Here is a 57671-nt window from a genome sequence, read left to right as displayed (position 1 = left end):
ACAGCAGTTGCCAGAACCGGTTACGGGCACCTGGGTCTACGCCCGACGTGGGTTCATCCAGAATCAGCAGCTCCGGTTCATGCACCACCGCCACCGCCAGGGACAAGCGCTGGCGTACCCCCAGCGGCAGGGAGCCGGCCTGGTGGTCCAGCACCTCTTCGAGACCAAATTCCCGGGTCAGGCTACTGATGCGCTCGGCAATCTTCGGCTCCGGCAGGTGGAACAGCCGGGCGTGCAGGTCCAGGTTCTGACGCACGGTCAGCTCGCCGTAAAGGGAGAACGACTGGGACATATAGCCCACCCTGCGGCGGGTGGCCAGGTCTTTAGCATCCAGCGGCTCGCCGAACAACGCCACCTTGCCCTCGGTCGGGGTCAGCAGGCCGGTGAGCATTTTCATGGTGGTGGTTTTGCCGCAGCCGTTGGAACCCAGAAAACCGAAGATCTCGCCTTTCGGGATGGCGAAGCTGACGTCTTTAACTGCAGTGAAACTGCCAAACTTAAGGGTCAGGTTCTCCGCCACGATGGCCGGAGTGCCATTTTCGGGTGCCGGCGAAGGTGCCGATTCTGCCGATGCCTGCATTCCCAGCTCCTCTTCCCGGCGGCTGTCCGGCAACAGGGCGATAAAGGCGTCGTCCAGGTTATCGGTGCGGGTTTGCTGGCGCAGCTCGGCCGGGGAGCCGGTGGCCAGTACCTGGCCGGCGTCCATGGCCACCAGCCAGTCGTAGCGTTCTGCTTCTTCCATGTAGGCGGTGGCTACCAGCACGCTCATGCCGGCGCTTTGCCCGCGGATGGTATCGATCAGGTCCCAGAAGCGTTTGCGGGAGAGCGGGTCTACGCCGGTGGTGGGCTCGTCCAGAATCAGCAGGTCCGGGTTGTGGATAAGTGCACAGCACAGCCCCAGCTTCTGTTTCATGCCGCCCGAGAGCTTGCCCGCGGGGCGTTCCCGGAAGGCCAGCAGACCGGTGGCATCCAGCAGGCGGTCGATCTGCTGCTTGCGGGAGGCGCCGGTAAGGCCGAACAGGTCGGCAAAGAAGGCGATGTTCTCATCCACCGTCAGGGTGTGGTACAGGTTGCCACCCAGGCCCTGGGGCATATAGGCAATGCGGGGAGCGGCCCGGTTGCGAAACCGGTGGCTGGCCATGTCGCCGCCCAGCACCTGCAGGCTGCCCTGCTGCAATTCACGAGCCCCGGCAATCAGCCCCAGCAGGGTGGATTTACCGACACCATCCGGGCCGATCAGGCCCACCATGCAGCCAGCGGGGAAATCCAGCGTTATGTCGCACAGCGCAGCGGTTTCCCCGTAGCGGTGGCTGATTCCTTCCAGCCGGGCTACGGTATCAGTCATTGGGCAGGCTCACCTTCAGGCTGTCAGGCCAGGGCAGGCTTTCATCGAGGCGCACGTAGGCTTCGCCCGGCACACCGGTTTTCACTCGGTCCCGGTAGGCCTTGAGCAGGTCCGGATTGATGCGGATGCGCACCCGGAACATCAGTTTTTCCCGCTCGCTGCGGGTTTCCACCGACTTGGGGGTGAACTGGGCTTCTGCCGCGACAAAGCTGACCTCCGCCGGCACCACGTAATCCGGCAGGGCATCCAGAATGATGCGCGCTTCCGAGCGGACCCGCACTTTGCCAGCCTGGGCCGTAGGCAGGAAGATGGTCATGTACACATCGGTCACATCCAGTACCGTCGCCACTTTTCCACCAGCCGCCAGTACCTCGCCGGGTTCCGCCAACCGGTAGAGCACTCGGCCGCCCACCGGGGTGGAAAGCTGGCTGTCGTCGATATTGGTCTGGATCTGCCGGATAGCGGCGCGGGCGGCTTCAATACCGGCGTCGGCAGAGGCAACCTGCACCCGGGCAGCCTGGAGGGCGGCAGCGGCCGTCTCCGCCGCAGTCCGCGCCTGGTCAATCTGCTCCCGGGAAACATGCCCCTTTTCCATCAGGGCTTCGAACCTTGCCAACTCAGCCCTGGCAAGACGCAGCTCGCTTTCCCGTTGTATAACCGTGGCCTCGGCCAGACGTCTGCCTTGCAACGCCTGACTGAGATTGGCATTTGCGGCCGCCAGTTTTGCCTTCAGCTCGTCAGTATCCATCTCTGCAATCGAGGTGTCTGCTTCAATCAGGTCACCTTCCTCAACAAAGAAACTCTTCAGACGGCCCGGTATACGAGTGGCAATATCAACTTCGGTCGCTTCGATACGGCCATTTCCGGAGGCAATGTACCCGGGCATTTCATTGTTTACTGACACAAACTTCCAGATAACGATCGCAATAATCAGAATGGTAATAATCAGTACAACAAGGACTTTCGGGCCAGGCCCGGCTTTGGAATCAGGCATTGATCTTCCCTGGTCAAGGTATTCAAGACGTGTAGCTTACTATTAATGGAACAGAAGTGTTCAGTGGTTTGTTGATACCCATCAGTTTAGTCGCATTACAGCAGGGACTCGATCGGCATCAGCGACCAGAAAAACACCAGCATCCGCTTCAGTGGCCCGGTTCCCGGTTCATGGCTGTAAGTCACCGTCCGGTGTTCCTGTTGTTCCAGCCAGCGCAGTTCGCCATCCTCGTTCAGCACCACTCGATAAGCGGTGAACCGCACCTGCTGGTCAAATTCGCGTTCCAGCACCCGTGCCAGTTCCGGGCTCTCGATCACGAAGCCCAGTTCGGTATTGAGGTGAATGGATCGGGGATCGAAATTGAACGAGCCCACGAACAGGGTCTCACCATCAACCGCGAAAGTCTTGGCATGCAGGCTGGACGCCGAACTGCCCATCATGCCGGACTGCAGGTCCCGCTCCCGCGGGGGTTCGTCATCGAGCCTGCGCATCTCCCACAGCTCGACACCCGCCCGCAACAGGGGTTTGCGGTATTTGCTGTAGCCGGCATGCACCATCGCCACGTCATTGGCCTCGAGGGAATTGGTCAGAACCCGCACCTCAACTCCCCGCTCTTCGAGCTTCCGGAACAGTTCGACCCCGGCATCCCGGGGGATGAAATAGGGGGAGACCAGGGTAATGCTCCGTTCGGGATCATCCAGCGCCCGCGCCAGTTGTCGGCTGAGCAGGTCCTCCCTGTTGTTCCCGCCCAGAACCTTGGCGGGATCATCGCTGACCATGACCACCGGCGCCCAGCTGAAGGCCAGTTCCCTGGCAAGCAAGCTTCGCAGGAACGCCGAATCCTCCAGCGTACGGGCATATACCGAGGCGGCATCACTGTTCTCCGTGGTCCTGAATGACTCCGCCAGTGCCGCCAGTGGTTCCGGGCCGGGCTCGCCCAGGATCTGCCGGGCCGTTCGTGCATAGCTGCTGGCCCAGTATCGGTCAAAATCCCGGGAAACCTCGTCCACGGCCGGTCCGATCGCCAGCACGTCCAGGTCCGCAAACATCGCGCCCTGGGCGGCACCAAAGTATTCATCCGCGATGTTGCGGCCACCAATGATTGTGGCCTGGTTGTCCGCGGTGAAAGACTTGTTATGCATCCGGTAATTGAGACGCCGGAAATCTGTGAAGTAACCCAGCCACTTGGGATTACGGACCACAAAAGGGTTGAACAGGCGAATCTCGATGTTGGGGTGCTGACTCAGGGCCGCCAGGATGTCATCCATGCCGGCGATGCCGTTGTCATCCAGCAACAGCCGCACCCTGACTCCCCGTTCCGCCGCCCGGTACAGGGTGTAAAGCATCAGAGATCCCGTGGTGTCCGGGCGCCAGATGTAGTACTGGACATCCAGGCTGGCTTCGGCCGCCTCGGCGAGCAGGGCCCGGGCGGCAAAGGCATCGTAGGGGTCCGGTAGCAGGACAACGCCACTCTGACCGGGATGGGCCTCGGTTTTCGGGGTAATGGCCTGGCCCAGGACGGTTTCCCGGGTCTGGGACTGGGGAATGGATCGGCTGTCAGGCCGGTCGGCCAAGGGTGGCAAGGCACAACCCGAGAGCATAAGGATGACCAATCCTGTCCAGATTTGCCGACGGTGCTCTGCCAGATTATGTAACAACAATCGCCTCACCACATGGGCCTTTCAGGGAAAACTCGGACTCCTGATGACAATATATTCGCTCTCTCGGGTTTCGGGAACAAAACGGCAAACTACCCTTGCTATAAATACTTAATGGAATAACCTTATACTCATATTGATATAACAGAGACCCGGCGCTAATCTGGTTGGGCCCTGAAACGAAAGCCTGTCGGTTTCGGGTCTTCACAGCCGTTGACCGGCATCAACTTTCGATTCTGTTTTTGGTAGAACCCGGGACAGGTTCCGAGATCTGACCTAAGATTTCAGTATTCGTATCCGGGCTGTACCTGACTTATCAAATCCGAAACGAGCGATACCGCTCCTGGGAGGGACCGCAATGAAAACCCTGCTACTGTCACTGCTGATTACTTTTGGCCTGGTCTTTCAGGCGCAGGCACAAGAGGCCCTGTCTGTCACCCCCGAGGAAACCTGGAAAATGACCCAGGAACAGGGAGATGAGATCCTGTTCATTGATGTCCGGGACCCCGTCGAGATCATGTTCATCGGTTTCACCGATGCCGTGGATGCCAACATTCCGTTCAAACTGGTGGACCGCGCCCGCTTCAGTGAAGAAAAAGCCAAGTTCGCCATGGATACCAATCCGGACTTCGTTGCGGATGTCGACAAGGCACTCGAAGCCAAGGGTCTGGACCGGGATGCCCTGATCATCACCATGTGCCGTTCCGGTTCCTCCCGGGGCAAGCCCAGTGCCGAGTATCTTCTGGAGCGGGGCTTCACCAATGTGAAATACATCGACCACGGCTTCCAGGGCAGCAGCGCCAAAGAGGGACGACTGAAAGGTCTCCGTGCTGTCAACGGCTGGCAGAATTCCGGCCTGCCCTGGTCCATGGATATCAATCCGGACAAGATCTATCGTCCCTGATAATAAAGTCAGACCCTGGATAGGGCGCCAATGGCCAGAGCTCGAGCTCTGGCCTGCCCTGTTCTGAAAATGGACTATGCTGTACTGGGTAAATCCCGAGCGTGGAGGGAGTCATGGCATCAACAGGATGTGTAGGATTCAGGCCAAGAGTGGTCACAGCCTTTATGGCCATGCTGGCTTTGGCAGTTGTTTCCATAGCCCAGGGAGCGGAACGTTCACCTCCCACCGCAGACCACAGCAAGTTCGAAGCGCTCAAGGGTCCTTTCGAGGACGCCACGGAAGTCACCGAAGCGTGCCTGGGCTGCCACACCGAAGCGGCCGATCAGGTGATGGGCACCACCCACTGGACCTGGCTCTACGATCACCAGGAAACCGGCCAGCAACTGGGCAAGAGCAAGGTGATCAACAGCTTCTGTGGCATGGTGGTTACCAACGAGGCCCGCTGCACCTCCTGCCATGTCGGCTATGGCTGGGAAGACATGAACCAGCCACCCCCCCAGGCGGACTCGGCAGTGGATTGTCTGGTCTGCCACGACACCACCGGTGACTACTGGAAATTCCCCACCCTGGCCGGGCACCCCACCTACGTTCCCCGGGAATGGCCGAAAGGCAGTGGCAAGATGGTGCAGCCGCCCGATCTGGCCAATATTGCCCAGAATGTTGGCGCCTCCGACCGGGCAAACTGCGGCAGCTGCCATTTCTATGGCGGTGGCGGTGATGGCGTCAAGCACGGTGACCTGGACTCATCCCTGGTGAATCCGCCCAAGTCACTGGACGTGCATATGTCGCCGGAAGGGCTGGACTTTGCCTGTGCCGACTGTCATTCCACCTGGGGACACAATGTGTCCGGCAGTCGTTACCAGGTCCAGGCCAAGGATACCGTCGGTATCGACGTACCCGGCCACACCGACATGACCCGCACCACCTGTGAATCCTGTCATGGTGCCAGCCCGCACGAGCAGCAGAAACTCAACGACCATGTGGATACCCTGGCCTGCCAGACCTGCCATGTGCCCGAATTCGCCAGGGGCGGCGTCCCCACCAAGATGTGGTGGGACTGGTCCACGGCCGGCAAGCTGGATGAGGATGGTAACCCCATCACCGAATACGACGAGAACGGGCATGTCAGTTACCTGAGCGAGAAAGGCAACTTCCGCCACGGAGAGGATGTGGTACCGCACTACGCCTGGTTCGACGGTACCGTGGAGTACACCCTGATCGATAAAAAACTGGACCTGTCCAATCCGCCCATGGACATCAACCACTTTGACGGTGGTCCGGATGACCCGGACTCCCGGATCTGGCCTTTCAAGTTGATGCGCGGAAAGCAGCCCTTCGATACCGAGCTGGGCACCCTGCTGGTCACCCATGTCTTCGGGGCGGATGACACCTCCCTGTGGAGCAATTTCAACTGGCAGAAAGCCCTGGAAGCAGGCAGCGCCATGTCCGGAATGCCCTTCAGTGGCCAGTTCGACTTTGTCGAAACCCGGATGTACTGGCCCATTGCCCACATGGTGCCACCGGCCGAGCAAGCCCTGCGCTGCGGTTCTTGCCACGCGGCCGAGAGCCGGCTGGCCGGTATCGGGGGCATCTACATGCCCGGGCACGACAGCAATGTCTGGCTTGACTGGATTGGCTGGCTGGCAGTCGCGCTGACCCTGCTGGGCGTGATTCTCCATGCCATCGCACGGATGATCTTCAAGGGGAGGAAGCACTCATGAGCCGGGTAATGATCTATAAACGCTTCGAGCGCTTCTGGCACTGGTGCCAGGCATTGCTGATCTTCACCCTGTTGATCACCGGGTTCGAGATCCACGGCAGCTATTCCTGGCTGGGGTTCGGCGACGCCGCCCGGATCCACACCCTGGCCGCCTGGGCCCTGATCGTGCTCTGGCTGTTTGCCATCTTCTGGCACTTCACCACCGGTGAATGGCGCCAGTACATACCCACGAAGAACGGCCTGTTTGCCGTCATCCACTATTACCTGATCGGCACCTTCACCGGTGCCGAGCACCCGTACCGCAAGACCACCAAGGCCAAGCATAACCCGCTGCAACGGCTGGCTTACCTGTTCTTCAAGGTGGTGATCTCACCAGTGATCTGGGTGACCGGGCTGCTCTACCTGTTCTATAACGACTGGCCGGCAACCCTCGCCGGTGCGCTGGAACTGGAGTGGGTGGCGCTGGTACACACCGGAGCGGCCTTCGCCATGCTGGTGTTCATCATTGCCCACGTTTACATGACCACCATGGGCCACACCCTGACCAGCCATATCAAACCGATGGTGACCGGCTACGAGGATCTTGACCAGTAATCCCCGTAGACCGGAAATACCTCAGTCCTCGATACAGACCGCCCGGCGCCTGACGGCCTGGGCGGTCTTGCCCGCCAGCACCACAATCAGCAAGGTCAAAAGGACCAGCAGTACTGCACCCAGCCCCTTGAAGAAGGCCAGCTCAAGCTGGTGATACATGGCAAAGGTGGCAATGGTGATAGCCGCCATGGGGAACGAGTAGGCCCACCACGACAGGAAGAATTCCAGCCGCAGGAAACGCCGAACCTGGGTCATCAGCATCAGGGTCAGGAAGATAGCGCTGTAGTACAGGATCCGGGCAAAGGCATCCACCTCGCCGGTCAGCTGGAGCCAGGAAATGAACCCGACCGCCGGCGGCGCAATCAGGATAAACAGGGTAGGCAGCAGTTTGGCCGGCAGCGGATGATGAAAGAACATCCGGTAGAAAATGATGGTCAGCAACACCACCCAGAACACCAGACCGATACTGAAGAAGAACCAGGAGATCTCGGGCGAGGCATGCTGAACCCCGGCAATGGGCACCAGGATGTTACCGACAATCGGTATGAACCACGCCGGATTGATGTGGGCAACCTCAAAATGGGTATGGTGCAACCAGGCTGACAACACATACAGGGTGAAGGTCAGGTGCAGAAAGGCGCCCACTGCCCAACATCCGAACGAAATAGTAGCACTGTAGGGCAACACAGCAATGCTGATCAGGATCAGACCGATGGATATGGTCGGAAAGAAATTGAGTTTTACCGGATGGCCGAATTCGGCTTTGACCCGATCCGGATACTTGATCGCCTTGGCCAGGTAGAATCCTGCAAGAACCAGAAAGATAGCAACAGTCAGGCCGAGCAGGATCGGACTTGGCTTTACAGGCAGAGCAAAGAGGGTTTCGGCCCGGTGCCAGGCAATGGTGAACCCGGTCATACCCATGACCACGGCAAACCAGGAAATCGGGAAATTCTGCAAGCGGGAAGGCTGGATCTCGGTCATTACGCCTCTGGTCTCCCTGTTCTGTGAAGCGTGCGCCGGCATACTGCGCCGACGCACCGTTTCATGGCTCAGAAAGTGAACGTGCGCATCGCGGGATTCAGCATCTGGCCCGCCATCTCCGGCGGCATGGCAACGCCGACACCCTCGATCAGGTCATCCTTGGTGTTCTCGCTGTTCGGCAGATACAGGGCGCACACCTTGGCACTGCCGCCGTTTTTCAGCAGACCGCGCAGCATCTGGCCCGGGGTCACATTCTTCGGCTTCAGGGGCTCGGCCTCATAGGACTTGAGGGCCAGGTCACCGGCCTTGTCACACAGCAGGACGTTCACCTTGGCACCCTTTTCCGCCATGGTATTGGACAGCACCATGGCCATGCCCTGGGTCTGCAGCGAATCGCTGGAGAGAATCACCAGGACCTCATCAACGGTTTCCTTGTGATTGTCAGCCTGTGCTACAAACGGCACACAGATGAGCAGGGCGGTCAGGCCCAGTACCTTGAGTTTTCTGATCATGGCTATTGCCTCCTTGACGGGTTTTACGATCGTTTCGCACTTTAACTATAGGCGGCATATCCCGATCACTCAGTGACAAAGTCACTTTCGGCCATAAACCAGGCACAAAAAAACCGGGCCCGAAGGCCCGGCAAGGGGTTGTGAAACCGGTTTGGGGTCAGTCCCAGGCTGCGCCTTCCAGCGCATCCAGGGGAATTTTCAGGTATCGGCGGCCGTTACTCTCCGGTTCCGGCAGGCGCCCGCCGCGGGTATTGACCTGCAGGGCATGCAGGATCAGCTTGGGCATTGGCAGCTCGCTGTCGCGATTGTTTCTCAATGCGACATAGGCCTCCTCACTGGTACCCGCCAGGTGCTTGTTCGCCTCCTTCTGTTCACGAACTGTGCTTTCCCACTGCGGTTCCCGGCCACCGGGCATGTAATCATGGCCGGTAAACAGACGGGTCTCGTCCGGCAGTGACAGAATCTCCTGGATCGAATCCCAGAGCTGGTGGGCATCGCCTCCCGGGAAATCCGCCCGTGCTGTCCCGAAGTCGGGCTGGAACAAAGTGTCGTGCACGAACGCTGCATCACCGATTACGTAGGTCACCGATGCCAGGGTATGCCCGGGCGAGAACAGTACTCGTCCCTTCAGCTCGCCGATGGAGAACTCATCACCGGCACGGAACAGGTGGTCCCACTGGCGGCCGTCTGCCGGAAAATCAGGCCAGTTATAGATACCCTTCCAGAGCTCCTGCACGTCTGTGACGTAGCCACCGATAGCAGTGGGAGCACCAGTCTTGCCCTTGAGGTACTGGGCTGCCGAAAAGTGATCGGCATGGGGATGGGTGTCCATAATCCACTGCACCTCAAAACCTTGTTCCCGCACATAGTCGAGCAGCTCATCGGCATGGTGAGTGGCGGTGGCTCCGGATTTTTCGTCGTAGTCGAGCACCGGATCGATGATCGCACAGTGACGGGTTGCCGGATCGCTGACCACGTACTGGACGCTGAACGTGCGCGGATCGAAAAACCCCGCAACGTCCGGGGATGCTGAGCCTTGGGAAGCGGACAATCTGAAGGTCTTCATCGAACCCTCCTTTCAATAGGTAAGTGCGTTTTCCCCTTTTGTTATTAGATTATTCCTATCAGAACTACTAATTCAAATAGATTAATCTCATGCTTAAAATTTTCAAAAGCTATCGATATAGACATTATTGATAGTCCTGAACTAACTTAGCCTGCATGTCGCACAAGCCGGATATATTTAATTGATATAACGTTATACCCCTATGTTTGCTACTATTTGATCAATATCAACTGCGGCCTGGCAGTTGCTCCAACAATGACAAACAGAGAGGTTAAGGGCATGAGTTTGAATGCAGTCCCCAGGGAATCCGATAAGAAACACACGGTCGTGATTGTCGGTGGCGGGGCCGCCGGTATATCGGTCGCATCCAGTCTTCACAAACGGGACCGCTCCCTCGATATCGCGGTGGTGGAACCTTCCTCCACTCATCACTACCAGCCCGGCTGGACGATGGTTGGTGGCGGCGTTTTTCGTCCCGAGGTGACCTCCAGACCCATGAAAGAGGTCATGCCCTCGTTCGTCAGCTGGTACCAGCAAAAGGTCCTCTCCGTTGACCCGGACCAGAATCGCATCCAGCTCGCCGACGGATCCTGGATGATCTACGAGACCCTGGTAGTTGCTCCGGGCCTCGAACTGAACTGGGGTGCCATCGATGGCCTGGAGGAGGCCCTCGGCCAGAACGGCGTGACCTCAAACTACCGTGAGGGCATGGCCAGCTACACGTGGGAAACCGTTCAGCGGCTGAAGAATGGCCGCGCACTGTTCAGTCAGCCACCCATGCCGATCAAGTGTGCCGGCGCCCCCCAGAAAGCCATGTACCTGTCGTCAGACTACTGGCTCCGGCATGGTGTGCTGAACAATCTTGATATCCAGTTCCACAATGCCGGAGCCGTGCTGTTCGGCGTTCCCGATTACGTACCGGCTCTGGAGTCTTACATCCGGAAATACGGTATCGATGTCCATTTCCAGAGCAACCTGGTGGCGGTGAACGGTCCGGCCAGGAAAGCGACATTCCGCATCACTGATGCCGAAGGCAACGCCCGGGATGAAGAGATCGGTTTCGACATGCTGCACGCGGTACCGCCACAGCGCGCGCCGGAATTCATCCGGGAATCCCCTCTGGCCAATGAAGGTGGCTGGCTGGATCTGGAAGACGATACCCTGCGCCACAAGCGCTTCGCCAATATTTTCGGTCTCGGGGATGTCAGTGGTACCGGCAATGCCAAGACCGCGGCAGCCGTGCGCAAACAGGCGCCGGTGGTAGCGGAAAACCTGCTGGCAACCGTACGCAACCAACCTCTGAAGGCGGCCTATCTGGGCTACGGTTCATGCCCGCTGACGGTAGAGAATGGCCGGATTGTACTGGCGGAATTCGGCTATGGTGGCAAGCTGCAGCCCAGCTTCCCGAAGTGGATCAACGATGGCACCAAGGCAACGAGGGCGGCCTGGTGGTTGAAGGCCAAGCAGCTGCCGGGCCTTTACTGGCACGGCATGCTGAAGGGTCATGAATGGCTGGCAAAGCCCGCACCACGAGGGTGAGGGCTAACGCTCAGTAGGCCCCGCGGATCAGATCGATCCCGGGGTTCAGGACGTCACGCCAGGCTTTGCCCAATTCAGGCGTGTAATGGGGGTCGTGCTGGCGAACGGTTTTCAGCAGGGCCTCCAGCCACAGCGTGTACCACTCCGGCTTGATGTCGTAGTGGTTGCGATTGTGGCTCTCGCCCAGGGCCCTCAGCTTGCGGTCAGACATGCCACGGGCGTGCAGGATCAGCTGCATGATGCCGTTGCGGAGCAGGTGCCGCTGGGCTTCCATGTCGGTTTTCAGGAAGCGGTTGCGGATGGTGTCCGAACCGGACATGAAAAAGTCGTAGAAATCGACGAAAAACTCATCCTTGCGGCAACAACGTCCGTAACTTTGGAAGACCAGATCCGTATTGTTCATTTGCACTCAGTGTCCTTGTCAGTTTTTAGGGATTCCTGATAGGGACACGCATTCTAAATAGTAAGGGAAAGGTTTGTATAGCGACATACCGTAACTACCTGGTTATGCGACAATATGACGCTAAATCGAACCAGACAATTATGGGTTTCAGGCAAACCACCACCGCGGCAGCAGGTTCCGCACCTGCGGACGTGTGAACCGGTCGTCGATGAGCCAGATCACGCCCCGGTCCTCCGGGGTCCGGATCACCCGGCCGGCGGCCTGGGCGACTTTCCGGAGTCCCGGTATCAGGTAGGTGTAGTCATAGCCCGCACCGAAACGTTCCTCTAACCGATCCTTGAGTATTTCGTGCCAGGGATCGAACGGTGGGAGCCCCAGGGTCGCCACGAAAGCGCCGATGAGTTGCTCACCCGGCAAATCGATACCCTCACTAAACACCCCGCCGAGCACGGCAAACGCGACACCGGGCTCCGGCTGCCGGAACTCCGCCAGGAAGGCTTCCCGCTCGGCCTGGCTCATGCCGGGCGCCTGACAGCGCTGGGGAATGTCCGGTGCCTGTTGGGCGAGGGTTTCACTGACCGCCCGGAGGTACTGGAAACTGCTGAAGAACGCCAGGTAATGACCCGGCTGCTCCCGGAACTGGCGGGAAATGATCTCCGCAATTGGCGCCCGGGAGGCTTCCCGGTGCGCCTGGCGGGTACTGATTCTCGGCGTAAAGTGGACCTGCAGCTGATCGGCACTGAAAGGGCTGGGCAGAGAGGTAAACGCCGTGGTTTCCGGCAGGCCCAGCAGATCCCGGTAGTAGATGCCGGGACTCAGGGTCGCCGAGAACAACAACACCGGGCCGGCGGCGGCAAACCGCTCGCGCAGGAAGTCCGCCGGGATCAGGTTCTGGATGGTGAGTGTGGCCCGGCCGCGACCGGCACGGCGGAATTCACACAGGGAGTGGTCACCGAAGCTGTCCGCCAGCTTCATGAAGCCGACGCTCTCGAACAACAGTTCCTGCAGCGCCAGGTCCGGCGGGTTGTCCGCCAGATAATCGGTCAGGGTGGACACCAGCCCCTGCAGGCTGCCGATCAGGCCCGGCGGTAAAGCCTCGATAAACACCGGCACAGCCAGGTCCACATCCTGGTCCCGGATCAGGGTTTGCCAGGCGCGCGCGGTGCGGTCCAGGGCCTTCTTCAGCACCTTCGGGGCAGTTTTCTTTACCCGCAACAGTCGCTGCTGGTCAAGCGTTACCGAGTACATGCCCCGGGCCCGGTCCACCAGGTTATGGGCCTCATCCACCAGGATCGAGACCTGCCACTGGTTCTGGCGAACCAGGCCGTGGAGCAGGGCGGACTGGTCGAACATCCGGTTGACGTCGCCGATGACCACGTCACTCCACCGGGCCATCTCCTGGGCCAGGAAATAGGGACAGATATCATGGCCCGCGGCAATACGCGCCAGTTCGGCCCGGGTGAGTGTCCCGGACTGGGCGGCCTCGGCACGGGCAGCCGGCAGCCGATCGAAGAACCCTTTGGCCAGCGGGCAGGAGTCACCGTGGCAGGCCTTGTCCGGGTGCTCGCAGGCGTCGTCCTTCGCCACCAGTTCCAGCACCCTGAGCGACCAGTCAACAGACTCGTCCTGGGCGGCCCTGAGCTTATCCACAGCATCCAGGGCCAGTTGCCGGGCGGTATTGCGGCAGGTCAGATAGAACAGGCGGTCCTGGTCGGCCCGGGCCATGGCCATCAGGCCCGGAAACAGTGTGCCCAGGGTCTTGCCCAGGCCGGTGGGGGCTTCCAGCAACAAGGTGCCGCCGGTCATGGCATTCTTGTAGACGGTTTCGGCCAGTTGCCGCTGGCGCGGTCGGAAGTCGGCAAAGGGAAAATTCAGGCGGGCAAGGGCCACATTACGCTGTTCCCGGTGGTGTTCTTCCTGCTCGGCCCAGAGGCGAAATTGCTGGCACAGCCCTTCGAGTTCCTGCCAAAGTTCGTCGGCGCTGGCGGTTTCGGCTACCAGGCTCTCCTTGTCCCGGCCGGTGTCGTAATACACCAGCACCAGCTCGATCTTTTTCAGCTTTTCCTGTTGGCACAGCAGGGCACCATAGGCCCGCAACTGCGCCCGGTGCAGAGCCCGCTGGTGTTCCCGAACCCGGGCAAGGTCGCCCCGGTGGGTCTTGATTTCCTCCAGCTGGCCACGGTGGGGATCATAGCCGTCCGCTCTGCCCGAAAGCTTTATTCCCAGGCACTCTCCGGTCAGTAAATACTCGCTTTTGTAACCATAGCCCCGGCGGGACTGGATGGCCTGGTGGCCGGCAATGCCCTCCTCGGAGGAGGGTGCCGGGGTGTACCGGAAGTCCAGGTCCCCGGCCCGGGCAGCAAACTCGCACAGGGTACGCACCGCCGCTTTCATTCACGGCTCCCGACGCCGGAATCCTCGTCCCAACGAACGTAACAGACACTGGCGGGAATACCCTCCCGGGCAAAGAAGTCGAGCCATCGGCGCTGGTGATCCTGCAATCGGTCACCCGGGCCTTTCACCTCCACCATTTCATATCGCGGTTCATCGTCCGGACGCTGCGGGTGGAACTGGATCAGGTCCGGGAAGCCGCTGCGATGCTCCTTCACATTCAGTAGCAGGCGCCGAAACATGGCCTCCAGGTGCTCCGCCGGGATGCACTCCAGAGCCAGCTCGATCAGGTCCTGAGACAGGGCCGGCCAGATAACAAACGGATTCGCGAGCCCCTGCTTGCCATGCCAGGTATCCAGGATGCGCTGCTGGTAGCCGCCATCGCCGAGGGTAGCGAAGCAGGCCTCGAAGTCGGGACGGCGGCGCTCCACGAAATCCTCCCGGGTCAGATCGGCGGGGCCGGTATGGAAGGGGTGGAAAAAGGCACCGGGCACCGGTTTGAAGATTGCCGACCAGCACAACAGGCCGAACAGGCCGTTGATCAGCGTGTTCTCCACATAGGCCACGGGAGCCTCGGGTCGGTGCAGATGTTCCGCTGCGGCCCATTCCACCGAGCCAACCGCCGGCCGGGGTAACGAAATCTGCCATTCATTGATCGGCAGTGTCGTTATCGGAGCCGGCCTGGGCTCGCCCACCTTCGGGGCCACCCGTTTCAGTATCCGGTCCAGGCCCTGGCGTTCGGCATCACTCATTTCTTCGCTTTGCCAATGGCTGGCGATGCCCCAGGCTTCCTCGTGCCGTTTCATCCGCTCCAGCAGCCGCAACTGCTTCAACCGGGCTTCCCGATGCTGGCTCCGGGCCCAGACGGTCAACGCCAGCTCCCGGTCGCCCTGGCGCTCGGCCTGTCGGCCCAGTTCCAGCAGCAGCCGATCCCGACGGCTCGCCAGCCAGGCGTTGGTCACCGGCCCGGGCACCTGAGACCACACTTCAAATGCCGGAACCCCCTCGTCAAGCTGGTCCCGACAGGCCTGCATCGCCAGGTAGCAATCCACTTCCTCCCGATGCGAAAAGGCCCGGGATTCGGCTGTGAATGGCACCTGCTCGTAGCTCTGGTAACCCAACTCCACCAGCACAAAGTCAGACCAGGTCTGGCGGAGGTTACCGAAAAACATTAGCCGGATTCGGTCAAACAGCGCCATGTGTCGCAGACAAACCACCCAGGCCTCACCGGTATCGAACCATTGGTCGAGAGTCCGTGCCTCGGAAAAGTGATCGGACAATACCGTTTTCATGGTCGCTTTGGGCAGTGTGCGGCTGTGGCCAAGCTCTTGCAGGGTATCGGCGAAGGCCGGTCGTAGCTCAGCCAGGGTGAACAGCCGGAACAGCTGATCGAGGTCAAGCAAAGGCTCCGGTTCGAGCCAGTCGGCCGACACCAGGCGGTGCAGGATTTCAGAAACCGGTGAATCCAGCTCCGGATACACCAGTTTGTCCGCCCGGAACAGTTCGCCCGTGCGCATCACCAGACGGGTCAACAGCGCTTTTTCCTCTGTCTCAAGACCGAGGAAGGTTTCCAACAAACGGAATTCGGACCCGGTCAGCAGGTCACCATGGTGATCCAGCACCCAGCGCACCACGGTTTCCATGTTTTCCAGGTAATACAGAGGATTATCCAGGTCCGCGGTACGCGGCACAGAGGCAGGATCAAACGTGGTCATAGGGCGAGCAGGTACTTCACGGAAAGCAGTCAGGTCATGCAACTGTACGCCCGCTCGCCTGCGACCTCAAATGCCCTTTAAATTCCCATGTCCGCGGGCTGCAGCTGCACGCCGGCAACCCGCCAGTCGCCATCACTGCGCACCATCCGGTAGTAGGCATCCCAGCGTTGTCCGTCCGGGCCGGTCAGTCGTACCACCTGGATATCGAACGTACCGTGGGGGACCAGCTCGACAAATTCGATGGTCGTGGCCCGGTGCACGGCAGGGTAGGCCTCCCGAACCATGCTGAAGAACACATCGGCATCACCAAATCGACGCTTGATACCCTCGGATGCAAAGGACCAGGCGGCCTCCTGATCGTCGTTGGCAAAGGCCTCAATCTGCCGCAGGATGGTCTGCTCAATGGCCTCGTCCTGTTCCTCGGCACTGGGCACGCCCGGCAGCGCGACTACCAACAAGACAATGAGAAGAAAAAACGGTAATCGGACTCTTGTCCGGAGAGGATTCCAGGCCATCTTTCTCACCTCCGCTTTTACGCCACGCCCTCCCTGAATCATACGCTGCGGGCCACGAACAGATGATTAAAAAGTGATCGACCAGTAAAGCTCCCGCGACCGTAGCTGTCGCAGCCATTGGTCAGACTGATCAGGCATAATGACCGTCTGATTTTCCAGCCACATACGGTAACCTGTGGCATCAGGATTGAACCGATCGCCAACAAGGAGCCCCATGGCCGACCACTCCGCCATCCAGCCCGGCTTTCACGCCATCCATGCCAACCATCTGGAGGACCTGCGCCGTGCGGTGATCTTCCTGTGCCGGGAAAACCCGCTGCCCCCGCTGCAAAGCGAGACTTTCCTGGTCCAGAGTAACGGTATTGCCCAGTGGCTGAAGCTGGCCCTGGCGGAAAAGCGCTCGGACGACGGTGCCGAAGGGGGACTGGGTATCGCCGCCGGTATGGACTTCCTGTTTCCGGCGCGGTTTATCTGGCAGGCGTACCGGGCAGTGCTGCCTGACGGCGAAGTGCCGGAACAGTCACCCTTCGACAAGCGCCGGCTGGTCTGGCGTCTGTACCGGCTGCTGCCGGACCTGGTGGACCAGGACCAGGCCTTCACGCCGCTGGCGCGGTTCCTGGATGGCAGCGACACCGACCTGCGCAACTTCCAGCTGGCGGAGAAGGTGGCGGACCTGTTTGACCAGTACCAGGTATTTCGCGCCGACTGGCTCAGTGCCTGGGAGCAGGGCCGGGATGTGGTGATTACCGCCCGCAACGAGGAAAAGCCCCTGGACCCGGAGACGCTCTGGCAACCCCTGCTCTGGCGCAAACTGGTGGAGGATGTGGGAGCGGACGCCCACACCAGCCGCTCCCGGATTCACACCCGGTTCATGGCCGAAGGCCAGCGCCTGTCGGCACCGGCGAACCGCTCCCGGCTGCCCGCGCGCATCGTGGTGTTCGGCGTCTCCTCGCTACCACGGCAGGCCCTGGAAGCGCTGTACGTGCTCAGCCGGTTCAGTCAGGTGGTGCTGTGTGTCCACAACCCCTGCCAGTACTACTGGGCCGATATTGTCAGCGACCGGGAACTGCTGAAGGCCGAACGCAAACGGGGGATCGCCCATCCGGAACTGTCGAAGATCGCCGACCCGGACCAGCTGCACCAGCATGCCAATCCGTTGCTGGCGGCCTGGGGTAAACAGGGCCGGGACTACATCCGCCTGCTGGATGAGTTCGACAATCCCGAGGAATACCGGGACCGGTTCGAGACCCCGGACCAGAAGATCGACATTTTCTCCGCCCACGGCGAACCGGGCGAACCAACCCTGCTGCACCAGCTACAGAACGACATCTACAACCTGACGCCGTTGCAGGACATCCGCGCGGAAAGCCGCCAGCTGGACCTGGCCCGGGACCACTCGCTGGTCTTCCACGATGCCCACAGCCCCCAGCGGGAAGTGGAAATCCTCCACGACCAGCTGCTGGCGGCCTTCAATGCCGATCGCGACCTGCGCCCCCGGGACGTGATGGTCATGGTGCCGGACATCAATGTCTACGCGCCCCATATCCAGGCCGTGTTCGGCCGCTACCAGGCCGGACAGAAACGCCACATCCCGTTCACCATCTCCGATCAGGGGCAGCGTCATCACGAGCCAGTGTTGATTGCCCTGGAAACCCTGATGTCCCTGCCGCGCAGCCGCTTCGGGGTGAGCGAGATCCTGAGCCTGCTGGAAGTACCCGGCATCCGGGACCGCTTCGGCATCGACGAGGGCGAGATTCCCCTGGCCCGGCGCTGGGTGGAAGGCGCCAATATCCGCTGGGGCCTGCACGGGCAGCACCGGCAAAGCCTGGAGCTGCCGGCGGAGCTGGAACGCAACACCTGGCAATCCGGCCTGCGGGCCATGTTGCTCGGCTACGGCATGGGTGAGGATGAGCCCTGGGCCGGCATCGAACCCTATGGTGAAATCGGCGGGCTGCAGGCCAGCCTCGCCGGGCGGCTGGCGGAATTCGTGGAACAACTCGAGGACCTTTGGCAGGCCCTGCAAACGCCGCGCACCCCGACGGACTGGGAGACCCTGTTCTCGCAGATGCTCGAGCGCTTTTTCCTCAGGGTCGAGGGCAACGACCTGTTATTGCTCAACCGATTCCGCCGCCAGCTGGAACAATGGCTGGAGGATGCCCTGGCCGCCGGGCTGGACGCCCGCCCACTACCATTGAACATCGTCAAGGATGTCCTGCTGGCCGGATTGGACGAAGGCGGACTGAATCAGCGCTTCCTCGCCGGCAAGGTCAACTTCGCCACCCTGATGCCGATGCGGGCGATTCCGTTCCGCAAAGTCTGCCTGTTGGGCATGAACGATGGCGACTACCCGCGCTCCCGGCCGCCGGTGGATTTCGATCTGATGGCCAACGACTACCGCCCCGGGGACCGTTCCCGGCGCGAGGATGATCGCTACCTGTTCCTGGAAGCCCTGCTGTCAGCCCGGGAACAGCTCTATATCAGTTGGGTGGGCCGCAGCATCAGGGACGATTCCGAGCGCCCTCCCTCCGTTCTGGTGGGCCAGCTGCAGGATCACCTGGACAGCCTGTGGACAATCCCGGGCGAGCCGGACGGATCGGTCACCGAAGCCCTGACCACCCGGCATCCGCTGCAGCCCTTCAGCCGGGATTATTTTCCCCGGAGCAATGGCCTGGAAGCCGGTCACGAGAGCCCGCCCCGACCCCTGGCCGAGGTGCTGCAATCCCGACGCCTGTTCACCTTCGAGCAGGAGTGGCGCAGTGCCCACGGCGCCGAAACAACCGAACCGGATCAGGCACCGCTGCCGTACCAGCAACCGGAGGAGCCGATCCGGCTGAACGACCTGTCGAACTTCCTGAAAAAGCCCATCGACACCTTCTATCAGCGACGCCTGCAGGTGCATTTCGAGGAGCTGGAGGACGATGACACCGATAACGAGAACTTTGACCTCAACGGCCTGGACCGGTGGCGGCTGGACAGCGAACTGATCCGCGAAGGCGTGATCAAGGCCGTCAGCGAGGAAGAGCTGCATGAGCGCCTGGAAGCGACCCTCGATCGCATGGCCCGGCGCGGTGATTTGGGCATGGGGGTCACCGAACACCGGTTGCGCACGGAACTGGCCGGTCGGTTACCGGACCTGCATCAACGCTACCGGGCCGCGCTGTCCGACTGGCCGGAGGCCATCTCCGAACCATTGAACTTCGAGTACCAGTACCGGAACGACACCGGGGCGGTGGAAGTGGTCGACCTGATCGACAACCTGCGCACCAGCCCCGACGGCCGGTTGTGCCGGCTGGTGGTGGCCGGCTCCAGCCTGTTGTCCGGCTCCGGTGGCAGCAGGAAAGTGCGCTACGCCAACCTGATGCGGGACTGGGTGATTCACCTGGCCGGCCAGCTCACCGATCAGCCATTCGAGACCCTGATCCTGGCCAGGGAGGAGAAACGCACCTTCAGTTTCACGCCGATGGCTCCGGAACAGGCCAGGCAGTATCTGGAAGCCATCCTGGCCCGGTGGATGGAGGCTACCACCCGCACCCTGCCGATCCACTGCGAGGCCGGCTTCGCCTGGATCACCAGCTACTACCAGAGCAAGAAATACCGGGGCGATGACGAACGAGCCCGCAGTGATGCCGAGCAGGCCTACAGCACGGCCCTGGAACGGGACACCGGTTACCTGCGCGGTGCTTTCGACAGCCCGGAGGCCTTGCTCGCCAGCGGTGAATTCGAGGCGCTTCTGCATCAACTATACGTGCCCCTGTGGGAGGCAGAGCAGGGCAAGTCCGCCGCCGAACAGATCGAGGGAGAGGCATGAGTACCGAGATGACCAATCGCAATCCGAACCTCGACCCTTTGACCCTGCCCCTGAACGGCAGCACCCTGATCGAGGCCAGTGCCGGTACCGGCAAGACTTTCACCATCGCCATCCTGTACGTACGACTGGTACTGGGTCATGGCCAGAACCAAGACAGTCCGCTGGCCCAGGGCATGCTTCCACCCAACCTGCTGGTGGTGACCTTTACCGACGCCGCTACCAAGGAGCTGCGGGACCGGATCCGCACCCGCCTGACCCAGGCGGCCGAGGTGTTTTCCGACAGTGCGGACGCCAGCGAACCGCCGGCGGAAACCCGACTCCTGTATGAGCTGAGAGACCGCAGTTACCCGGACCCGGCCACCTGGCCGGAGTGCCGGAAAAAGCTGCTGCTGGCGGCGGAATGGATGGACGAGGCGGCGGTTTCCACCATCCACGGCTGGTGCAACCGGATGCTCAGCGAACACGCCTTCGACAGCGGCAGCCTGTTCCGGCTGACCCTGGAGACCGACCAGAGCGAACTGCTGGACGATGTGGTCCGCGACTACTGGCGCACCTTCATCTACCCCTTGCCTCCGGTACTGATGGACGAGGCCCTGGGTCACTGGAAAACCCCGGAAGCCCTGCGCGGGGCCGTCCGTAACCTGATTCCCGAGGCAAGTCAGCTAGGCACTCCGGCCGGCGATGTCCATCAGGTGGTCGATTCGGTGGTCAGCGAGCGCCATGAGCGCGCCCGGGAACTGAAAGCGAATCCGTGGGCCGAGTGGCAGGGCGAGGTGATTGCCCTGCTCAACGAGCTGAACAAGAGCAAGCGCCTGCATGGCGGCAGCAAGAACGCCATGGTCAAGATCTGGGACACCCTCCTGGCCTGGGCGGAATCGGACGAACCGGTTCCGGACGGCCTGGACAAGGCGGGGTTCCGCAACCAGACCCCGGAGGGCCTGGAACAGATCCTCAAGGGCGAGGATCCGGCCCCGCATCATCCCGCGTTCGACGCCATCGATGAACTGATGGAGTTCAGCCAGAACCAGCCCAGCGCCCGGGCGGATATCCTCAGGCACGCCAGCGTCTGGGTGGCGAAACGGCTGGAATCGGAAAAACAGCAACGCTCGGAAATGGGCTTCGACGACCTGCTCACCCGCCTGGACGATGCCCTGCACGGCCCCCGGGGTGATCAGCTCGCCGCCACCATCCGCCGCCAGTTCCCGGTGGCGCTGATCGACGAGTTCCAGGACACCGACCCGGTGCAGTACCGGATCTTCAACCGGATCTACCGGGTTGCGGACAACGATCCGGACACCTGCCTGCTGATGATCGGCGACCCCAAGCAGGCCATCTACGGTTTCCGTGGCGCGGATATCTACACCTACCTGGAAGCCCGCCAGGGTGCCCGGGACCGCACCTGGACCCTGGGCCGCAACTTCCGCTCCTCCGCCAGCATGGTGGCGGCGGTGAACCGGGTGTTCGAGCATGCCGACCAGCACAGCCGGGACGGCGCCTTCCTGTTCGGCAAGGGCGACAGCACGCCACTGCCGTTCCAGGGTGTCGACGCCAACGGCACCAGGCGGCAATGGCGGATCGACGGCGAGGACCAACCCAGCCTCAGTTTCTGGACCGTCGACAGTGAGGACGAGGACCGGAACGGCAACCGCAAGGCCCTGGCCAAGGGCACGGCCACCGCCGAAGTGGCACAAAGCTGTGCCAGCGAAGTCGCCCGAATGCTGACCCTGGGGCAACAGGGCAGGGCCGGCTTTGCGCTGCCGGATAACCCGGCAGACCTTCAGCCGGTTTGCCCCGCAGACATCGCTATCCTGGTCAACAACCGCAACGAGGCGGCAGCGGTACGTGAAGCCCTGGGCCAGCGCCGGATCAAGAGCGTGTACCTGTCCGACCGGGATTCCGTGCTGACCTCCACCGAGGCCAGCGAGGTGCTGACCTGGCTGCGGGCCTTTGCCGAACCCCGGCAACTGGCCCTGACCCGGGCAGCACTGGCCACGCCCACCCTGGGTCAGTCCTGGCAGAGCCTGGATCGGCTACTCACCGACGAAATAGCCCTGGAGCGGGAAATCGAACGGTTCATGGGCTATCACGAGCAGTGGCGGAGCCAGGGCGTACTGCCCATGCTGCGCAGCTTCCTGATGGACTTCGAGGTCCCGGCACGGCTGCTGCAACGGCCCGATGGCGAACGGCGGCTGACCGATATCCTGCACATCGCCGAGCTGTTACAGCAGGACAGCCTGCAGCTGGATGGGGAGCACGCGCTGGTGCATCACTACGCCCAGATCCTGAGGGCGGCGGACGAAGAGGACGAATACCGCACCCTGCGCCTGGAAAGCGACGCCGGCCTGGTCAAAGTCATTACCGTGCACAAGTCCAAGGGTCTGGAATACCCGCTGGTGTTCCTGCCGTTCGGGACTGCCTTCCGGGCGCAGAACGACAAGCAGGCCTATGTCCGCTATCACGATGACCAGGGCCGGCTGGTAACCGTGTTCGATCCGGAGCCCGAGGCGGTCGCCCGGGCCGACCGGGAACGGCTGGGCGAGGATATCCGCAAACTCTACGTGGCCCTGACCCGGGCCCGGTATGCCACCTGGGTGGGGGTCGCCGCCATCGACAACTGGGCACAAAGCGGCCTGGGCTACCTGCTCGGTGGCGAAGGCCGGGAACAGTACCCCCTGGCCGACAGCCTGACTCCCCTGGCAGGGGACGAGGACATCATTACGGTCATGGCACTGCCTGAAGCCGGCACGGCCTGCTATACCGAGGAGGCACCGGAGGCATTGGGGCCGGCACTGGAAGCCAGCCGGGAGGCCCGGGAAGACTGGTGGATTGCCAGCTATTCCTCGATCGAATACACCGGCCTGGCCGGCACCGGCATCGTGTTCAGCGGGGAAGTGGAGGATGCCGAAACCCAGAACCTGCTGGAAGAATCCGCCCAGGGCACCGGCGATGAGGGGCCGACCGTTCCCGCCGATCACTCGCTCCACCAGTTTCCGAAAGGGGCGGGGCCGGGCACCTTCCTCCACGAACTGCTGGAATGGTGCTGCCAGCAGGGCTTTGGCCAGGTTGTGGATAACCCGGCGGTGCTGCGGGAATACCTGGAGCGGCGTTGCACCATTCGCGGCTGGGCCGACTGGACCGAAACTCTGGAGCACTGGCTTCTGAGCCTGATCCGGACCCCCGTGCGCCTGGACCGCGACGGAGACACTCGCGCCGCCCTTAAGGATTTCGGCACCGTGCGACCCGAACTGGAATTCTGGTTCGAGAGCCGCAACGTCGCCACCGGTGCCCTGGACAGCCTGGTGCGCCGGCACACCCTCGAGGGTGCGGACCGGGTCCAGGTGGATAACCGCCGGTTCAACGGCATGCTCAAGGGCTTCATCGACCTGGTGTTTGAACACCAGGGCCGCTACTACGTGCTCGACTACAAATCCAATACCCTCGGGGAAGACGACAGCGCCTACACCGACCAGGCCATGGGCCAGGCCATCCTCGACAAGCGCTACGACCTGCAATACGTACTCTACCTGCTGGCCCTGCATCGCCTGCTCAAGGCCCGGTTGCCCGGTTACGACTATGACCAGCACATTGGCGGAGCCGTCTATCTGTTCCTGCGGGGTATCCATTCCCCCGGTGCCGGTGCTTTCACCGACAGACCGCCACGGGCACTGATCGAACAGCTCGACGCCCTGTTCGATGGTGACACCTTGCACGGGGAGGATGCCGCATGAATCTCGAGCAACTGGAAACACTGCTGGAGCAATGGCGCCAGGCCGAATGGATCCGCCCCCTGGACGTGGCCTTCGCGCGCCTGATCCGGCAACTGTGCGAAGAGCAGGCTGAGACCCCGGAGCCGCTGCTGCTGTTGCTGGCCGCGCTGGCCTCACACCAGGTCGGGCGAGGGCATGTCTGCATCGACCTGGTGAGCTTGCTGGAGGACGCGGGCAACACCCTGGCCTTGCCACCGGAAGAGACCATGGCCGCACTCCCGGTCGGGGACCAGGAGGCATGCCCCTCGCCATCCGAGGTCCTGGCAAAGGCCTCTCTCGAAGACTGCCTGACTGCGCTGGCCAATACTCGAGCGGTAAGTGATGGCTTACTGACCACACCACTGGTTGTGAACGATACCCGCCTTTACCTGCGGCGTTTCTGGCGTTACGAACAACGGATTGCCCGGGGTATCAGCAACCGCCTGGCCCTGAATTCCCCGCTCGATGATCCCGGCTCGGGCGCCACCCGGACCCTCACCGAAACGTTGAACATCCTGTTCCAGCCCGGGGATGACGTGGACTACCAGAAACTGGCCTGTGCGCTGGCAGCGCGCAAACGTTTCGCCGTAATTACCGGCGGGCCGGGTACCGGAAAGACCACGACAGTGGTGAACCTGCTGGCGGCCCTGCAGGCAGTGGCGGGTGAGGATCCGGCCCGCGCCGGCCGGAAGTTCCGCATTCGCCTGGCCGCGCCCACTGGCAAGGCGGCGGCACGGCTGAACGAGTCCATTGGCGGGGCGGTGAGCCGCCTGCCACTGGATCAGCTCCCCGGTCGGGTCCGGCTGGAGGATATCCCCACCCGGGTCACCACCCTGCACCGATTGCTGGGCAGTCGCCCGGATACCCGGAAGTTCCGCCATAACCGGGACAATCCCCTGCTGGTGGATATCCTGGTAATCGACGAAGCCTCCATGGTGGATGTCGACCTGATGGCCTCGGTGTTCGAGGCCCTGCCGGACCATGCCCAGCTGATCCTGCTCGGCGACAAGGACCAGCTCGCCTCGGTGGATGCCGGCGCGGTTCTTGGCGAACTGTGCCAACGGGCCCGGCAGGCCCACTACCGGCCTGACACGGCACAGTGGCTGGAATCGGTGACCGGACAACCACTGCCGGAGAATTTGCTCGATCCACAGGGGCAGGCGCTCGACCAGGCGGTGGCCATGCTTCGCAAGAGCTACCGCTTCACCGAGGGCAGCGGTATCCGTGAACTGGCGGAAGCGGTCAATACCAACACCCTGGATGCCAGGATGCTCGAACATTGTCGCCGGGCGCACTTCGATGATGTGGTCTGGCTCAACGGCGACGACGCCGATCCTGATCCGGAAGCGACCCTGGAGCGCATCTGCCATCACGCCATCTCCGGCAGTCCCGGAGCCTTCCGCAATGAAGGCCGGGGCAGGGTACTGCACGGTAAGGACCTACCAGTCCCCGTGGGCTATCGCCATTACCTTGAACTGATGGCCAACCACCATCTGGGGATGGACAGCCCGTTGGCGGACTGGGACGAGCTGGCCCGCCGCGTGCTGGCTGCCTTCGGTGACTTCCAGCTGCTGTGTGCGCTGCGTCAGGGTCCGTGGGGCGTGGAAGGTCTGAACGAACGCATTGCCCGACACCTGCTGTCGGAAAAACTGATCCCCCGGGCGGAAGGCTGGTACGCCGGGCGGCCGGTACTGGTCACCGGCAATGACTACAATCTCGGCCTCATGAACGGTGATATCGGCATCACCTTCAGCGTGCCCTGGGACCGGGCCGAGAACGGCGAACCCCGTCCGGCGTTGCGGGTGGCCTTCCCCAGCAGCGATGGTACCGACGGCATCCGCTGGATTTCCCCGAGCCGCCTGCAGCAGCTGGAGACGGTCTACGCCATGACGGTCCACAAGTCCCAGGGCTCGGAATTCAATCACACCTGTCTGGTCTTGCCGGATCGCATGAGCCCGGTGCTGACCCGGGAGCTGGTCTACACCGGCATCACCCGGGCCCGGAACTGGTTCAGCCTGATCACCGGTGATGCCGGTGTGTTCAAGGCCAGTGCCAGCCAACGGGTGGTGCGGGCCTCGGGGCTGGCCCGGGCGCTTGCCGCATCCGAGGGGCCGGCCGAGTCGTATATGAACGATTCCTCAACTATAGTCTGACAAGACCCCGAAAGTTCCAGGCAATCAATTCAAATGACCGACAGATCCACAACGGAACAGAGCGCCTACCTCGGCCAGGATGAGGCCGCCCGGCTCAAGACCATTCTTGAAGGCACCCGGGCCGGCACCTGGGAATGGAACGTCCAGACCGGTGAGACGGTGTTCAACGAGCGCTGGGCCCAGATCATTGGTTACACGCTGGAAGAACTGCAGCCTATCTCCATCGAGACCTGGCTGAAGTTTGCCCATCCCGATGATCTGGCAGAGTCCGAGCAGCGCCTGCAGGCCCACTTCCGGGGTGAGACGGACTACTACGAATGCGAAGCCCGCATGCGCCACCGGAATGGCCACTGGGTCTGGGTACGGGATTACGGACGCCTGGTGAGCCGGACCCCCGAGGGCGATCCAGAATGGGTCAGTGGGACCCACATCGACATCAGCGCCGCCAGGCAATACCAGCAACAGCTCGAGGCAGTCCAGGCGGAGCAGCTCGAGACCATCGAGCGACTGGAAAAGATGGCGGCGACAATTCCGGGGGTAATTTACCAGTTCGAGATGCAACCGGATGGCTTCATGAGTTTTCCCTACGCCAGCGCCGGGATCGAGCGGATCTATGGGGTCAGCCCGGAACAGGTACGCAAGGATGCCTCCCTGATCTTTGACAAGATTCATCCCGACGATCTCCAGCATGTTCGCGACACCATTGAGGCCTCACGGGCCAGTGGCGGCGACTGGAATTGTGAGTACCGGGTCGTGGTCGACGGCCATGTCCGCTGGGTTTTCGGCCAGGCCCGACCGGAATTCAGGGACAGCGGCAGTATCCTCTGGCATGGCGCGATTCTCGACATCAGCGCCCAGAAGGAACTGGAGGAAAAGCTGCGGCAGATTGCCATCACCGACGAGCTGACCGGGGCCGCCAACCGACGCCAGTTCATGGAACTGCTGTCGCGGGAATACCAGCGCTATCGCCGCAACGGTCCATCCTATGCGGTCATCCTGTTTGATTTCGACTGGTTCAAGCAGGTGAACGATCGGTTCGGCCATAACGCCGGAGACATGGTGCTACGGGAGACCACCCATCTGGTCCAGGACAGCCTGCGCGCCAGTGATACCTTCGCCCGCATTGGTGGCGAGGAATTTGCCATCCTCCTGCCCGACAGCGACCAGGACAGCGCCCACCATCTTGCCGAACGGCTTCGCCAGACCCTGTCCGAGCATTCCTTCGAGGGCCCGGAGCAGTGTATCCGGGGTTCCATAACCTGCGGTATTGCGGTCTCCTGCCCGCAGGATGGCAACGCCAAAGAAATCATGCTCCGGGCAGATACCGCGCTCTATGCCGGCAAGGCCGCGGGACGGAACCGGGTCATGGTCTATGACCGGAACCTGGCCCCGGCGAGGCGTCACGCCGGCGACTGATCCTGGTGTTGCTGACGCCACAGTCGGGCGTAATGTCCGGCCCGGGCCAGCAGTTCATTATGATGGCCACTTTCCACGATCCGGCCGGCATCCATCACCAGGATGGTATCGGCATCGCGGATGGTGGACAGCCGATGGGCGATAACCAGGGTGGTGCGCTGCCGGCTGACCTCCCGCAGGGCCCCGAGGATCGCCTGCTCCGACAGGGAATCCAGTGACGACGTGGCCTCGTCCAGGATCAGCAACGGCGGGTTCTTGAGGATGACCCGGGCGATGGCCACCCGCTGTTTCTCGCCCCCCGACAGTTTCAGACCACGCTCACCCACCTTGGTGTCATAGCCCTCGGGCAGGCTGTGGATAAACCCCTCCAGGTGAGCCATCCGGGCTGCCCGGTGCACTTCCTCTTCAGTCGCTTCCGGCCGGCCATAGGCGAGGTTCCGGTACAGGGTGTCATTGAACAGAACCGTATCCTGGGGCACCACCCCGATGGCAGCCCGCAGGCTGTCCTGGGTTACGTCCCGGATATCCTGGCCATCGATCCGGATACTGCCGCTGTCCACATCGAAGAACCGGAACAGCAACCTCGCCAGGGTGGACTTGCCGGCGCCACTGGCACCGACCACCGCCACCGTATGCCCGGCGGGAATGGCAAAGTCCACATCCCTGAGGATCGGCCGGTCGGGCCGGTAGCCGAAGTGAACATGGTCAAACCGGACCTCACCGTTATCCACAGCCAGGGCCGGGGCATCCGGTTTATCCACAATCGCCGGGCGATCATCGAGCAGCTTGAACAGGCGCTCGACGTTCACCAGGGCCTGACGGATCTCCCGGTAGACAAATCCGAGCGCGTTCAGGGGGATGAACAGCTGGATCAGGTAGGCGTTGATCATGGTGAAATCCCCCAGGGTAATCTCCCCGGCCGCCACCTCACGCACCGCCATCGCCATGATCACGATCAGGGCCACGCCGATGATCAAGGCCTGGCCACCGTTCAGGCTGGCCAGTGACAGGCGGTTTTTCAGCCGGGCCGCTTCCCAGTCCTCCAGGTCCCGGTCATACAGCTCCGCTTCATAGCGCTCATTGTTGAAATACTTGACTGTCTCGTAGTTGAGCAGGCTGTCCACGGCCCTGGAATTGGACTGGTTGTCCCGGGCATTAGCCTCCCGTACGAACTTGGTGCGCCATTCGGTGACCTTGATGGAAAACACCACGTAGACCACGACGGCGACCAGGATTGCCAGCACATAGCTCACGTTGAACACCACCAGCAGGATGCCGGCAACCAGCAGGATCTCCAGCAGGGTGGGGACGATGTTGAACAGGGTGAAGCGCAGCAGGAAACTGATGCCGTTGGTGCCCCGCTCGATATCCCGGGCGAGGCCCCCGGTCTTCCGGTCCAGGTGGAAGGCCAGTTCCCGCTGGTGCAGGTGACGGAACACCCGCAGCGATACCCGGCGCATGGCTCGCTCCGCCACCCGGGCAAAGACCGCATCCCGCAATTCACTGAACAGGGTACTGCCAAACCGGAGACTGCCGTAGGCGATCACCAGCACTACCGGTATCCACAGCACCATGTCCGCCCCCCGGTTCTGGTCCAGGTAATCGACGATGTACTTGAGGGCAACCGGCGTGGCCACCGTGGCCAGCTTCGCCAATACCAGCAACGACAGCGCCAGGATCACCCGGCCACGGAACTCCGCCAGATAGGGCCAGAGGCCGGCTATCACTTTCCAGTCGGGTTTATGATCGGCGGGGTAGTCATTGTCGGCGTAGGCGCGCACGGGTTTTCCTTTTCGGTCAGGGCAAAATGATCGATTCAGCCGTATGATGGACAGCAATCAAAGTGTACAGCACTTCCTGTGGATATCCGGAGGCCGACTATCAACACCCGTCATCGCAAGGCCCTGAAACTGGTCTATGAGTTCATCAGCCCCTACCGGCGTGCCGTTGCCGGTGCCCTGGTGGCCCTGGTCATTACCGCCGGCATCACCCTGAGTCTGGGGCAGGGGCTGCGGATCCTGGTGGACCAGGGCCTGGCCACCGAGTCACCGGCCAACCTGGCCCGGGCCATCGGGCTGTTCTTTGTGCTGGTGCTGGGCCTGGCGTTCGGTTCTTTTGCCCGGTTCTACCTGGTGTCCTGGATCGGGGAGCGGGTGGTGGCGGATATCCGAAAACGGGTGTTCAATCACCTGATCGACCTGCACCCGGGCTTCTTCGAAGAGAACCGCGCGCTCGAGATCCAGTCCCGGTTCACCGCCGATACCACCGTGCTGCAATCGGTGATCGGCTCGACGGTATCCATCGCGCTGCGCAACGCGCTGATGCTGGTGGGCGGGCTGATTCTCCTGTTCGTGACCAACCCGAAACTGGCCAGCATCATCCTGCTCGGCTTTCCGCTGGTGATTGCGCCGATCCTGTTCTTTGGCCGCCGGGTCCGGCAGCTGTCCCGGCTGAGCCAGGACCGGGTGGCCGATGTCGGCAGTTACGTGGGCGAGAGCCTCACCCAGATCAAGACCGTACAGGCATTCAATCACCAGTCCCAGGATCGTCAGTATTTCGGGGAGGTGTCGGAAGGGGCATTCGATATCGCCCGGGCCCGCATACGGCAGCGGGCCTGGCTCACCACTCTGGCGATTTCCCTGGTGATGGGCGCCGTGGGTATCGTGATCTGGATTGGTGGCCTGGATGTCATCGAGGGCCGTATCAGCCCGGGGGAACTGGCGGCCTTCGTGTTTTACAGCCTGTTGGTGGGCGTCGCCGCCGGGGCCATCAGCGAGGTGATTGGTGAGGTGCAACGGGCCGCCGGGTCCGCGGCCCGGTTGTTCGAACTGCTGCAAACCCGCCCGGAATTCGGTGAGCGGGGCAAATCCACGACCAGGCTGCCGGAGCGGGTAAGCGGCCGGATCGAGATTGACCATCTGCGGTTCTGTTACCCGAGCCGACCCGAGACGCCTGCCCTGGATGACCTGTGCCTGACCGTCGAGCCTGGCGAGACCCTTGCCCTGGTGGGCCCCTCGGGTGCCGGAAAATCCACCCTGTTCGACCTGCTGCTGCACTTCTATTCACCACAGGCAGGCAGCATCCGGATCGATGGTATCGACAGCTCCACACTGGAGCTTGCCGATCTGCGCCGCTGCTTTGCCCTGGTGCCGCAGAACCCGGCCCTGTTTAACGGTTCGGTCGCCGACAATATCCGTTATGCCCGCCCGGATGCCAGCGAGACGGAAGTGGAGCAGGTAGCCCGCGTGGCCCATGCCCACGAATTTATCCACAGGCTCCCCGAAGGTTATGACACCCGGCTCGGTGACAACGGCCTGGGCCTGTCCGGCGGCCAGAAACAGCGTCTGGCCCTGGCCCGGGCACTGCTGGCCGATGCCCCGATACTGTTACTGGACGAGGCCACCAGCGCCCTGGATGCAGAAAGTGAACACCTGATCCAGCAGGCGATGCCGGCACTGACTCGGGACCGGACTACCCTGGTGATCGCCCACCGGCTGGCCACGGTGCGCGATGCCGACCGGATTGCGGTACTGGAGGATGGCCGGTTACTGGCGATCGGCAACCACCAGAAACTGATGGAAACCAGTCCCTTGTACCAGCGCCTTGCCCGTCTCCAGTTCCGGGATCAGCAAAGCTGAGATAGTGGTCGGTTTGTGGCCGGCGCCCGTACTCCTTACACTGGTAGTTAAACCTACTGACTCCCGAACAGGAGGATCGCAAAGTGACCAATCAAGAATTGCAGGCACTCAAAGAACGTTACGTGGCAGCGGGCGCGGCAAGTCCCAATGAACAATTTGCCGATCATGCCCTGAACGCCGAGCTGTGGGACGCCGACGGCAAGCGCATGATCGACTTCGCCGGTGGTATCGGCGTGCTGAACATCGGCCACCGTCATCCCAAGGTGGTCGAAGCCGTCAAGGCGCAGCTGGACAAGCTGATGCACACCTGCCAGACGGTAATGCCCTACGAGGGTTATGTGAAGCTGGCCCAGAAGCTGAGCGAAGTGGTGCCGGTACGCGGACACGGCAAGGTCATGCTGGCCAACTCCGGCGCCGAGGCCCTGGAGAACGCCGTGAAGATCGCCCGGGCAGCCACCGGCAAGACCAACGTCATCTGTTTCGATGGCGGCTACCATGGCCGCACCTTCATGACCATGGCCATGAACGGCAAGGCCGCGCCCTACCAGACTGACTTCGGCCCGATGCCGGGCATGGTGTACCGCGCGCCCTTCCCGGTGCCGTACCACGGTGTCTCCGAAGACGAGGCCCTGCGTGGCCTGGCCATGACCATGAAGGCCGACTCCCCGGCCCGCAATACCGCAGCGATTGTGCTGGAACCGGTACTGGGTGAGGGCGGTTTCTATCCGGCACCGAAAAGCTTCCTGGAAAAGGTCCGCAAGATCTGCGACGACAACGACATCCTGATGATCGTCGACGAGGTCCAGAGCGGTTTTGGCCGGACCGGCAAGATGTTCGCCATCGAGCACAGCGGTGTCGAGCCGGACATCATGACCATGGCCAAGTCCATGGCGGACGGTATGCCGATCTCGGCGATTGTCGGCACCGACAAGGTCATGGATTCCTCCGGCCCGAACTCCCTGGGCGGCACCTACACCGGCAGCCCGACGGCCTGTGCGGCGGCGCTCGCGGTGTTCGACGTGTTCAAGGAAGAGGATATCCTGGGCAAGAGCCAGCGCCTCGGCGAAAAGCTCAAGGCCCGGTTTGCCCAGTGGCAGGAACAGTTCGAGCATGTGGATAACGTACGCAACCTCGGCCCCATGGCGGCAATCGAGCTGGTGGAAAGCAAGGATTCCCACAAGCCGATGCCGGAACTGGCCGCGGCAGTCACCAAGAAGGCCAAGGAAAAGGGCCTGATCCTGCTGAGCTGTGGCATGTACGGCAATACCCTGCGCTTCCTCATGCCGGTCACCATCGAGGACGAGATCCTTGAGGAAGGCCTGGCGATTGTCGAGGAAAGCCTGAAAGAGGCAGGTGCCTGATCGTCAAAGGCATTTGCCGGCCGGGCCTCTGTGGCCCGGCCAACTCCCTTCGAATACCCCCGGATTCATCGTATACTGCCTGAACACGATTATTCACCCGGCCTGTGTGTGCAGGCTGTCCAACCAGGTAATTCAATGACTCCGGACACTCCCCGATCCGTTCCCGATCACAAGCCCCGTCCCTGGGTTGATCTGCTGGTCAGTATCATCATCCCATCGGTCATCCTGATGAAGTTCAGCGGGGACGAACACCTCGGCAGCGTCAACGCCCTGATCATCGGCCTGGCATTCCCTCTGGGCTGGGGCCTGTTCGAGCTGGTGCGGTATCACAAGAAAAACTTCATTGCCCTGCTGGGTCTGATCAGCGTCGGCCTCACCGGCGGGATCGGTCTGCTCGAGCTCAATTCCCAGTGGCTGGCCATCAAGGAAGCCGCGGTACCGGCCATCATCGGGCTGGCCGTGCTGGTGTCGACCCGGACCCGGTATCCGCTGGTCCGGACCCTGCTGTACAACCCGACCGTGCTGGATGTGGACAAGATCCAGGAGCGCTTGGTGCATGAGGGCAAGGAGAACGAGTTCGAGGGCCGGCTGCTGAAAGCCAGTTATTTCTTCGCCGGCACCTTCCTGTTTTCTTCGATCATGAACTACGTGCTGGCAAAATGGATCGTCACCAGCCCCTCCGGCACCCAGGCCTTCAACGAGGAGCTCGGCCGGATGACCCTGGTGAGCTATCCGATGATCGCGATTCCCTCCATGGTCATGATGATGCTGATCTTCTGGTACCTGTGGCGGACCATCCGCCGGCTGACCGGGTACTCCCTGGAAGAGGTGATGGCGCCGCACCTGCTGGAAAAGGAACGTGAGAAGGAAAAGGCCAGGTCCAGGGAACAGACCTCCGGGAAGTAGGCTTTAAAGCTTCAGGAAATAAAAACGAATGGTTTAAAACAAAAAAGGCGGGAAGTGAAAGCTTCCCGCCTTTTTTATGCCTGTTTCAAGTCACTTACACGTCCAGGTTAGTCACTTCCAGCGCGTTGGTCTGGATGAACTCACGACGCGGCTCCACATCATCACCCATCAGAGTGGTGAAGATCTGGTCGGCCGCGATGGCGTCCTCGATGGTGACTTTCATCATCCGACGGGTCTCCGGATCCATGGTGGTCTCCCACAACTGCTCCGGGTTCATCTCACCGAGCCCCTTGTAGCGCTGGATATTGAGGCCCCGCTGGGCCTCCTTCATCAGCCAGGCCAGGGCACCCTCGAACGACAGCACCGTCTGCTTGCGCTCGCCACGCTGGATATAGGCGCCTTCCTCGATCAGCCCCTCCAGGGTTTCGCCCATGCGGGCAATGGCGGCATAGGAGGAGGATTCGAAGAAATCGTGGCTGAACACGTGCTCGTGGGGAATACCGTGCACGTAGATCGTGACCTTGGGCAGGAAAAGGCCGCGCTCTTCGTCTCGGGTGACCGAGAAGGTGTACTTGGTCCCGGTGCGGGTATCCAGGTTCAGACCCTCGCCCAGGCGCCCCACCCAGCGGGCCACTGCCTCCTCGTCCTTCAGGTCGTCCATCTTGAGCGTGACGTTATGCAGCATCTGCTCCAGGACCTTGGCGGGGTAGGCGCGGGAGAGACGGTCGATCATCGCCATCACCGCCTGATAATCCTTGACCATGGTCTCCAGAGCCGAGTCCTTGATGGCCGGTGCATCGGGGTTCACGAACAGCTGGGCGCCCTCGAGTGCGGTCTGGGTCAGGTAGGCTTCCTTGGCCTTCTCGTCCTTCAGGTACTGTTCCTGCTTGCCGCGCTTGACCTTGTACAGGGGCGGCATGGCGATAAAGACGTGACCACGCTCGATGATTTCGCGCATCTGCCGGAACAGGAACGTCAGCAGCAGGGTCCGGATGTGAGAACCGTCCACGTCGGCATCGGTCATGATGATGATGGAGTGGTAACGGAGCTTGTCCGGGTTGAACTCCTCACGGCCAATACCACAGCCCAGAGCGGTGATCAGGGTGCCGACTTCCGCGGAGGACAGCATCTTGTCGAACCGTGCTTTTTCGACGTTCAGGATCTTACCCTTCAGCGGCAGGATGGCCTGGGTCTTGCGGTCACGGCCTTGCTTGGCACTGCCACCCGCGGAGTCACCCTCCACAATGAACAGTTCGGACAGGGCAGGATCCTTTTCCTGGCAGTCGGCCAGTTTGCCGGGCAGACCGGCAATGTCCAGAGCGCCCTTGCGGCGGGTCATGTCCCTGGCCTTACGGGCGGCTTCCCGGGCACGGGCCGCCTCGATCATCTTGTTGACGATCAGCTTGGCTTCGTTCGGCTGCTCTTGCAGGAAGTCACTGAAACTCTGGTACAGCTCCTGCTCCACCGCGGTTTTCACTTCCGAGGAGACCAGCTTGTCCTTGGTCTGGGAAGAGAATTTCGGGTCCGGAACTTTTACGGAAATGATGGCGGTCAGGCCTTCCCGGGCATCGTCACCGGAGGTCGCTACTTTGGCCTTCTTGCCCAGGCCTTCATGCTCGATGTAGTTGTTCAACGAGCGGGTCAGGGCGGCCCGGAAACCGGCCAGGTGGGTACCGCCATCCCGCTGGGGGATGTTGTTGGTGAAGCAGTAAAGGTTTTCCTGAAAGGCGTCGTTCCACTGCATGGCCACCTCGACGGCAATGCCGTCCTCACGTTCCCGGTTGAAATGGAAGACGCGGTTGATCGGGGTCTTGGTGGAATTCAGGTGCTCAACGAAGGCACGCAGCCCGCCTTCATACTCGAAGACCTCTTCCTTGCCAGACCGCTCATCGGTCAGGCGAATCCGTACGCCACTGTTCAGGAAGGCCAGTTCCCGCAGGCGCTTGGCCAGGATATCGTAGTGGAACTGGATACTCGAAAAGGTTTCCGGAGACGGAATGAAATGGACCTTGGTGCCGGAAGCATCGGTGTCACCGACAACCGAGAGCGGTGCTTTCGGTACACCGTGAGCATAGGTCTGTTCCCAGACTTTGCCATCCCGGCGGATGGTCAGGGTCAGGTTAGAGGAGAGGGCGTTAACCACGGATACGCCCACACCGTGCAGGCCACCCGAGACCTTGTAGCTGTTGTCATCGAACTTACCGCCGGCGTGGAGAACGGTCATGATCACCTCGGCGGCAGATACCCCTTCCTCCTCATGGAGGTCGGTGGGGATACCACGGCCGTTATCCTTGACGGTGACTGATTCGTCCGGGTGAATGATCACCCCGATTTCGGAGCAGTAACCTGCCAGAGCCTCATCGATGGAGTTGTCCACCAACTCAAAGACCATGTGGTGCAGGCCCGTGCCATCATCGGTGTCACCGATGTACATGCCGGGCCGCTTTCGCACCGCATCCAGTCCTTTCAAGACTTTGATACTGGAGGAATTGTAGTTCGATTCACTCATTAGGTGACTCCTGAAGGGTGATGACCGGTGCTATAGCCTGACGGCCTCGTGGGCTTCATCATCAGGTTTGGCATCGCCGGTTTTATTCTTCCGTCAATTTGCCATGTTCCACGTGGAACATTCTGTAATCCGGGGTATCGCCAGCGCCCCAGAGGGACTCGGGATCCGGATGTTCAATCGATGTAATAAATACCTGACTCCCAAGCGCCCGGAGTTTCTGGGCCAGCATGGCCCGATGACCAACATCCAGTTCCGCATTGATGTCGTCGAGTAAAAACGTGACCTGCCGGCCCATGTCGCTCAACACCATCCCTTGGGCAATCTTCATTAATATAACCAACGTTTTCTGCTGACCCCGGGAAAAGGTTTCGGCAACCGGTCGCCCCTGAAACTTGAGGCGTATGTCTGCCCGATTGGGTCCATACAAGGTATGGCCCATTTTCAGTTCCTGTTCCCGGTGATTCCTGAGAATCTCGGTCAGCTCGTGCGCCCGGTCCCAACCGGGAAAAAACTCCATTGTCAAACCCTGGGTCCAGGGTACATCCACCTGCTTAACCAGCAGTTCGAACGCTTCCTTGAACCGGTCGAAGGTGGCCTGCCTCGAGTCGCTCAGGCGCTCGCTGAGGCCTGCGTACTGGCTATCCCAGACCCGAAGCAGGGATTCGTCTATTCTACCATTTCTGAGCGTCTGATTCCGCTGTGATGTGACTCTCTGGCATTGTTGCCACACCGACGCGAAGGAAGGTTCCACGTGGAACACCAACCAGTCCAGAAACTGCCGCCGTTTTCCCGGCCCACCCGCCACAATGTCAAAAACCCCCGGATCAATCACTGACACCGGGAGGTGCTTCGCCATCGAGGAAAGACTCCGCACGTTTTCACCATCAACTCGCAACGACGTCTCTTTCGCACTCACATCCCGGGCAATCCCCAGCCGGTGCGCCAGACCGCCCTCATCGCCGGATACAGATTCGTCCGCGCCCTGGTCCAGACCACCGAACACGGTAAAACGGCTTTGCCCATGGGAAACCACCGCCTGGTGACGACTCACCCGGAACGAGCGGCCAAGTCCCAGATAGCCGATCGCCTCCAGCACGCTGGTTTTGCCACTGCCGTTGGCGCCGTAGAGAAGATTGAAGGACGGCGAGAAAGACACCGGATCCGGCGCCAGATTTCGGAAATGCTCGGTCTGGAGTCTGACAAGGGCCATAGAAGGGTTGGCTTTCCGGGGGGACGAAACTGGGCCATTAAAAAAGGCAGCGCCGGATTATCCATGCGCTGCCTTAGTGTACAAAAGCTGTCCGGGGATGGCGACCAGCTCAGTGCAACATGTTCAATCGTTCATCCATGAAAACATCCATTTCTGGCGCCAGGATATGTACGTAACGGTCGAAGTACAGGAACTGCTTCAGCAGCAGGGCAAATTCCCTCGGGAAATGCAGCCCGTGACTCTCACCAATCTTCACCATATCCATCAGGATGTTGTTCACATCGTCTTCCGCCTGGTCCGCTTCGTAAGGCACATGATCAGGCACCATCTTGTCCATCTGCTGGTACAGCCGGCGCAGATCCGCTGCCAGATCCGAGACTTTCACGGTCTGATGAGTCACCCCGATCCGGATCATGGCCGACGCCATGCCATCAAAGTTGCCAACCATGATCGCCGAGATGAAATCGCTCACCGCCTGCCAGGTATCCGGCTTGATCCGGCCCACGATCCCGAAATCGATGAAACCGACCCGGCCATCCCGCAACACCATGAGATTGCCGGCGTGAACGTCCGCATGGAAAAACTCGCACTGGGTCAGGCTGGCAAACCAGGTATTCATGGCGGTGATCAGCGTGTGCTCCGGATCCCGGGCATAACCGCGAATACTTTCCAGATCGGTCAGGGGTACCCCGTAGAACCGTTCCATGGTCAGGATCCTGCGGGTACTGCAATGTTCATAGACCAGGGGGCAGGTTGCCTCTTCATTATGGGTATCGTGCAGGAAGTTGCGGAACACCTTCAGGTTGTTCGCTTCCTTGATGAAGTCACATTCCTCCATCATCGTGCGCTGGATTTCTTCCACAATGCCGGACATCGAGGTCCAGGACAGCTTCGGTGCCAGGGTCTCGACGATCCGCGCCGACAGATAAAGGAAGTTAAGGTCGGTGAGCAGGATGTTTTCCACACCCGGCTTCTGGACCTTGATCACCACATCTTCCCCGGTGACCAGCCGGGCGGCATGAACCTGGGCAATGGAAGCCGATGCCAGCGCCACAGGATCAATCTCGGAGTAGACCTCCTCAATCGGGCGACCCAGTTCCTCACGGATGATTTTCTTGATCACCCCGAATGGAAGACTCGGTGTCTTGTCCAGGCAGTACTGGAATTCCTCGACGTATTCCTTCGGGAAAAATGTCGGGGAACTGGCAATGAACTGACCGAGCTTGATGTAAGTGGCACCCAACGATTCAAACGTTTGCCGAAGCAGACGCGGGGCAGGGGGCCGATCGCCCCGAACCCAGTTGACCCCGGTGCGGCCAAGCACCGACAGGGTCTGGCCAATCCTGAATGCGCCTTTGATTCCGTTCGTCACGGTACCCATGGTGTGTCTCCCTTACCCGGCACCCCGGTTACAGCCGCATTGGCATGACCACGTACAGGCACCGGTTGTCACTTTCCGATTCGATCAATGCGCTGCTGTTCGGATTGGACAGGGTAATCTTCACCTGATCATCATCCAGCGCATTCATCACATCCACCAGGTAGCCTACATTAAAGCCAATCTGGAGTGATTCGCCCTGATACTCCACCGGCAGCGCGTCTTCGGCCTGTTCCTGATCCGGGTTGTTGGCAAACACCTCGAGCTGGTTCGGACCCAGGTTCAACCGGACACCACGGATATTTTCGTGGGAAAGAATACCCGCACGCTGAAGGGTGTTCTTCAGCGTCGAGCGGTCAGCCAGCACGACCTTGTCACCGCCCCTGGGGATAACCCGGTTGTAATCCGGGAACTTGCCTTCGATCAGCTTGGAGGTGAAGGTATAGGCCCCCACGGTGGCGCGCAGGTGGTTATCCCCGATCACCAGGGTCACCGGCGTTTCCACGTCATCCAGCAGACGGGCGAGTTCCAGCACGCCTTTTCTGGGTACGATAACCTGGCGCAGTTCCGGGCATCCGGTCTGCATATCCACATGGGCCATCGCCAGCCGGTGGCCATCGGTGGCCACGGTGCGCACGTGATCCGAGGACACTTCCAGCAACAGTCCGTTCAGGTAGTACCGCACATCCTGCTGCGCCATGGCGAACGCAGTGGCATCCAGCATCCGCCCGAGTTCCTTCTGGGGAAGTTCCAGCCGGAAGCTCTCGTCTTCATCCTCCACGTTGGGGAAATGCTCCGCCGGCAACGTGGACAGGGTGAAATGACTGTTGCCGGAGCGCAGGTGCAGGCGATCTCCCTCCAGGGACAACTCGATCGGTGACTCGTCACCCAGGGCCCGACAGATGTCGGACAGCTTCCGGGCGGGCACCGTGATCCGGCCAGACTGGTCCACATGCACCGGGGTGACCCGGCCCACCAGTTCAACCTCCATATTGGTCCCGGTCAGGGTCAGCGTATTGTCCTCGGCCACCAGCAGTACGTTGGACAGCACGGGCATTGTCTGTTTCTTCTCCACCACGCCGGCAATGCTTTGCAGCGGGGTGAGCAGGGATTCACGGCTGATCGTCAGTTTCATGGCACTCAGCTTTCTTTGGTGTTGGAAGGGTGAATGTTGTCGCTAACGCCCGACATCAGGTGGTCAGCAATCTCATAAAGTTCTGATAATCCTCACGGATACCCGGATCCGTATCCTGCAGCTCCAGGATCTTCTTGCACGCGTGCAGCACCGTCGTATGGTCCCGCCCGCCAAAGGCATCGCCGATTTCCGGCAAACTGTGGTTAGTCAGTTCCTTGGCCAGCGACATGGCAACCTGCCGGGGCCGGGTCACGGTCCGGGTCCGGCGCTTGGACAACAGGTCCGCCACCTTGATCTTGTAGTACTCCGCCACCGTGCGCTGGATATTGTCGATACTGACCTGCTTTTCATGCAGGGCCAGCAGGTCTTTCAGGCTCTCGCGGATAAACGGCGGAGTAATCTCCGAGCCCGTGAAGTGAGCATTCGCTATCACCAGACGTAGCGCCCCTTCGAGCTCTCGCACGTTGGAACGGATCTTCTGGGCAATAAAAAAAGCCGCTTCGCTACTGAGCTTGACGTTGGCCTGTTCCGCCTTCTTCATCAGGATCGCGACCCGGGTTTCCAGCTCCGGCGGCTCCACCATCACGGTCAGCCCCCAGCCGAACCGGGACTTCAACCGCTCTTCCATGTCGGAGATTTCTTTCGGGAAGCGATCACAGGTCACGATCACCTGCTGTCCGCCCTCCAGCAGGGCATTGAAGGTGTGGAAAAACTCTTCCTGGGAACGTTCCTTGCGGGCGAAGAACTGGATATCGTCGATCAGGAGGGCATCCACCGACCGGTAATAGCGCTTGAACTCGTTTATGGCATTGAGCTGCAACGCCTTGACCATATCAGCCACAAAGCGTTCGGAGCGCAGGTAAGCCACCTTTGCCCGGGGATTGCGCCGGACGATCTCATTACCAATGGCGTGCATCAGGTGGGTTTTACCGAGGCCCACGCCACCGTACAGAAAGAGCGGGTTATAGGCACCGCCCGGATTTTCCGCGACCTGCATGGAAGCAGCCCGGGCCAGCTGGTTCGATTTACCTTCCACGAAGGTTTCGAAGGTAAAGCCCTCGTTGAGGAAGCTCTGGTGCTTGATATCACCTTCTACCTGCACTTCCCGGCGATCATTGTCGGTTTTCGGCTTTACACTCACCGGCCCCGCCACGGTGGCAGCGACACCCTTTTCCTCTTCCGTGACCTGGTTGCCGGTTTCTTCCTGCAGCCGGCCATTAACCGCTGGTTTGTCGGCGGCGCGGTTTACCGGTGCCTGTTCCCGGGGGGCTGACCCCACCTTCATGTTAACCCGGGGAGCCTGGCCCCCGTTCAAATCCTTGAGTACTTCCTCTATACGGCGAAGATATTTTTCGTTGACCCAGTCCATGACAAACCGGTTGGGAGCAAACAGCACCAGCTGACCTTCCCTGTGATCAGACTGTAGCGGTCTCAACCAGGTATTGAACTGTTGTGCGGGAAACTCGTCCCGGAGTACTTCAAGACATTGATGCCAGATACTGTTCGGCACGACCGTCTGCTCCCGATAACCCAGAAATTCTTCTCTCCGGAATGACTGCATCCGGTAGTAAAGAGGCGATCACGGATTCTAACCCGAGTGCCCTGGCAGTAAAAGTGCAAAACTGAACTCATAAACAGCCTGTGGAAATTTAAAATTATTAAAAACAAATTCTTAGAGACTTACCTACAGGCTTGTGTACAGTAAAGCTCCCACAAAAAAGTTACCCACAGCCCTGTGTGCACACCCTGCGTGCAACCCTGTGCGAAAGCCCGGGACCAATCAGGGTATAACTCGCACCTTTTGGACAAAGTAGACTTTCCCACATTTCGTCACTGCTTCCTCCACAGGCCTCACGCCACCTTGTCAATACCCTTGTCAACGACAGAAGAAATTGAATTTGAAACGAAAATTCGGCTTTTCCACAGAAATCATGGTCCCTAATAACAGTAATAATTAATCCTTAAAAGAATTCATAAAAGACCTAATGATTTTATTATCTGACCACCACGCTACCGCACCCACCGACCCCGTATTGTCCCTGACACAATAATCATTGAATTCTCACCGGTATTTGCATAGAATGCCGCTCCTGTTTTGGCTGTACATTTTCCAGCCAGTTACTGAATTTCAAACTTACGAAATGTGAGATCGTCACCATGAAAAGAACGTTTCAACCAAGCGTCCTGAAGCGTAAGCGCGTCCACGGTTTCCGTGCCCGTATGGCTACTGCCAACGGCCGCAAGGTTCTGTCCCGTCGCCGTGCCAAAGGTCGCGCGCGCCTGTCAGCGTAAGACCTGTTCGCCTGATGAAGGCTTTGGGTTTCCCCAAATCCGCCCGTCTCCTGCGGCCAGCGGATTACAGCAAAGTCTTCGATGACGTACAGCTGAAGGTTCCGCACCGGAATTTCCTGATCCTGGCTACGCCGAACGATCTCGGTCATGCCAGGATTGGTCTGGTTTTTTCCAAGAAGAACCTCAAGCTGGCCGTCCAGAGAAACCGGGTAAAACGCCAGGTCAGGGAGACTTTCAGGCTCCAGAGTGACCTGCCCGGCGTGGACATCGTGATCCTTGGGCGTCAAGGCCTGGCCAATCTGGATAATCAGACCATCCGGGATTCCCTGAACGATCTCTGGCGCCGGCTCAAGAAAAAATACCACCAGTCATCGCCATCCCGCGCAGCTGAATCCAGGCCTGCCGGTAGAGGAACGGGGTAATGCGCAAGCTCTTGCTTCTGCCCATTCGCTTCTATCAATACGCAATCAGTCCTCTGATGGCGAGTCACTGCCGCCACTATCCCACGTGCTCGCAATACGCGGTTGAAGCCATTACTCTGCATGGTGCTGCCAAAGGTTCGGTGCTGGCCATCCGGCGTATAGGCAGGTGTCACCCCTGGAGTGAAGGCGGCTACGATCCTGTTCCAGGTACTGAGCATTCCCCTCAAACCACCCAGACCAGACAGTAATCCTATGGATATTCAACGCATTGTTTTGTTTGCCGGCCTGGCGATTGTCAGTTATCTGATGGTGTTGGCCTGGAACGAGGATTATCATCAGCAACCGCAACCTACTGAAACTGCTCAGGTTGCCAGCACATCCAATGGCAACGGTAGCAATGGTGATGACGGCATGGTCCTTCCGGAACAGGGCACCACGTCCTCGGATGGCAGCGAAGAGTTTTCCACACCCGAATCCGGCCAGGCGACAGTCTCGGCAAGCGCAGAAGGCACCAGCGTCGACAATCAGTTCATCACCATCCGCACTGATGTCTACGACCTGACCATCGATCGGGTCAGCGGTAATCTTGTCCAAAGCTCACTGCTCAATTACGACAAGTCGCTGAACAGCGAAGAACCACTGCAGCTTCTGACCAACACCGAAACCCGCACGTACCTCTTGGAGAGCGGTCTGATTGGTCGCGACGGCCCGGACAGCCAGAAGAACGGCACCGCACCGGTGTACCAGGCCACGGCTGACGATTATCAGCTCGATGACGGTCAGGACCAGTTGACCGTCGATCTCACCTACACTACCGATACCGGCGTCAAGATCACCAAACGCTACCAGTTCGAGCGTGACAGCTATGAAATCGGGGTTCGTTACCAGGTGGAAAACAATTCCGGAGCGCCCTGGCAAGCCAACTTCACCGGCAAGATTGTCCGTGATGAAGCACCGGACCCCACCAGCCAGGCCAGTATGGGTATCCGCGCCTACCTGGGCATGGTGATGAGCTCGCCGGAAGATCCCTACGAAAAGTTCGACTTTGACGACCTCAAGGAAAATCGCGTCAACCAGCAGGTCACCAACGGTTGGCTGGCGTTCCTGCAGCACTACTTCCTGAGCGCCTGGATTCCCGAACGGGATATGCCGGCCCAGTTCCAGAGCACACAGCGTGGCCAGCTGCACGTGATGGGCTTTGTCTATCCGGCCACCACCGTGGCGCCGGGCGAGACCGCCGAAGTTGGCGCCACCGCCTATGTTGGTCCGAAGATCATCGACCGGCTTGAAGCCATTGCCCCGAATCTCGACCGCACAGTGGACTTTGGCTGGCTGTTTTTCATCTCCCTGCCGCTGTTCTACATCCTGCAGTGGTTCCACAGCCTTGTGGGTAACTGGGGCGTGTCCATCATCCTGCTGACAGTGCTGGTGAAGGCGGTGTTCTTCCACCTGTCCGCCACCAGTTACAAGTCCATGGCCAAGATGCGCGCGGTGGCCCCGCAGCTGACTCGGCTCAAGGAGCTCTATGGCGATGACCGCCAGCGCATGTCCCAGGAGATGATGGCCCTGTACAAGCGGGAGAAGATCAATCCGCTGGGCGGCTGTCTGCCGATCCTGGTGCAGATGCCGGTGTTCATCTCCCTGTACTGGGTTCTGTTCGAGAGCGTCCAGCTGCGCCACGCGCCGTTCATGCTGTGGATCCAGGATCTGTCCCAGATGGATCCGTACTTCATCCTGCCGATCCTGATGGGCGCCAGCATGTTCCTGCAGATGCACCTGAACCCGACGCCACCGGATCCCATGCAGGCGAAGATCATGAAGATGATGCCGCTGATCTTCACCGTGTTCTTCCTGTGGTTCCCGGCGGGTCTGGTTCTGTACTGGCTGGTGAACAACATTCTGTCCATTGCCCAGCAGTGGTACATTACCCGCAAGATCGAAGCGGAAGTGGCAGGCAAGAAGCACTGACCAGAGTGCTGACCTGACCCGACAGAGGCTCCTTCATGGAGCCTCTGTTATTTCAGCCGGGGAATTTTCATGCAGCAGAGCACAGATACCATCGCCGCGATTGCCACTGCGCCTGGCCAGGCCGGCGTCGGCATCGTCCGGGTCTCCGGTCCGAAAGCCCGGGACATCGCCCACCGCATGCTGGGATTCGAACCCAGACCCCGGTACGCCCATTACGGTCCCTTTGTGGATAACTCCGGCCAGCTCATCGACGAGGGCATCGGGCTGTTTTTCCCCAACCCCCACTCCTTCACCGGCGAGGATGTATTCGAGCTCCAGGGCCACGGTGGTACCGTCATCCTGGATCTGCTGCTCCGGGAAGTCTGCAGCCTCGGTGGCCGTCTGGCCCGACCGGGTGAATTCTCCGAACGGGCATTCCTGAACGACAAGCTCGACCTGGCCCAGGCCGAGGCCATTGCCGATCTGATCGAGAGTAGCTCGGAGCAGGCGGCTCGCTGTGCAGTGCGTTCCATGCAGGGGGTATTCTCCCGTCGGATCGACGATCTGGTGGAAGCGGTTACTCACTTACGGATCTATGTCGAGGCCGCCATCGACTTTCCCGAGGAGGAAATCGACTTCCTTGCCGACGGCAAGGTGGCCACCGATCTGAAGGCACTTATCGGACGGGTGAATACCATCCTGGCCGAGGCCCAGCAGGGCACCATACTGCGTGACGGCATGAAAGTGGTCATCGCCGGCCGCCCCAATGCCGGCAAGTCCAGCCTGCTCAATGCCCTGGCCGGCCGGGAAGCCGCGATTGTAACCGCCATCGAGGGCACCACCCGGGACGTGCTCCGGGAACATATCCACATCGACGGCATGCCCCTGCATATCATCGATACCGCCGGCCTTCGGGACAGTCCTGACGAGGTGGAACAGATCGGCATTGCCCGGGCCTGGGACGAAATTCGCCAGGCCGACCGGATCCTGCTGATGGTGGACGCCACCACCACCGACAAGACCGAACCCCACGAAATCTGGCCGGACTTCATCGATCGGTTGCCCGCTAATGCGCCGGTGACGGTGATCCGTAACAAGGTGGACCTGTCCGGGGAAACGGTGGGCATTACCGCCGAACCCCACCAGGCGGCGCCGGTCATCCGGCTGGCCGCCAAGTCGGCCGAAGGACTTGAGGTACTGCGGGATCATCTGAAGCAGTGCATGGGCTTCGTTACCACCACCGAGGGTGGCTTCCTGGCCCGCCGCCGGCACCTGGATGCCCTCGAGCGGGCCAGGGATTCGCTGCTGCAGGGCCAGACCCAGCTGGAAGGCTACGGCGCCGGCGAACTGTTGGCGGAAGACCTGCGCGCAGCCCAGGATGCCTTGGGGGAAATCACCGGGCACCTGACACCGGATGAACTTCTGGGCAAGATATTCAGCAGCTTCTGCATCGGTAAATAGAGGAATACAGCCATGGAACAGTCACACAGCCGGGTGCTCACGCTCGCTTCCGCATTTCTCCTTGCCCTGGCGCTGGGCGGCTGCAGCACGGTGTATTACAACACCATGGAAAAGCTCGGTTTCGAGAAACGGGATATCCTGGTGGACCGGGTGGAAGATGCCCGGGATGCCCAGTCCGACGCCCAGGAAACCTTCCGCTCGTCCCTGGCGCGGTTCCAGAGCGTGGTGGCCACTCCGGACACCGAGCTCAAGGAAAAATACGAGGAAATCCGTGACGCCTACGAGGACAGCGTCGATGCCGCCGATGAGGTGAGGGATCGCATTGACGGTGTCGAGGATGTGTCCGAGGCCCTGTTCGCCGAATGGGAAGAGGAGCTGGATCTGTACGAGAGTGCTTCTCTCCGGCGCAGCAGCGAGCAGCAGTTGCGGGAAACCCGGAGCCAGTACCAGCAACTGATCACCCGCATGCATCAGGCCGAAGATCGTATGGATCCGGTCCTGCAGGCCTTCGAGGACCAGGTGCTGTACCTCAAGCACAACCTCAATGCCCAGGCCATCGGCGCCCTGGAAAACGAACTCGGCCGCATCCGCAGTGATGTCGACAGCCTGATTCGCAACATGGAAGCCTCCATCGCCGAATCCGAGGCCTTTATCCAGCGGTTCCGGGATCAGTAACCCGCATCGGGGGTAATAGACAAAAAAGGGAAGCCTGATCATGGGCTTCCCTTTTTCATTTTCGTCGAGTTGGTCAGACCTCAGCCGGTCTTGCGGACGTCGTCCTCCGTGACTGGCTGCAGTGCTTCGGTGTTGGTCCGGTTACCCAGGAAATCCGGCCGGGGCTTGTTGCCGCAATAGGGCTGTTCCAGCTGGTTTTCCACACTGTTGTAGACAAAGAACAGGTTGCTCCGCGGCCAGGGTGACATGTTGGCGTTGGAGGCGTGCAGGGTGTTGCACTCGAAAATGATCAGCGAGCCGGCCGCGCCGGTGGGCGCCTTGATACCGAACTCATCCGCCATCCGCTTCAGGTCCCGGTCATTGGGTACGCCCAGCTCCTGCTTTTTCAGGGACGACTGGTAGTTGTCCTCCGGGGTGCGGCCGACGCAGGGCACGAAAGTCTTGTGGGAACCGGGGATCAGCATCAGCGGCCCGTTGAACGGGGTGTTATCGGTCAGGGCAATGGAGAAACTGACGGCGCGCATGCGCGGCATGCCATCTTCGGCGTGCCAGGTCTCGAAATCCGAGTGCCAGTCAAACCCCTTACCGTGGAAGCCCGGCTTGAAGTTGATGCGGGACTGGTGGATGTAGGCATCACTGCCCAGGAGCTGGCGCACCATGGCGAGGATCTTCGGGTCCCGGGTCAGGCGGTCAAAGCGATCGGACAGCTCGTGGATACCGAAGATCGAGCGGATCTCCTGCTTGCCCGGCTCGGTGATGGTTCCTTCCGAGCGCAGGATGCTGTCGTCATCCTCATAGGCGCGCAGATCTTCACGGAATTTCTGTACCGTGGCCTGGTCAAGGAAATTGTTGATGGCCAGGAAACCGTCGCGCTCGTATTGGGCCAGTTCGGTTTCGCTCAGGGGGCCATTGGTACGGTCGTCTCCGGTGCTGTGGATAACCGGGTCCCGGCGTTCAAAGCTCGGGGTGGGGCGTTCCAGGCGGGTTGGATAAAAGTCGTCAGAACGAGTTTCCATATTCGAACCTCCTTACTTTTATTCAATAACTGAAATTTTCCTTTCACCTCATGAAGTTAATGGCTTTGGCATGGAAAGGCACAACGAATGTGGGGTTGCCTTTTCTCATTTCAAGGGCAAAAAAAATCCCGGGGCGGGGCACCCCGGGATCAAGAGTCACCGGCCGGATCAACCGGTGAAGGCCATATGATCGGAATCCAGCTGCATCAGGCTCCGGGTCGGGCTGAGCATGCTGGTGGCGTGGGCCTGGGCCCGGGGTAACAGGCGCTCGAAGTAGAATTCCGTGGTGGCCAGCTTGGCTTGATAGAACTCTTCCGAGTCCTCGCCGCCGTTATCCAGTTTATCCACAGCGACCGCGGACTGGCGCAGCCACATGTAAGCCATGGTCACGTAGCCGCTGTACATCAGGAAGTCGTTGGCGGCAGAGCTCACTACATCGCGGTCCTTGCGTGCCGCCAGCATCACCCGCACCGTCAGCAGGTTCCACTGGGCCGTCAGCTTGAGCAGTTCCACCGCGTACGGGCGCAGGCGCTTGTCGGTCAGATGCTTGCGAGCAAAGTTGGCGATCTTCAGGGTGAATTCCCGGACCGCGCCGCCCTGGGTCATCAGCAGTACCTTCCGGCCCAGCAGGTCCAGCGCCTGGATGCCGGTAGTACCCTCGTACAGGGTGGCGATGCGGGTATCACGGACGATCTGTTCCATGCCGTGCTCGCGGATGTAGCCGTGGCCACCGAATACCTGCATGCCCAGGTTGGTGCACTCGTACCCCAGTTCGGTCAGGAAACCCTTCAGGATCGGAGTCAGGAAACCGAGTTTGTCGTCGTAGGCCTCGGCTTTCTTGTCATCTCCCCGGGTGTGGGCCTCCACCATGTGGTCCGCCAGGCGGGCCGCGTAATAGAGCATGGCCCGGCCGCCCTCGGCGACCGCCTTCTGGGTCAGCAGCATGCGACGGACATCGGCGTGGTGGATGATGGCGTCGGCCACCTGCTCCGGTTCCTTCTTGCCGGACAGCGCCCGCATGGAACGGCGTTCTCTGGCATAGTCCAGCGCCCACTGATAGGACAGCTCGGCCGGGCCGACGCCCTGGATGGCGGTACCGATCCGGGCTGTGTTCATGAAGGTGAACATGCACTCCAGGCCCTGATTCTCCGGGCCGATCAGGTAACCGGTAGCACCGTCGAAGTTCATCACGCAGGTGGCGGAGGCCTTGATACCCATTTTCTTTTCCAGGCTGCCACAGCTGACGCCATTGCGCTCGCCGACACCACCGTCGGCGTCCGGCAGGAACTTGGGCACGATGAACAGGCTGATACCTCGCGTACCCTTGGGTGCATCGGGCAGTCTGGCCAGGACGATGTGGACAATGTTCTCGGTCAGGTCATGCTCACCGGAGGAAATGAAGATCTTGGTGCCGGTGATCCGGTAGCTGCCATCGCCCTGGGGTTCCGCTTTGGTCTTCACCTGGCCCAGGTCAGTACCGCACTGGGGCTCGGTCAGGCACATGGTGCCGCCCCAGCGGCCCTCGGTCAGGGGGACCAGGTAGGTCTGCTTCTGGGCCTCGCTGCCGTGCAGGTAGATAGTGTTCATTGCCCCCAGGGACAGACCGGGGTACATGGAGAATGACCAGTTGGCGGTGCCCATCATTTCCTGCTTGAGCAGACCCATGGAGGCGGGCAGACCCTGGCCGCCATATTCCTCGGGGGCGGACAGGCCCTGCCAGCCGCCCATCATGTACTGGTGGTAGGCTTCCTTGTACCCGGCGGGGGTGGTCACTTCGCCATTTTCCAGCTTGCAACCTTCCTCGTCGCCGGACTGGTAGAGCGGGCTCAGGACTTCTTCACAGAACTTGCCGCATTCGGCCAGGATGGCATCGACGATGTCCGGCGTGGCGTTTTCGCCGCTGGCCAGCGACTCATAGTGTTTGGGGTAATCGAACACTTCATTGAGCAGGAATTTCATGTCGCGCAGGGGCGCCTTGTAGACCGGCATAACGAAACCTCTGTACCTGTAATGGATTCGGGGGAGGGCGATCGGCCTCCGATGTTCTTTGTTTTACGGCATTCCCGGGGCGCTGCCATTGACGAAAAGCACCGGTGGCTATGTCACCAAAGACAATTGGCTGAAATGACGATCTGCTGTTCAGCAGCGCCGCCGGTTTCTGATCGAACCCGGGCCGGGTTTCGTATGTTTCTGACAAGCATTCGGAATTTTCTGCAACGGGGGAGTGTAAAAGTCATGCAAAAGCGTCGGTTTCGGTCCCGGGGTACTGGCCCTGTCACACTGCTATGGTTATGTTTGAGCCTGGTGCTCTTGTCCGGCTGTGCGTCTCCCTCGCTGGAGGACTACGCGGACCGCTCGCCGAAACTGGTCCCGGAACAGTTCTTTAGCGGCGAACTTTCTGCCCGTGGGGTGGTCAAGAATTTCTCGGGTGAGGTAATTCGTACGTTCGACGCCGATATCTCGGCCTCCTGGGATGCCAACGGGGTCGGTACCCTGGATGAAGTGTTCCGCTTCGATGACGGTGAGGTCCAGACCCGGGTCTGGACCCTGGAGCCCACTCCGGAGGGCTATCATGCCGATGCCGGTGACGTGGTTGAACCAGGCACCATGCGCTGGCAGGGCAACGCCATTCATATGAATTACGTACTCCGGGTTGCCTATGGCGACGGCACCATTGACGTGCGTATGGACGACTGGATGTACCTGATTACCCCGGACACCCTGATCAACCAGACCACCATGAGCAAGTGGGGGATCGATGTCGGGGAGATTGTATTGGTCATCCAGAAAAAATAACCGGGCGGGTACGCCGGATCATTAATCAACAGGCAGTCATACCATCATGTGGAAACAATGGGTCATCGCGCTGGTTCTCGTCGCCGTTGCTGTCGGCGGAGCCTGGGTCTACCGGACATACGACAGCGGCTCGGAACAGCAGGCCGGTGGTGAGCGTCCTGCCAGCGCCGTGAATACGGTGCGTCCGGAGCGCGATACGGTCAGGGATGTGGTCAAGACGGTGGGGAATCTCCAGGCGCTGAACGCTGTGGAACTGACCACCGAAGTCAGTGGCCGGGCCATTGAAATCAACCTGGCGGCTGGTAAGAAAGTGGCCGAAGGCGACCTGCTCCTGCGTCTCGATGACCGCCAGGCCCGGGCCGACCTGGCCGAGATTGAAGCCCGGCTCGCCGATGCCCGGCGGCAACTGGAGCGGGCCAATCGCCTGCGTTCAAATAACAGCATTTCCCAGTCCCAGGTGGATGAACTGAGAACCGCGGTCGACGTCGCCCTGGCGCAGCGCCAGGCCGCCCGGGTGCGGCTGGATAACCATCGGATCGAGGCACCGTTTTCCGGTGTGGTTGGTCTGAGCGATATCAGCATCGGTGCCTATGTCACGGCCGGAACCGCTATCACTACCCTGGATACCACCGAACGGATGGAGCTGAATTTCAGTATTCCTGAACGGTTCCTGGGGCAGGTGAGTGTGGGGCAGGAGGTCCGGGGGATCTCGCCGGCCTACCCCGATCAGCCTTTTCGTGGCGAACTGGTGGAACTGGGTACCCGCATCAACGAGCTGAGCCGGAGCCTGCCGGTCCGGGCCCTGATTGATAACACCGACGGACGGCTGCGCCCGGGCCAGTTCATGTCCGCCACCCTGACTCTGCAACAGCGGGAGGCCCTGGTCATCCCGGAACAGGCGGTGATGATCCGCGGAGACGAGCAGTATGTGTTTGTCGCCGAAGATGGAGCTGCAAAGCGGGTATCGGTGGAGCTTGGCTCTCGGATGCCCGGTATGGTCGAAGTGGTCAGCGGCATACAGCCCGAGGATGAAGTGATCGTCACCGGTCAGGATCGACTGAGTTCCGGTGACCGTATCCGTGTGCTGGACGGCGAGAACGTTATCCCGGAAAACCGCTTCGTCAGCTCCTTGGAGTCCTGAGCCATGGTGCTGTCCGATATTTCCATCAAGCGTCCGGTCTTTGCCACGGTCCTGAGTCTGCTGATCGTGGTTTTCGGCCTTGCGGCCCTGTTCGAGTTGCCGGTGCGGGAGTACCCGGACATTGATCCGCCGGTGGTGTCCATTTCCACCGATTACACCGGTGCCGCCGCCGAGGTGGTCGATACCCAGATCACCCAGGTGATCGAGGGGGCGATCAGTGGCATTGAGGGTATCCGCTCCATTGAATCCTCTACCGAGCAGGGCGAGTCCCGCACCAGCATTGAATTCAACATTTCCCGGGATGTGGATATCGCCGCCAACGACGTGCGTGATGCGGTCTCCCGGGTGGCCAACCAGCTGCCCGACGAGGCCGATGCCCCGGTGGTGCGCAAGGCCGATTCCGATGCCCGGCCGATGATGTGGATAACTTTGCGCAGTCAGGTCTGGGACAGTGCCGAACTCAGCGATTTTGCTGACCGGGTGCTGGCGGACCGGTTATCGGTACTCGACGGGGTGGCGGATGTTCGCATCGGCGGTGAGCGCCGGTACGCCATCCGGGTTTGGCTTGATCGCGAGCGGCTGGCGGCCCGGAACATCACCGTGGCTGAAGTGGAGCGGGCGCTGCGCGCCAACAACGTGGAACTGCCCGCGGGCTCAGTGGATTCTTCCACCCGCAACTTCACGGTACGGGCCGAGGGCCGGTTATCCACAGTCGAACAATTCCGGGAACTGGTGATCCGGCGCAACGGCAACGACCTGTTACGCCTGGGTGAGGTGGCCAACGTCCAGATGGGGGTGGAGTCGGATGTCAGCCGGCTGCGCGCCAACGGCGAGACCGCCATCGGTATGGGGATCATCCGCCAGTCCAAGGCCAACACCGTGGCGGTGTCCGACGCCGTGCGGGCCGAGCTGGACCGGATCCGGGAAACCCTGCCGCCGGAAGTCACCATCGCCGAGAGCTACGACGAATCGATCTTCATCCGTGCCTCAATCAAGGAGGTGGTGATCACCCTGGCCATTGCCGTATCCCTGGTCATCCTGGTGATCTTCCTGTTCCTTCGCTCCTGGCGGGCAACCCTGATTCCGGCCGTCACCATTCCGGTTGCGGTCATCGGTGCCTTCATCGGCCTGGGTTTCCTCGGGTTCTCCATCAACGTGCTGACCCTGCTGGCGGTGATCCTGGCCATCGGCCTGGTGGTAGATGACGCCATTGTCATGCTGGAGAACATCCAGCGACGCATTGATGAGGGCGAGCCGCCTTTGCTCGCGGCTTACCGGGGCGCCAAACAGGTGGCCTTCGCGGTAATCGCCACCACCCTGACCCTGGTGGCGGTGTTCGTGCCCATCTCGTTCATGGGGGGCAACGTCGGCCGGTTGTTTGCCGAGTTCGGTTTCACCCTCGCCGCAGCCGTGGTTTTTTCCAGCCTCGTGGCCCTGACCCTGGCGCCCATGCTCTGTTCCAAGTGGTTGCGCCACAGTCCGGAGAGCGCGGAGGGGCACCGGCTCTGGGCCGCCAGTGAGAAGGTTTTGAACGGCCTGACCCGCGGCTACGAGCGGTTGTTGCGATTTTCACTGAGTATGCCTGGCCTCCTGATCGGCCTAGGGGTCGCCGGGCTCGTGGTAGCAGCGGTCGTCTATCCGAAACTGCCCCAGGAGCTGGCACCCACCGAGGACCGGGGTGTCATCATCATGCCCACCAGCGCGCCCCGGGGTTCCACCGTGGAATTCACCGACCATTACGTCCGCAAGGCCGAGGAGAAGCTGCTGCCTTACCTGGATGACGGCATTGCCAACCGGCTGTTGTCCATCGTCGGCTTCCGGGACGAGGAAGACAACGCTTTCATGATCATGGGCCTGGTACCGTGGGAACAGCGGGACATCAAGCAGCAACAGGTGACCAGCGAAATCCGCCAGAAGCTCAGTGACATCTCCGGGATCCGGACCGTGGCCGTGAACCCGCCGGGCCTGGGTCAGCGGGGCTTCAGCCAGCCGGTGGAATTTGTGGTTGCCGGCCCGGATTACGAGTCGGTGCAAGCCTGGAGCGACGAGATTGTCGAGCGGGCCAAGGAGAATCCGAACCTGCTTAACCTGGAGACGGATTTTGAGCTGACCCGTCCGGAACTGCGGGTGGACATTGACCGGGAGCGGGCCGCGGACCTGGACATCACCGTCGAGGATGTTGGCCTGACCCTGCAGACCATGCTGGCGTCCCGCCAGGTCACCACGTATTTGGACCGGGGCCGGGAGTACGATGTCATCATCCAGGCGACTGAAGCCGATCGCGCCACCCCGGCCGACCTCGGCCAGATCTTCCTGCGGCCGCGGGAGGGTGGCAGCCTGATTCCGCTTCAGGCCCTGGTATCGGTGGAAGAAATTGGCGCCAATCCTGACCTGCGCCGGATTGACCGCCTGCCGGCGGTGGTGATCAGTGCTTCCCTGGCCGACGGTTATGATCTCGGCTCGGCACTGACCTACCTGAACAATCTGGCTGTGGATAACTTGCCGCCGGAGGCGCGAACCAGCTACAAGGGCCTGTCCCGGGAGTTCGAGGAATCCTCCAACGCCATCTACGTGACCTTTGGCCTGGCCTTCGTGATCGTATTCCTGGTACTGGCGGCCCAGTTCGAGAGCTGGATCCACCCGCTGATCATCATGCTGACGGTGCCGCTGGCGGTGACCGGGGCCCTGCTGGCGCTGTTCTGGTCGGGCATCAGCCTGAATATCTACAGCCAGATCGGCATCATCATGTTGCTCGGTTTGATGGCCAAGAACGGGATACTGATCGTGGAGTTTGCCAATCAGCTCCGGGACAAGGGCTATGAGGTCCGGGAAGCGATCCTCGAGGGCGCCGTGCTGCGTTTCCGCCCGGTCCTGATGACCACCATCTCTACCGTGTTCGGTGCCGTACCCCTGGTGATTGCCACCGGTGCCGGCGCCGAGAGCCGGGCCGCCATCGGTATGGTGATCCTGGGCGGGTTGCTCTTCGCCACCACGCTCACCCTGTTCCTGATTCCGGTGCTCTATAACCTGCTGGCCCGGTTTGCCAAGTCCACTAACGCCGTGGAGCAGGAGCTGGAACGTCTGGCCGCTGGCCAGGCGGGAGGTACCGGGCTGGCAACGGCACCGCAGAAACGGGCGGATGATTTCTGAGATGGGGCACGTGCTTCGTTGAATCCAGAGAATTCTGTGGAAAAATAAATGAACAAACCGCGGATAACCTCTGGATTCATTTCATAGAGTTTAATTAAAACAATAAGTTAAGGTGCTTTTTCGGGCTAACGGCAAGCTCCTGAATCTGTGGATAACTTTTTGAAAACTTTTCTGAGATGTGTCTTCCAAGCCACTGAAAAAGCAAAAATTTCGGTTATTACTTATACAGATTCGGGGTTATTCCGGCGGTTATCAACAAGGGCTCCTGCACGGTGACTTTCAAGTGTCGCCGACTCTGGTTAAAATTTGCACATCCTGACTGCATTTTCCACGGCGAGGCGTTATACTCGCCGCCCTGTTTTTATCCCCCGATTTCCGAGGTGAAGAGTGGAGTTTCCGACCCGTTTCGATGTCATTGTCATTGGTGGTGGCCACGCCGGTACCGAAGCCGCGCTGGCCGCAGCGCGCATGGGTTCGCAAACCCTGCTGCTGACCCACAACATTGAGACCCTGGGCCAGATGTCCTGTAACCCGGCCATCGGCGGGATCGGCAAGAGCCATCTGGTCAAGGAAATCGACGCCCTGGGCGGCGCCATGGCCCGTGCCACCGACCAGGCCGGTATCCAGTTCCGGGTCCTCAACAGCCGCAAGGGTCCGGCGGTGCGCGCCACCCGCGCCCAGGCCGACCGGGTGCTGTACAAGGCAGCAATCCGCCATGTGCTGGAAAACCAGCCCAACCTGACCCTGTTCCAGCAGGCGGCGGACGACCTGGTTGTGGAAAACGACCAGGTGGTGGGCGTGGTGACCCAGACCGGCATCCGCTTCAACGCCAAAACCGTGGTGCTGACCACCGGTACCTTCCTTGGCGGAGTTATCCACATCGGCATGCAGCACCACTCCGGTGGCCGTGCCGGGGATGCGCCGGCCAATGCCCTGGCCAAACGCCTGCGCGAACTGCCGTTCAACGTCGGCCGCCTGAAAACCGGCACCCCGCCCCGGATCGATGCCCGCTCTGTGGATTTCTCGGTAATGGACAAGCAATGGGGCGACAACCCGACCCCGGTGATGTCCTTCATCGGTAGCCGGGACGAGCACCCCGAGCAGGTCTGTTGTTACGTGACCCGCACCACCGAGCAGACCCACGACATCATCCGCAGCGGTTTTGACCGCTCGCCGATGTTTGCCGGCAGCATCGAGGGCGTGGGCCCGCGCTACTGCCCGTCCATCGAGGACAAGGTAAACCGGTTTGCCGACAAGGATTCACACCAGATTTTCGTGGAGCCCGAGGGCCTGACCACCAACGAACTGTATCCGAACGGTATCTCCACCAGCCTGCCGTTTGATATCCAGCTGGCGGCGGTGCGCTCCATTCCCGGGTTCGAGAACGCCCACATCACCCGGCCGGGCTACGCCATCGAATACGATTACCTGAACCCGCAGGACCTGCGCCACACCCTGGAAACCAAGTTTATCCAGGGCCTGTACTTTGCCGGCCAGATCAACGGCACCACCGGTTACGAAGAGGCCGGTGCCCAGGGCCTGCTGGCGGGCATCAACGCGTCCCTGCGTGCCCAGGAGAAGGACGAATGGTACCCGCGCCGGGATGAAGCCTATCTCGGCGTGCTGGTGGACGACCTGATCACCATGGGTACCAGCGAGCCCTATCGCATGTTCACCAGCCGTGCCGAATACCGGCTGATCCTGCGTGAAGACAACGCCGACCTGCGCCTGACCGAAACCGGCCGCAAGCTGGGGCTGGTGGATGATGAGCGCTGGCAGAAATTCAACGACAAGCGTGAAGGCATTGCCCGGGAACGTAGCCGGCTGGAATCCACCCGGATTCACCCGAATACCGGGGCCGGGGAGCGGGCCAATGGTTTCCTGAAACAGCCCATGGCCCGGGACCAGTCCCTGGCCGAACTGCTGCGTCGCCCGGAGATTGCCTACGACCAGATTGCCGAGATTGGCGGCGAGCGGGCCGACGATCCGAACGTGGCGGATCAGGTGGAAATCGAGATCAAGTACGAGGGTTACATCTCCCGCCAGGCGGACGAGATCGAGCGCCTGCGCAAGAACGAGAACACCGCTCTGCCCATTGACCTGGACTACGATGTGATCGGCGGCTTGTCCAACGAGATCAAGCAGAAGCTCAAGGACGTGCGGCCGGAGACCGTGGCCCAGGCCTCCCGCATCCAGGGGGTCACCCCGGCGGCGGTGAGCCAGATCCTGGTGCACCTGAAAAAGCGGGACCTGCTGCGCAAGCAGAGCGCCTGAGCCTGGCCCATGACGCAAGCACTCTGGCAACGCCAGCTCCGGGACGGGCTGGCCGAGATGAACCTGTCCCTGACCGACGGCCAGCAGCAACAGCTGTTGGCCTTTCTGGCTTTACTCAACAAGTGGAACAAGGCGTATAACCTGACCGCCGTGCGTGATGAGCGGGTGATGGTTTCGCGCCAGCTGCTGGACAGCCTGAGCATTCTGCCCTGGGTTACCACGGACCACCTGCTCGATGTTGGTGCTGGTGGTGGTCTGCCGGGTATTCCCCTGGCCATCGCCCTGCCGGACAGGCGCTTCACCCTGCTCGACAGCAATGGCAAGAAGACCCGCTTCCTGAACCAGTGTGTACTGGAACTGGGACTGGACAACGTCGACGTGATTCATGGCCGGGCCGAGGACTGCCAGCCGGAGCAGCCCTTTACCCAGATCAGCAGCCGCGCCTTCACGGCTCTGGAGAACCTGGTGACCTGGTGTGGTTCGTTGCTGGACAATGAGGGCGAGTTCCTTGCCATGAAAGGTCAGTTTCCGGATGATGAGGTAGCTGCCCTTCCGGCCGGCTGGCAGGTAAAATCCAGCCATTCCCTGAAGGTCCCCGGCGCAGATGGCGAACGGCATTTGCTGGTCGTTGCCCGGGCAGAGCATTCCCGGTAACCCGCAACAGGAGGCAAAACATGGCGCGCGTGATTGCAGTGACCAATCAGAAAGGCGGTGTGGGCAAGACCACCACCTGCGTCAACCTGGCTGCCTCCCTGGCCGCAACCAAGCGGCGGGTGCTGCTGGTGGATATGGACCCCCAGGGCAACGCCACCATGGGCAGCGGTGTGGACAAGAATGCCCTGGAGTTGTCCGGTTATGATGTCCTGACCAAGCGTGCGACTCCGGCTGATGTGATCG

41 protein-coding genes (2 of these 41 cut by a window edge) are annotated in these 57671 nt (G+C 60.8%); 23 read left to right on the top strand and 18 right to left on the bottom strand.

The genetic code is table 11. The annotated features are described in order from the left end of the window. The 3 genes from rbbA to BM254_RS03060 form a co-directional block, all read right to left on the bottom strand. Positions 1 to 1345 carry the start of a ribosome-associated ATPase/putative transporter RbbA gene (gene rbbA, locus BM254_RS03070; protein WP_091998452.1) on the bottom strand. The gene continues 1391 nt to the left of window position 1, outside the view, so the window shows 1345 of its 2736 coding nt (coding positions 1–1345); its start codon is at positions 1343 to 1345; the stop codon falls past the left edge of the window. Beyond that, entirely contained in the window at positions 1338 to 2339 is a 1002-nt protein-coding gene (locus BM254_RS03065) for an HlyD family secretion protein (RefSeq protein WP_091998449.1), read from the bottom strand. Before BM254_RS03065 ends, rbbA begins: the two co-directional genes overlap by 8 nt. A 95-nt stretch (positions 2340 to 2434) precedes the next feature. Further along, positions 2435 to 4000, bottom strand: coding sequence for a phospholipase D family protein (locus BM254_RS03060; protein WP_425434469.1), 1566 nt, complete (start codon positions 3998 to 4000; stop codon positions 2435 to 2437). Positions 4001 to 4355: 355 nt separating this feature from the next. On the opposite strand from BM254_RS03060, the gene BM254_RS03055 reads away from it, so the two are divergent. The 3 genes from BM254_RS03055 to BM254_RS03045 all read left to right on the top strand — a co-directional run bounded on the left by BM254_RS03055 (position 4356) and on the right by BM254_RS03045 (position 7215). After that, positions 4356 to 4901, top strand: a complete 546-nt coding sequence (locus tag BM254_RS03055) for a rhodanese-like domain-containing protein (RefSeq protein ID WP_091998444.1) — start codon at positions 4356 to 4358, stop codon at positions 4899 to 4901. A 149-nt stretch (positions 4902 to 5050) separates the two neighbouring features. Further along, positions 5051 to 6622 (top strand): tetrathionate reductase family octaheme c-type cytochrome, encoded by a 1572-nt coding sequence (locus BM254_RS03050; RefSeq protein WP_245777339.1) that lies wholly within the window; start codon positions 5051 to 5053, stop codon positions 6620 to 6622. Further along, positions 6619 to 7215: a cytochrome b/b6 domain-containing protein gene (locus BM254_RS03045; protein WP_091998437.1), complete on the top strand. Its 597-nt coding sequence runs from the start codon at positions 6619 to 6621 to the stop codon at positions 7213 to 7215. Before BM254_RS03050 ends, BM254_RS03045 begins: the two co-directional genes overlap by 4 nt. 21 nt (positions 7216 to 7236) lie before the next feature. On the opposite strand, the gene BM254_RS03040 is transcribed toward BM254_RS03045, so the two are convergent. The 3 genes from BM254_RS03040 to BM254_RS03030 all read right to left on the bottom strand — a co-directional run bounded on the left by BM254_RS03040 (position 7237) and on the right by BM254_RS03030 (position 9777). Next, a complete protein-coding gene (locus tag BM254_RS03040; RefSeq protein WP_091998435.1) occupies positions 7237 to 8199 on the bottom strand; it encodes an SLAC1 anion channel family protein in 963 nt (320 codons plus the stop codon). Positions 8200 to 8267: 68 nt separating this feature from the next. Beyond that, entirely contained in the window at positions 8268 to 8711 is a 444-nt protein-coding gene (locus BM254_RS03035; RefSeq protein WP_091998432.1) for a DsrE family protein, read from the bottom strand. Between the two features lie 157 nt (positions 8712 to 8868). Further along, positions 8869 to 9777 carry an MBL fold metallo-hydrolase gene (locus BM254_RS03030; protein ID WP_091998427.1) on the bottom strand — a complete coding sequence of 303 codons (909 nt, stop codon included), beginning with the start codon at positions 9775 to 9777 and terminating at the stop codon, positions 8869 to 8871. 279 nt (positions 9778 to 10056) lie between these two features. On the opposite strand from BM254_RS03030, the gene BM254_RS03025 reads away from it, so the two are divergent. Then, positions 10057 to 11316, top strand: coding sequence for an NAD(P)/FAD-dependent oxidoreductase (locus BM254_RS03025; protein WP_091998424.1), 1260 nt, complete (start codon positions 10057 to 10059; stop codon positions 11314 to 11316). A gap of 10 nt (positions 11317 to 11326) precedes the next feature. Here the strand turns inward: BM254_RS03025 and BM254_RS03020 are convergent, their stop codons facing one another. From BM254_RS03020 to BM254_RS03005, 4 genes are all read right to left on the bottom strand, one after another. Next, positions 11327 to 11719 (bottom strand): globin, encoded by a 393-nt coding sequence (locus BM254_RS03020; protein WP_091998422.1) that lies wholly within the window; start codon positions 11717 to 11719, stop codon positions 11327 to 11329. 147 nt (positions 11720 to 11866) lie between these two features. Then, entirely contained in the window at positions 11867 to 14113 is a 2247-nt protein-coding gene (locus BM254_RS03015; RefSeq protein WP_091998420.1) for an ATP-dependent DNA helicase, read from the bottom strand. Further along, positions 14110 to 15825 (bottom strand): VRR-NUC domain-containing protein, encoded by a 1716-nt coding sequence (locus BM254_RS03010; RefSeq protein WP_091998418.1) that lies wholly within the window; start codon positions 15823 to 15825, stop codon positions 14110 to 14112. Before BM254_RS03010 ends, BM254_RS03015 begins: the two co-directional genes overlap by 4 nt. Before the next feature lie 77 nt (positions 15826 to 15902). Beyond that, entirely contained in the window at positions 15903 to 16340 is a 438-nt protein-coding gene (locus tag BM254_RS03005; RefSeq protein ID WP_091998416.1) for a DUF4864 domain-containing protein, read from the bottom strand. 214 nt (positions 16341 to 16554) lie between these two features. Here BM254_RS03005 and recC point away from each other — a divergent pair, with 214 nt between their 5' ends. The 4 genes from recC to BM254_RS02985 are packed head-to-tail and all read left to right on the top strand — an operon-like array spanning position 16555 to position 27463. Continuing rightward, positions 16555 to 20148, top strand: coding sequence for an exodeoxyribonuclease V subunit gamma (gene recC / locus BM254_RS03000; RefSeq protein ID WP_091998414.1), 3594 nt, complete (start codon positions 16555 to 16557; stop codon positions 20146 to 20148). Continuing rightward, the gene (gene recB, locus BM254_RS02995) at positions 20145 to 23876 is read left to right on the top strand and encodes an exodeoxyribonuclease V subunit beta (protein ID WP_091998413.1); all 3732 of its coding nucleotides are present in this window, start codon (positions 20145 to 20147) and stop codon (positions 23874 to 23876) included. The genes recC and recB overlap by 4 nt, the downstream gene beginning before the upstream one ends. After that, positions 23873 to 26047, top strand: a complete 2175-nt coding sequence (gene recD, locus BM254_RS02990; RefSeq protein ID WP_091998411.1) for an exodeoxyribonuclease V subunit alpha — start codon at positions 23873 to 23875, stop codon at positions 26045 to 26047. Before recB ends, recD begins: the two co-directional genes overlap by 4 nt. A 33-nt stretch (positions 26048 to 26080) precedes the next feature. Then, on the top strand, positions 26081 to 27463 hold the full coding sequence (locus BM254_RS02985; protein ID WP_091998409.1) for a sensor domain-containing diguanylate cyclase: 1383 nt from the start codon (positions 26081 to 26083) through the stop codon (positions 27461 to 27463). Here the strand turns inward: BM254_RS02985 and BM254_RS02980 are convergent. Beyond that, complete coding sequence (locus tag BM254_RS02980) at positions 27448 to 29244, bottom strand: ABCB family ABC transporter ATP-binding protein/permease (protein ID WP_091998407.1); 1797 nt, start codon at positions 29242 to 29244, stop codon at positions 27448 to 27450. The genes BM254_RS02985 and BM254_RS02980 overlap by 16 nt on opposite strands. Before the next feature lie 123 nt (positions 29245 to 29367). On the opposite strand from BM254_RS02980, the gene BM254_RS02975 reads away from it, so the two are divergent. The 3 genes from BM254_RS02975 (at position 29368) to BM254_RS02965 (ending at position 33368) form a co-directional block, all read left to right on the top strand. Further along, positions 29368 to 31101, top strand: coding sequence for an ABC transporter transmembrane domain-containing protein (locus BM254_RS02975; RefSeq protein ID WP_091999152.1), 1734 nt, complete (start codon positions 29368 to 29370; stop codon positions 31099 to 31101). Positions 31102 to 31184: 83 nt separating this feature from the next. Continuing rightward, the gene (gene gabT, locus BM254_RS02970; protein ID WP_091998406.1) at positions 31185 to 32462 is read left to right on the top strand and encodes a 4-aminobutyrate--2-oxoglutarate transaminase; all 1278 of its coding nucleotides are present in this window, start codon (positions 31185 to 31187) and stop codon (positions 32460 to 32462) included. Positions 32463 to 32597: 135 nt separating this feature from the next. Then, complete coding sequence (locus BM254_RS02965; RefSeq protein WP_091998404.1) at positions 32598 to 33368, top strand: VC0807 family protein; 771 nt, start codon at positions 32598 to 32600, stop codon at positions 33366 to 33368. Between the two features lie 94 nt (positions 33369 to 33462). Here the strand turns inward: BM254_RS02965 and gyrB are convergent, their stop codons facing one another. The 5 genes from gyrB to dnaA all read right to left on the bottom strand — a co-directional run bounded on the left by gyrB (position 33463) and on the right by dnaA (position 41110). After that, positions 33463 to 35877, bottom strand: a complete 2415-nt coding sequence (gyrB, locus tag BM254_RS02960) for a DNA topoisomerase (ATP-hydrolyzing) subunit B (RefSeq protein WP_091998402.1) — start codon at positions 35875 to 35877, stop codon at positions 33463 to 33465. A gap of 82 nt (positions 35878 to 35959) precedes the next feature. Continuing rightward, the gene (recF, locus tag BM254_RS02955) at positions 35960 to 37087 is read right to left on the bottom strand and encodes a DNA replication/repair protein RecF (RefSeq protein ID WP_091998400.1); all 1128 of its coding nucleotides are present in this window, start codon (positions 37085 to 37087) and stop codon (positions 35960 to 35962) included. Positions 37088 to 37196: 109 nt separating this feature from the next. Then, the gene (locus BM254_RS02950; RefSeq protein WP_091998398.1) at positions 37197 to 38468 is read right to left on the bottom strand and encodes an ABC1 kinase family protein; all 1272 of its coding nucleotides are present in this window, start codon (positions 38466 to 38468) and stop codon (positions 37197 to 37199) included. A 28-nt stretch (positions 38469 to 38496) separates the two neighbouring features. Next, a complete protein-coding gene (gene dnaN, locus BM254_RS02945) occupies positions 38497 to 39600 on the bottom strand; it encodes a DNA polymerase III subunit beta (RefSeq protein ID WP_091998388.1) in 1104 nt (367 codons plus the stop codon). A gap of 55 nt (positions 39601 to 39655) precedes the next feature. After that, positions 39656 to 41110 carry a chromosomal replication initiator protein DnaA gene (gene dnaA, locus BM254_RS02940; protein ID WP_091998385.1) on the bottom strand — a complete coding sequence of 485 codons (1455 nt, stop codon included), beginning with the start codon at positions 41108 to 41110 and terminating at the stop codon, positions 39656 to 39658. Positions 41111 to 41757: 647 nt separating this feature from the next. Here dnaA and rpmH point away from each other — a divergent pair. The 6 genes from rpmH (at position 41758) to BM254_RS02910 (ending at position 46397) form a co-directional block, all read left to right on the top strand. After that, a complete protein-coding gene (gene rpmH, locus BM254_RS02935; RefSeq protein ID WP_008940054.1) occupies positions 41758 to 41892 on the top strand; it encodes a 50S ribosomal protein L34 in 135 nt (44 codons plus the stop codon). Positions 41893 to 41906: 14 nt separating this feature from the next. After that, positions 41907 to 42314, top strand: coding sequence for a ribonuclease P protein component (gene rnpA / locus BM254_RS02930; RefSeq protein WP_091998383.1), 408 nt, complete (start codon positions 41907 to 41909; stop codon positions 42312 to 42314). Next, the gene (yidD, locus tag BM254_RS02925) at positions 42314 to 42562 is read left to right on the top strand and encodes a membrane protein insertion efficiency factor YidD (RefSeq protein WP_091998381.1); all 249 of its coding nucleotides are present in this window, start codon (positions 42314 to 42316) and stop codon (positions 42560 to 42562) included. The genes rnpA and yidD overlap by 1 nt, the downstream gene beginning before the upstream one ends. 4 nt (positions 42563 to 42566) lie before the next feature. Beyond that, positions 42567 to 44282, top strand: a complete 1716-nt coding sequence (gene yidC / locus BM254_RS02920) for a membrane protein insertase YidC (protein ID WP_091998379.1) — start codon at positions 42567 to 42569, stop codon at positions 44280 to 44282. Between the two features lie 69 nt (positions 44283 to 44351). Beyond that, complete coding sequence (gene mnmE / locus BM254_RS02915) at positions 44352 to 45722, top strand: tRNA uridine-5-carboxymethylaminomethyl(34) synthesis GTPase MnmE (RefSeq protein WP_091998378.1); 1371 nt, start codon at positions 44352 to 44354, stop codon at positions 45720 to 45722. Positions 45723 to 45734: 12 nt separating this feature from the next. Beyond that, the gene (locus tag BM254_RS02910) at positions 45735 to 46397 is read left to right on the top strand and encodes a DUF2959 domain-containing protein (RefSeq protein ID WP_091998377.1); all 663 of its coding nucleotides are present in this window, start codon (positions 45735 to 45737) and stop codon (positions 46395 to 46397) included. A gap of 80 nt (positions 46398 to 46477) precedes the next feature. Here BM254_RS02910 and thpD read toward each other — a convergent pair whose 3' ends face one another. Both thpD and BM254_RS02900 read right to left on the bottom strand, forming a co-directional pair. Beyond that, positions 46478 to 47413, bottom strand: coding sequence for an ectoine hydroxylase (thpD, locus tag BM254_RS02905; protein WP_091998376.1), 936 nt, complete (start codon positions 47411 to 47413; stop codon positions 46478 to 46480). A gap of 168 nt (positions 47414 to 47581) precedes the next feature. Further along, positions 47582 to 49402, bottom strand: a complete 1821-nt coding sequence (locus tag BM254_RS02900) for an acyl-CoA dehydrogenase C-terminal domain-containing protein (protein ID WP_091998375.1) — start codon at positions 49400 to 49402, stop codon at positions 47582 to 47584. Positions 49403 to 49648: 246 nt separating this feature from the next. On the opposite strand from BM254_RS02900, the gene BM254_RS02895 reads away from it, so the two are divergent. The 6 genes from BM254_RS02895 to BM254_RS02870 all read left to right on the top strand — a co-directional run. Next, positions 49649 to 50209 (top strand): DUF3833 domain-containing protein, encoded by a 561-nt coding sequence (locus BM254_RS02895; RefSeq protein ID WP_091998373.1) that lies wholly within the window; start codon positions 49649 to 49651, stop codon positions 50207 to 50209. A 46-nt stretch (positions 50210 to 50255) separates the two neighbouring features. Then, positions 50256 to 51350 (top strand): efflux RND transporter periplasmic adaptor subunit, encoded by a 1095-nt coding sequence (locus tag BM254_RS02890; RefSeq protein WP_091998371.1) that lies wholly within the window; start codon positions 50256 to 50258, stop codon positions 51348 to 51350. Positions 51351 to 51353: 3 nt separating this feature from the next. Further along, on the top strand, positions 51354 to 54500 hold the full coding sequence (locus BM254_RS02885) for an efflux RND transporter permease subunit (RefSeq protein WP_091998369.1): 3147 nt from the start codon (positions 51354 to 51356) through the stop codon (positions 54498 to 54500). 387 nt (positions 54501 to 54887) lie between these two features. Beyond that, the gene (gene mnmG / locus BM254_RS02880) at positions 54888 to 56774 is read left to right on the top strand and encodes a tRNA uridine-5-carboxymethylaminomethyl(34) synthesis enzyme MnmG (RefSeq protein WP_091998368.1); all 1887 of its coding nucleotides are present in this window, start codon (positions 54888 to 54890) and stop codon (positions 56772 to 56774) included. 9 nt (positions 56775 to 56783) lie between these two features. Then, positions 56784 to 57428, top strand: a complete 645-nt coding sequence (rsmG, locus tag BM254_RS02875) for a 16S rRNA (guanine(527)-N(7))-methyltransferase RsmG (protein ID WP_091998366.1) — start codon at positions 56784 to 56786, stop codon at positions 57426 to 57428. Positions 57429 to 57448: 20 nt separating this feature from the next. Beyond that, a protein-coding gene (locus BM254_RS02870; protein WP_091998364.1) for a ParA family protein crosses the window boundary here: on the top strand, positions 57449 to 57671 show its start. 572 nt of this gene lie beyond the right edge of the window; the window shows 223 of its 795 coding nt (coding positions 1–223); its start codon is at positions 57449 to 57451; its stop codon lies off the right edge, out of view.

It is taken from the genome of Marinobacter pelagius (assembly GCF_900114925.1).
GTDB classification, from domain to species: domain Bacteria; phylum Pseudomonadota; class Gammaproteobacteria; order Pseudomonadales; family Oleiphilaceae; genus Marinobacter; species Marinobacter pelagius.
The sequence above is the reverse complement of the archived record's forward strand: the minus strand, read 5'-3'. Positions and strand labels throughout refer to the sequence as shown.

What these genes read in the sequence shown, in the direction of transcription:
- BM254_RS03065 (WP_091998449.1), bottom strand. Translation starts at nt 2,339, where the DNA reads ATGCCTGATTCCAAAGCCGGGCCTGGCCCGAAAGTCCTTGTTGTACTG.
- BM254_RS03055 (WP_091998444.1), top strand. Translation starts at nt 4,356, where the DNA reads ATGAAAACCCTGCTACTGTCACTGCTGATTACTTTTGGCCTGGTCTTT.
- BM254_RS03045 (WP_091998437.1), top strand. Translation starts at nt 6,619, where the DNA reads ATGAGCCGGGTAATGATCTATAAACGCTTCGAGCGCTTCTGGCACTGG.
- BM254_RS03040 (WP_091998435.1), bottom strand. Translation starts at nt 8,199, where the DNA reads ATGACCGAGATCCAGCCTTCCCGCTTGCAGAATTTCCCGATTTCCTGG.
- BM254_RS03035 (WP_091998432.1), bottom strand. Translation starts at nt 8,711, where the DNA reads ATGATCAGAAAACTCAAGGTACTGGGCCTGACCGCCCTGCTCATCTGT.
- BM254_RS03030 (WP_091998427.1), bottom strand. Translation starts at nt 9,777, where the DNA reads ATGAAGACCTTCAGATTGTCCGCTTCCCAAGGCTCAGCATCCCCGGAC.
- BM254_RS03025 (WP_091998424.1), top strand. Translation starts at nt 10,057, where the DNA reads ATGAGTTTGAATGCAGTCCCCAGGGAATCCGATAAGAAACACACGGTC.
- BM254_RS03020 (WP_091998422.1), bottom strand. Translation starts at nt 11,719, where the DNA reads ATGAACAATACGGATCTGGTCTTCCAAAGTTACGGACGTTGTTGCCGC.
- BM254_RS03015 (WP_091998420.1), bottom strand. Translation starts at nt 14,113, where the DNA reads ATGAAAGCGGCGGTGCGTACCCTGTGCGAGTTTGCTGCCCGGGCCGGG.
- BM254_RS03010 (WP_091998418.1), bottom strand. Translation starts at nt 15,825, where the DNA reads ATGACCACGTTTGATCCTGCCTCTGTGCCGCGTACCGCGGACCTGGAT.
- BM254_RS03005 (WP_091998416.1), bottom strand. Translation starts at nt 16,340, where the DNA reads ATGGCCTGGAATCCTCTCCGGACAAGAGTCCGATTACCGTTTTTTCTT.
- recC (WP_091998414.1), top strand. Translation starts at nt 16,555, where the DNA reads ATGGCCGACCACTCCGCCATCCAGCCCGGCTTTCACGCCATCCATGCC.
- recB (WP_091998413.1), top strand. Translation starts at nt 20,145, where the DNA reads ATGAGTACCGAGATGACCAATCGCAATCCGAACCTCGACCCTTTGACC.
- recD (WP_091998411.1), top strand. Translation starts at nt 23,873, where the DNA reads ATGAATCTCGAGCAACTGGAAACACTGCTGGAGCAATGGCGCCAGGCC.
- BM254_RS02985 (WP_091998409.1), top strand. Translation starts at nt 26,081, where the DNA reads ATGACCGACAGATCCACAACGGAACAGAGCGCCTACCTCGGCCAGGAT.
- BM254_RS02965 (WP_091998404.1), top strand. Translation starts at nt 32,598, where the DNA reads ATGACTCCGGACACTCCCCGATCCGTTCCCGATCACAAGCCCCGTCCC.
- gyrB (WP_091998402.1), bottom strand. Translation starts at nt 35,877, where the DNA reads ATGAGTGAATCGAACTACAATTCCTCCAGTATCAAAGTCTTGAAAGGA.
- recF (WP_091998400.1), bottom strand. Translation starts at nt 37,087, where the DNA reads ATGGCCCTTGTCAGACTCCAGACCGAGCATTTCCGAAATCTGGCGCCG.
- BM254_RS02950 (WP_091998398.1), bottom strand. Translation starts at nt 38,468, where the DNA reads ATGGGTACCGTGACGAACGGAATCAAAGGCGCATTCAGGATTGGCCAG.
- dnaN (WP_091998388.1), bottom strand. Translation starts at nt 39,600, where the DNA reads ATGAAACTGACGATCAGCCGTGAATCCCTGCTCACCCCGCTGCAAAGC.
- rpmH (WP_008940054.1), top strand. Translation starts at nt 41,758, where the DNA reads ATGAAAAGAACGTTTCAACCAAGCGTCCTGAAGCGTAAGCGCGTCCAC.
- rnpA (WP_091998383.1), top strand. Translation starts at nt 41,907, where the DNA reads ATGAAGGCTTTGGGTTTCCCCAAATCCGCCCGTCTCCTGCGGCCAGCG.
- yidD (WP_091998381.1), top strand. Translation starts at nt 42,314, where the DNA reads ATGCGCAAGCTCTTGCTTCTGCCCATTCGCTTCTATCAATACGCAATC.
- yidC (WP_091998379.1), top strand. Translation starts at nt 42,567, where the DNA reads ATGGATATTCAACGCATTGTTTTGTTTGCCGGCCTGGCGATTGTCAGT.
- mnmE (WP_091998378.1), top strand. Translation starts at nt 44,352, where the DNA reads ATGCAGCAGAGCACAGATACCATCGCCGCGATTGCCACTGCGCCTGGC.
- BM254_RS02910 (WP_091998377.1), top strand. Translation starts at nt 45,735, where the DNA reads ATGGAACAGTCACACAGCCGGGTGCTCACGCTCGCTTCCGCATTTCTC.
- thpD (WP_091998376.1), bottom strand. Translation starts at nt 47,413, where the DNA reads ATGGAAACTCGTTCTGACGACTTTTATCCAACCCGCCTGGAACGCCCC.
- BM254_RS02900 (WP_091998375.1), bottom strand. Translation starts at nt 49,402, where the DNA reads ATGCCGGTCTACAAGGCGCCCCTGCGCGACATGAAATTCCTGCTCAAT.
- BM254_RS02895 (WP_091998373.1), top strand. Translation starts at nt 49,649, where the DNA reads ATGCAAAAGCGTCGGTTTCGGTCCCGGGGTACTGGCCCTGTCACACTG.
- BM254_RS02890 (WP_091998371.1), top strand. Translation starts at nt 50,256, where the DNA reads ATGTGGAAACAATGGGTCATCGCGCTGGTTCTCGTCGCCGTTGCTGTC.
- BM254_RS02885 (WP_091998369.1), top strand. Translation starts at nt 51,354, where the DNA reads ATGGTGCTGTCCGATATTTCCATCAAGCGTCCGGTCTTTGCCACGGTC.
- rsmG (WP_091998366.1), top strand. Translation starts at nt 56,784, where the DNA reads ATGACGCAAGCACTCTGGCAACGCCAGCTCCGGGACGGGCTGGCCGAG.